Annotated in this window: 50 protein-coding genes, 1 tRNA gene and 1 pseudogene (2 of these 52 only partly in view); 18 read left to right on the forward strand and 34 right to left on the reverse strand. The window is 65.2% G+C overall.

The genetic code is table 11. From position 1 onward, the window contains the following. A protein-coding gene (locus ACZ47F_RS00830; RefSeq protein ID WP_464925422.1) for a C40 family peptidase crosses the window boundary here: on the forward strand, positions 1–550 show its 3' portion. It extends 104 nt beyond the left edge of the window; only the last 550 of its 654 coding nucleotides appear in the window; its start codon lies off the left edge, out of view; it ends in the stop codon at positions 548–550. Between the two features lie 22 nt (positions 551–572). On the opposite strand, the gene lpdA is transcribed toward ACZ47F_RS00830, so the two are convergent. From lpdA to aceE, 3 genes are read right to left on the reverse strand one after another with little or no spacing between them, the layout of a single operon-like run. Next, positions 573–2,381 carry a dihydrolipoyl dehydrogenase gene (lpdA, locus tag ACZ47F_RS00835; protein ID WP_464925423.1) on the reverse strand — a complete coding sequence of 603 codons (1,809 nt, stop codon included), beginning with the start codon at positions 2,379–2,381 and terminating at the stop codon, positions 573–575. Between the two features lie 13 nt (positions 2,382–2,394). Continuing rightward, complete coding sequence (gene aceF / locus ACZ47F_RS00840; protein WP_464925424.1) at positions 2,395–3,804, reverse strand: dihydrolipoyllysine-residue acetyltransferase; 1,410 nt, start codon at positions 3,802–3,804, stop codon at positions 2,395–2,397. 34 nt (positions 3,805–3,838) lie between these two features. Beyond that, positions 3,839–6,559: a pyruvate dehydrogenase (acetyl-transferring), homodimeric type gene (gene aceE, locus ACZ47F_RS00845; protein WP_464925425.1), complete on the reverse strand. Its 2,721-nt coding sequence runs from the start codon at positions 6,557–6,559 to the stop codon at positions 3,839–3,841. 258 nt (positions 6,560–6,817) lie between these two features. Between aceE and ACZ47F_RS00850 the strand changes: the two genes are divergently transcribed. The 5 genes from ACZ47F_RS00850 to ACZ47F_RS00870 all read left to right on the forward strand — a co-directional run bounded on the left by ACZ47F_RS00850 (position 6,818) and on the right by ACZ47F_RS00870 (position 13,751). Beyond that, the gene (locus tag ACZ47F_RS00850) at positions 6,818–9,334 is read left to right on the forward strand and encodes a PAS domain-containing sensor histidine kinase (protein ID WP_464925426.1); all 2,517 of its coding nucleotides are present in this window, start codon (positions 6,818–6,820) and stop codon (positions 9,332–9,334) included. 14 nt (positions 9,335–9,348) lie between these two features. Beyond that, positions 9,349–9,960 carry a response regulator transcription factor gene (locus ACZ47F_RS00855; RefSeq protein ID WP_464925427.1) on the forward strand — a complete coding sequence of 204 codons (612 nt, stop codon included), beginning with the start codon at positions 9,349–9,351 and terminating at the stop codon, positions 9,958–9,960. A gap of 78 nt (positions 9,961–10,038) precedes the next feature. Continuing rightward, a complete protein-coding gene (gene folD, locus ACZ47F_RS00860) occupies positions 10,039–10,899 on the forward strand; it encodes a bifunctional methylenetetrahydrofolate dehydrogenase/methenyltetrahydrofolate cyclohydrolase FolD (protein ID WP_464925428.1) in 861 nt (286 codons plus the stop codon). Positions 10,900–10,927: 28 nt separating this feature from the next. Beyond that, on the forward strand, positions 10,928–12,988 hold the full coding sequence (locus ACZ47F_RS00865) for a M3 family metallopeptidase (protein ID WP_464925429.1): 2,061 nt from the start codon (positions 10,928–10,930) through the stop codon (positions 12,986–12,988). Between the two features lie 106 nt (positions 12,989–13,094). After that, complete coding sequence (locus ACZ47F_RS00870) at positions 13,095–13,751, forward strand: glutaredoxin family protein (RefSeq protein ID WP_464925430.1); 657 nt, start codon at positions 13,095–13,097, stop codon at positions 13,749–13,751. 9 nt (positions 13,752–13,760) lie between these two features. Here the strand turns inward: ACZ47F_RS00870 and rpiA are convergent, their stop codons facing one another. Continuing rightward, positions 13,761–14,423, reverse strand: a complete 663-nt coding sequence (rpiA, locus tag ACZ47F_RS00875; protein ID WP_464925431.1) for a ribose-5-phosphate isomerase RpiA — start codon at positions 14,421–14,423, stop codon at positions 13,761–13,763. Between the two features lie 72 nt (positions 14,424–14,495). Between rpiA and ACZ47F_RS00880 the strand changes: the two genes are divergently transcribed. Continuing rightward, a complete protein-coding gene (locus tag ACZ47F_RS00880) occupies positions 14,496–15,536 on the forward strand; it encodes a quinone-dependent dihydroorotate dehydrogenase (protein ID WP_464925432.1) in 1,041 nt (346 codons plus the stop codon). Positions 15,537–15,744: 208 nt separating this feature from the next. Here the strand turns inward: ACZ47F_RS00880 and ACZ47F_RS00885 are convergent, their stop codons facing one another. From ACZ47F_RS00885 to ACZ47F_RS00975, 19 genes are all read right to left on the reverse strand, one after another. Continuing rightward, positions 15,745–16,002 carry a hypothetical protein gene (locus ACZ47F_RS00885; RefSeq protein ID WP_464925433.1) on the reverse strand — a complete coding sequence of 86 codons (258 nt, stop codon included), beginning with the start codon at positions 16,000–16,002 and terminating at the stop codon, positions 15,745–15,747. 133 nt (positions 16,003–16,135) lie between these two features. After that, positions 16,136–17,545, reverse strand: coding sequence for a glutamate--tRNA ligase (gene gltX / locus ACZ47F_RS00890; RefSeq protein ID WP_464925434.1), 1,410 nt, complete (start codon positions 17,543–17,545; stop codon positions 16,136–16,138). Between the two features lie 55 nt (positions 17,546–17,600). After that, on the reverse strand, positions 17,601–18,815 hold the full coding sequence (locus ACZ47F_RS00895) for an O-succinylhomoserine sulfhydrylase (protein WP_464925435.1): 1,215 nt from the start codon (positions 18,813–18,815) through the stop codon (positions 17,601–17,603). Beyond that, positions 18,812–20,317 (reverse strand): amidophosphoribosyltransferase, encoded by a 1,506-nt coding sequence (gene purF / locus ACZ47F_RS00900; protein ID WP_464925436.1) that lies wholly within the window; start codon positions 20,315–20,317, stop codon positions 18,812–18,814. The genes ACZ47F_RS00895 and purF overlap by 4 nt, the downstream gene beginning before the upstream one ends. Before the next feature lie 36 nt (positions 20,318–20,353). Next, the gene (locus ACZ47F_RS00905; RefSeq protein WP_464925437.1) at positions 20,354–20,845 is read right to left on the reverse strand and encodes a CvpA family protein; all 492 of its coding nucleotides are present in this window, start codon (positions 20,843–20,845) and stop codon (positions 20,354–20,356) included. After that, positions 20,842–21,699: an SPOR domain-containing protein gene (locus tag ACZ47F_RS00910; RefSeq protein WP_464925438.1), complete on the reverse strand. Its 858-nt coding sequence runs from the start codon at positions 21,697–21,699 to the stop codon at positions 20,842–20,844. Before ACZ47F_RS00910 ends, ACZ47F_RS00905 begins: the two co-directional genes overlap by 4 nt. Then, complete coding sequence (folC, locus tag ACZ47F_RS00915; protein WP_464925439.1) at positions 21,696–23,021, reverse strand: bifunctional tetrahydrofolate synthase/dihydrofolate synthase; 1,326 nt, start codon at positions 23,019–23,021, stop codon at positions 21,696–21,698. Before folC ends, ACZ47F_RS00910 begins: the two co-directional genes overlap by 4 nt. A gap of 63 nt (positions 23,022–23,084) precedes the next feature. After that, positions 23,085–23,960, reverse strand: a complete 876-nt coding sequence (accD, locus tag ACZ47F_RS00920) for an acetyl-CoA carboxylase, carboxyltransferase subunit beta (RefSeq protein WP_464925440.1) — start codon at positions 23,958–23,960, stop codon at positions 23,085–23,087. 12 nt (positions 23,961–23,972) lie between these two features. Beyond that, positions 23,973–24,773, reverse strand: a complete 801-nt coding sequence (trpA, locus tag ACZ47F_RS00925) for a tryptophan synthase subunit alpha (protein WP_464925441.1) — start codon at positions 24,771–24,773, stop codon at positions 23,973–23,975. Further along, positions 24,770–26,005 carry a tryptophan synthase subunit beta gene (gene trpB / locus ACZ47F_RS00930; protein ID WP_464925442.1) on the reverse strand — a complete coding sequence of 412 codons (1,236 nt, stop codon included), beginning with the start codon at positions 26,003–26,005 and terminating at the stop codon, positions 24,770–24,772. The genes trpA and trpB overlap by 4 nt, the downstream gene beginning before the upstream one ends. A 47-nt stretch (positions 26,006–26,052) precedes the next feature. Beyond that, positions 26,053–26,709, reverse strand: coding sequence for a phosphoribosylanthranilate isomerase (locus tag ACZ47F_RS00935; RefSeq protein ID WP_464925443.1), 657 nt, complete (start codon positions 26,707–26,709; stop codon positions 26,053–26,055). Positions 26,710–26,715: 6 nt separating this feature from the next. Beyond that, entirely contained in the window at positions 26,716–27,528 is an 813-nt protein-coding gene (gene truA / locus ACZ47F_RS00940) for a tRNA pseudouridine(38-40) synthase TruA (RefSeq protein WP_464926551.1), read from the reverse strand. A gap of 19 nt (positions 27,529–27,547) precedes the next feature. Continuing rightward, entirely contained in the window at positions 27,548–30,160 is a 2,613-nt protein-coding gene (locus tag ACZ47F_RS00945; RefSeq protein WP_464925444.1) for a motility hub landmark protein FimV, read from the reverse strand. Positions 30,161–30,347: 187 nt separating this feature from the next. Further along, a complete protein-coding gene (asd, locus tag ACZ47F_RS00950; RefSeq protein WP_464925445.1) occupies positions 30,348–31,484 on the reverse strand; it encodes an aspartate-semialdehyde dehydrogenase in 1,137 nt (378 codons plus the stop codon). A 38-nt stretch (positions 31,485–31,522) separates the two neighbouring features. Continuing rightward, complete coding sequence (leuB, locus tag ACZ47F_RS00955) at positions 31,523–32,602, reverse strand: 3-isopropylmalate dehydrogenase (RefSeq protein WP_464925446.1); 1,080 nt, start codon at positions 32,600–32,602, stop codon at positions 31,523–31,525. A gap of 19 nt (positions 32,603–32,621) precedes the next feature. Then, positions 32,622–33,269, reverse strand: a complete 648-nt coding sequence (gene leuD, locus ACZ47F_RS00960; protein ID WP_464925447.1) for a 3-isopropylmalate dehydratase small subunit — start codon at positions 33,267–33,269, stop codon at positions 32,622–32,624. A 32-nt stretch (positions 33,270–33,301) separates the two neighbouring features. After that, entirely contained in the window at positions 33,302–33,439 is a 138-nt protein-coding gene (locus ACZ47F_RS00965) for an entericidin A/B family lipoprotein (protein WP_464925448.1), read from the reverse strand. A gap of 27 nt (positions 33,440–33,466) precedes the next feature. After that, complete coding sequence (gene leuC, locus ACZ47F_RS00970; RefSeq protein WP_464925449.1) at positions 33,467–34,867, reverse strand: 3-isopropylmalate dehydratase large subunit; 1,401 nt, start codon at positions 34,865–34,867, stop codon at positions 33,467–33,469. 71 nt (positions 34,868–34,938) lie between these two features. Continuing rightward, positions 34,939–35,703, reverse strand: coding sequence for a class I SAM-dependent methyltransferase (locus ACZ47F_RS00975; protein ID WP_464925450.1), 765 nt, complete (start codon positions 35,701–35,703; stop codon positions 34,939–34,941). 152 nt (positions 35,704–35,855) lie between these two features. Here ACZ47F_RS00975 and ACZ47F_RS00980 point away from each other — a divergent pair, with 152 nt between their 5' ends. After that, positions 35,856–36,701 carry a helix-turn-helix domain-containing protein gene (locus ACZ47F_RS00980; RefSeq protein ID WP_464925451.1) on the forward strand — a complete coding sequence of 282 codons (846 nt, stop codon included), beginning with the start codon at positions 35,856–35,858 and terminating at the stop codon, positions 36,699–36,701. Between the two features lie 318 nt (positions 36,702–37,019). Here ACZ47F_RS00980 and ACZ47F_RS00985 read toward each other — a convergent pair. The 8 genes and pseudogenes from ACZ47F_RS00985 to ACZ47F_RS01020 form a co-directional block, all read right to left on the reverse strand. Next, positions 37,020–37,088, reverse strand: a pseudogene (locus ACZ47F_RS00985) (hypothetical protein); the annotation flags it as partial. Between the two features lie 96 nt (positions 37,089–37,184). Then, on the reverse strand, positions 37,185–38,498 hold the full coding sequence (gene gltA, locus ACZ47F_RS00990; protein ID WP_464925452.1) for a citrate synthase: 1,314 nt from the start codon (positions 38,496–38,498) through the stop codon (positions 37,185–37,187). 84 nt (positions 38,499–38,582) lie between these two features. Beyond that, on the reverse strand, positions 38,583–38,855 hold the full coding sequence (locus ACZ47F_RS00995) for an FAD assembly factor SdhE (RefSeq protein WP_464925453.1): 273 nt from the start codon (positions 38,853–38,855) through the stop codon (positions 38,583–38,585). A 9-nt stretch (positions 38,856–38,864) separates the two neighbouring features. Then, entirely contained in the window at positions 38,865–39,581 is a 717-nt protein-coding gene (locus ACZ47F_RS01000) for a succinate dehydrogenase iron-sulfur subunit (protein ID WP_464925454.1), read from the reverse strand. A 41-nt stretch (positions 39,582–39,622) separates the two neighbouring features. Next, positions 39,623–41,386 (reverse strand): succinate dehydrogenase flavoprotein subunit, encoded by a 1,764-nt coding sequence (sdhA, locus tag ACZ47F_RS01005; protein ID WP_464925455.1) that lies wholly within the window; start codon positions 41,384–41,386, stop codon positions 39,623–39,625. Next, a complete protein-coding gene (sdhD, locus tag ACZ47F_RS01010; protein ID WP_464925456.1) occupies positions 41,387–41,752 on the reverse strand; it encodes a succinate dehydrogenase, hydrophobic membrane anchor protein in 366 nt (121 codons plus the stop codon). Between the two features lies 1 nt (position 41,753). Continuing rightward, positions 41,754–42,170 (reverse strand): succinate dehydrogenase, cytochrome b556 subunit, encoded by a 417-nt coding sequence (gene sdhC / locus ACZ47F_RS01015; RefSeq protein WP_464925457.1) that lies wholly within the window; start codon positions 42,168–42,170, stop codon positions 41,754–41,756. Between the two features lie 163 nt (positions 42,171–42,333). Then, positions 42,334–43,140: a GntR family transcriptional regulator gene (locus ACZ47F_RS01020; protein ID WP_464925458.1), complete on the reverse strand. Its 807-nt coding sequence runs from the start codon at positions 43,138–43,140 to the stop codon at positions 42,334–42,336. Between the two features lie 183 nt (positions 43,141–43,323). Between ACZ47F_RS01020 and ACZ47F_RS01025 the strand changes: the two genes are divergently transcribed. The 7 genes from ACZ47F_RS01025 to ACZ47F_RS01055 all read left to right on the forward strand — a co-directional run bounded on the left by ACZ47F_RS01025 (position 43,324) and on the right by ACZ47F_RS01055 (position 52,706). Beyond that, a complete protein-coding gene (locus ACZ47F_RS01025) occupies positions 43,324–44,310 on the forward strand; it encodes a malate dehydrogenase (RefSeq protein WP_464925459.1) in 987 nt (328 codons plus the stop codon). A gap of 9 nt (positions 44,311–44,319) precedes the next feature. Further along, positions 44,320–45,210 (forward strand): methylisocitrate lyase, encoded by an 891-nt coding sequence (gene prpB, locus ACZ47F_RS01030; RefSeq protein WP_464925460.1) that lies wholly within the window; start codon positions 44,320–44,322, stop codon positions 45,208–45,210. A gap of 21 nt (positions 45,211–45,231) precedes the next feature. Next, positions 45,232–46,395, forward strand: a complete 1,164-nt coding sequence (gene prpC / locus ACZ47F_RS01035) for a bifunctional 2-methylcitrate synthase/citrate synthase (RefSeq protein WP_464925461.1) — start codon at positions 45,232–45,234, stop codon at positions 46,393–46,395. A 191-nt stretch (positions 46,396–46,586) separates the two neighbouring features. After that, a complete protein-coding gene (locus tag ACZ47F_RS01040) occupies positions 46,587–47,108 on the forward strand; it encodes a hypothetical protein (protein ID WP_464925462.1) in 522 nt (173 codons plus the stop codon). Positions 47,109–47,117: 9 nt separating this feature from the next. Beyond that, positions 47,118–48,569, forward strand: a complete 1,452-nt coding sequence (locus ACZ47F_RS01045; RefSeq protein ID WP_464925463.1) for a bifunctional 2-methylcitrate dehydratase/aconitate hydratase — start codon at positions 47,118–47,120, stop codon at positions 48,567–48,569. A 14-nt stretch (positions 48,570–48,583) separates the two neighbouring features. After that, entirely contained in the window at positions 48,584–51,448 is a 2,865-nt protein-coding gene (locus ACZ47F_RS01050) for an aconitate hydratase (RefSeq protein ID WP_464925464.1), read from the forward strand. Between the two features lie 10 nt (positions 51,449–51,458). After that, positions 51,459–52,706 (forward strand): GMC family oxidoreductase N-terminal domain-containing protein, encoded by a 1,248-nt coding sequence (locus ACZ47F_RS01055; RefSeq protein ID WP_464925465.1) that lies wholly within the window; start codon positions 51,459–51,461, stop codon positions 52,704–52,706. A 259-nt stretch (positions 52,707–52,965) separates the two neighbouring features. Here ACZ47F_RS01055 and ACZ47F_RS01060 read toward each other — a convergent pair whose 3' ends face one another. Both ACZ47F_RS01060 and yaaA read right to left on the reverse strand, forming a co-directional pair. Then, positions 52,966–53,334 carry a Spx/MgsR family RNA polymerase-binding regulatory protein gene (locus tag ACZ47F_RS01060; RefSeq protein WP_464925466.1) on the reverse strand — a complete coding sequence of 123 codons (369 nt, stop codon included), beginning with the start codon at positions 53,332–53,334 and terminating at the stop codon, positions 52,966–52,968. After that, the gene (gene yaaA, locus ACZ47F_RS01065) at positions 53,331–54,119 is read right to left on the reverse strand and encodes a peroxide stress protein YaaA (protein WP_464925467.1); all 789 of its coding nucleotides are present in this window, start codon (positions 54,117–54,119) and stop codon (positions 53,331–53,333) included. The genes ACZ47F_RS01060 and yaaA overlap by 4 nt, the downstream gene beginning before the upstream one ends. Positions 54,120–54,336: 217 nt before the next feature. On the opposite strand from yaaA, the gene ACZ47F_RS01070 reads away from it, so the two are divergent. Next, on the forward strand, positions 54,337–55,215 hold the full coding sequence (locus tag ACZ47F_RS01070) for an NAD(P)-dependent oxidoreductase (RefSeq protein ID WP_464925468.1): 879 nt from the start codon (positions 54,337–54,339) through the stop codon (positions 55,213–55,215). On the opposite strand, the gene ACZ47F_RS01075 is transcribed toward ACZ47F_RS01070, so the two are convergent. After that, positions 55,210–56,118 carry an alpha/beta hydrolase gene (locus ACZ47F_RS01075; RefSeq protein ID WP_464925469.1) on the reverse strand — a complete coding sequence of 303 codons (909 nt, stop codon included), beginning with the start codon at positions 56,116–56,118 and terminating at the stop codon, positions 55,210–55,212. The genes ACZ47F_RS01070 and ACZ47F_RS01075 overlap by 6 nt on opposite strands. A 299-nt stretch (positions 56,119–56,417) precedes the next feature. Here ACZ47F_RS01075 and ACZ47F_RS01080 point away from each other — a divergent pair. Next, a tRNA-Ala gene (locus ACZ47F_RS01080) sits at positions 56,418–56,493 on the forward strand. 112 nt (positions 56,494–56,605) lie between these two features. Next, positions 56,606–56,930: the 5' portion of an oxygen-dependent coproporphyrinogen oxidase gene (gene hemF, locus ACZ47F_RS01085; protein WP_464925470.1), read on the forward strand. Its footprint extends 593 nt past the window's final position; the window shows 325 of its 918 coding nt (coding positions 1–325); the start codon lies at positions 56,606–56,608; the stop codon falls past the right edge of the window.

Below are 56,930 nucleotides of genomic sequence, written 5' to 3' on the forward strand. Positions count from 1 at the left end.
CCAGCCCTCGGCCAATGCGGTGCGTGAGGTCAAGAATGCGCAGCGCGACGATGCCTCACTGAAGCAATGGCTGACCAACAACGGCTTCGTCCAGCAGGTGTCGACCCGCGCATCCGACCTGGTGGTCAATGCGCTGAGCTTTCTCGGGGTGCAGTATCACTACGGCGGCGATTCGGCGCGCAGCGGTTTCGATTGCTCGGGTTTCGTGCGCTACGTTTATCAAGAGACCTTGGGCACGGTGTTGCCGCACAGTGCGGCGCAGCAGGCGCGCGAAGGCGAGAAAATTTCCGAGAGCCAGCTCAAGCCCGGCGATCTGGTGTTTTTCAACACCCTGCGCCGGGCGTTTTCGCATGTGGGCATCTACATTGGCAACGGCCAGTTCATCCACTCACCGCGCCCCGGACAGACCGTACGCATCGAAAGCCTGGACGCGCCGTACTGGGCCAAGCGTTTTGATGGCGCTCGCCGCATTCTGACCGGCCAACACACCGAGGTGGCGCAGGACGACCCACAGCAACAGGGCACTGGCAGCAGCTTGGACGGCCAATAGGCTTGGCCGTCCAAGCGCCGCGTCAGCGCCGCGCTGGCGGCAGGTCGGTGCAGCTGCCTTCGGCCACCTCCGCCGCCAGCCCGATCGACTCACCCAGGGTCGGATGTGGATGGATGGTGCGCCCGATGTCCACCACGTCGGCGCCCATTTCGATGGCCAGCGCGATCTCGCCGATCAAGTCGCCTGCGTGCGTGCCGACGATGCCGCCGCCGACGATGCGGTGTGTGGTCTTGTCGAACAGTAGCTTGGTGAAGCCCTCGTCGCGTCCGTTTGCAATCGCCCGGCCCGATGCGCTCCACGGAAACAGCCCCTTGGTCACCGTAATGCCCTGCACCTTCGCGACGTCTTCGGTCAAACCGACCCAGGCGATTTCGGGGTCAGTGTAGGCCACGCTGGGAATCACTCGCGCATCGAACGCGGCCCTGGCCAGCACGACATCACCCTTGAGTTCGCCCGCGCACACCTCGGCGGCCACATGGCCTTCGTGCACTGCCTTGTGCGCCAGCATCGGCTGGCCGACGATGTCGCCGATCGCAAAGATATGCGGCACATTAGTGCGCTGCTGCGCGTCCACCGCGATGAAACCGCGGGCATCCACGGCCACCCCGGCTTTGTCGGCGGCGATCTTGCCGCCGTTGGGCGCGCGGCCCACGGCCTGCAGCACCAGGTCGTAGCGCTGCGGCTCCGGTGGGGCTCCCTCACCCTCGAAACGCACCCAGATGCCGTCGTCCCGGGCCTGCGCGGCCACGGTCTTGGTCCCCAGCATCACCCGGTCGAAGCGCTTGGCATTCATTTTCTGCCAGACCTTGACCAGATCGCGGTCGGCACCTGGCATCAGACCGTCCTGCATCTCCACCACGTCCAGCCGGGCACCCAGGGTGGAATACACCGTGCCCATTTCCAGACCAATGATGCCGCCGCCGATGATGAGCATGCGCTTCGGCGCATGCTGCAGCGCCAGCGCGCCGGTGGAATCGACGATGCGCGGATCATCCGGCAAAAAGGGCAGGCGCACCGCTTGACTGCCCACCGCGATGATGGCGCGGGCAAAACGCACGGTCTGCGTCGCGCCGGTCTTGGTCTGGCCCTCGCCCTCGGTCAGCTCGACCTGCACATGATGCGCGTCGAGGAAGCTGCCGTAACCGCGCAGCACCAACACCTTGCGCATCTTGGCCATTGCGGCCAGCCCGCCAGTGAGCTTGCCCACGACCTTGGCCTTGTGCGCAGCAAGCTTGTCGCGGTCCACGGTCGGGACGGCAAAGTGCACGCCGAGATCGGCAAAGTGCGCGGCTTCGTCGATGACCGCAGCCACATGCAGCAGCGCCTTGCTCGGAATGCAGCCCACGTTCAGACACACCCCGCCAAGTTGTGCATAACGCTCGACCAGCACGACCTTCAGTCCCAGATCCGCAGCGCGGAACGCGGCGGAATAGCCGCCGGGGCCGGCGCCGAGCACCAGCAGATCGCATTCCGTATCGACCTTGCCGGGAAACGCAGTCGCCGGTGCGAGTGCCTGTGTCGCAGCCTGCGGTACGGCTGGCGCCGGCTTGCCGTCCGCCTGCGGCGCTGTCGTGGGCGTGGCTTGCGGCACGTCGGCGGTGTCGAGTTCGAGCAGCACGCTGCCCTCGCTGACCTTGTCGCCCAGCTTCACCCGCAACGCCTTGACCACCCCGGCCGCACTGCTGGGAATCTCCATGCTGGCCTTGTCACTCTCCACCGTCACCAGCGACTGATCCACCACCACCGTATCACCCGGCTTGACCAGCACCTCGATGACTTCCACATCCTTGAAATCCCCAATGTCGGGAGCCTTGACCTCGATCGTTGCCATGCCCTGCTCCCGCTTAGATCAGCACACGCCGCAGATCGGCGAGCAGCTCGGTCAACAAGGTAGTGAAGCGCGCGGCCATTGCGCCGTCGATCACCCGGTGGTCGTACGACAGCGACAGCGGCAGCATCAGCCGCGGCTGGAACGCGGTGCCGTCCCACACCGGCTTGATCTGCGTCTTGGACAGCCCGAGGATGGCTACCTCCGGCGCGTTGATGATGGGCGTGAACGCCGTGCCGCCCACGCCACCTAAGCTGGAAATAGTGAACGTGGCGCCCTGCATGTCGGAGGGCTTGAGCTTGCCTTCGCGCGCGGTGGCGGCGAGTTCGCCCATTTCCCGGGCGATCTGCGCCAGGCCCTTCTTGTCCACATCCTTGAGCACCGGCACCACCAGGCCCTGCGGCGTGTCGGCGGCAAAGCCGAGGTGGATGTAGTCCTTGAGGATCAGGTTCTCGCCGGTCTCGTCGAGCGAGCTGTTGAACGCCGGCATGGCCTTGAGCGCGGCAACGCAGGCCTTCATCACAAAGGCCAGCATGGTGAGCTTCACACCCTGCTTGGCCAGCCGTTCGTTGCTCTCCTTGCGGAAGGCTTCGAGTTCGGTGACATCGGCCTCGTCGAACTGGGTGACATGCGGGATCATCGACCAGTTGCGCGCCAGATTCGGCCCCGAGAGCTTTTTGATGCGCGACAGCGGCTCAGTGCGCACCGGGCCGAACTTGGCGAAGTCCACCTTGGGCCAGGGTAGCAGGTTGAGCCCGCCCAGGCCCCCGCCGCCCTTGCCTGCACCGACACCGACTGCCGCAGCGGCCTGGGTGACGGCCTGACCCGCCATGACCGCCTTGACGAAAGCCTGCACATCCTCGGCGGTAATGCGACCTTTCGGACCACTGCCCTTGACTTCCGCCAGCGGCACACCGAGTTCGCGCGCCAGCTTGCGCACGCTGGGCGAGGCATGTGGCAACTGCGCTGGCGGTGCGCTTGGTGCGGGCGTGGGCAGCGCCGCTGTTGGCGGGGTGTGATGGCGTGGCTCGGAAGCAAAGCCCACGCCGACCGCCGCCGGGGGAATGGCAACGGGTGCTGCAGCCGGCGCCTCCTCAGCCGCGGAGCTGGTCTGCTGCAACGGCTGTGGCTGCTGTGGTGGGACGCTCGCGGCAGCCTCTTGGGCCGCAGGCTGCGCAGGCGCGGCGTCGGCGGTGTCGAGTTCGAGCAGCACGCTGCCCTCGCTGACCTTGTCGCCCAGCTTCACCCGCAACGCCTTGACCACCCCGGCCGCACTGCTGGGAATCTCCATGCTGGCCTTGTCACTCTCCACCGTCACCAGCGACTGATCCACCACCACCGTATCACCCGGCTTGACCAGCACCTCGATGACTTCCACATCCTTGAAATCCCCAATGTCGGGAACCTTGACCTCAACCACCGCCATGTGTGCGTCTCCTGTGTGATGTGTGGGGCTGCGCTCAGACGTAGAGCGAAAACACCTTCTCGGTGTCGATGCCGTACTTGGCGATGGCCTCGTTCAGCTTGGCCGCGGGCAGCGTGCCTTCGTCGACCAGCCCGCGCAGCGCAGCCAGGGTGATGTAGTGCCGGTCGACTTCGAAATGGCGGCGCAGTTCGGTGCGGGTGTCGGAGCGGCCGAAACCGTCGGTGCCGAGCACGCGGTAGCTGCGGCCCTTGGGCAGGTAGGGGCGGATCTGTTCGGCGAACAGCCGCACATAGTCGGTGCTGGCCACCACCGGGCCCGCATGCGCGGCCAGTTGCTGGGTGACGAAGGGCACGCGCGGCGTCTCGCCCGGGTGCAGAAGATTCCAGCGTTCGGTGGCCATGCCGTCGCGCGCCAGCTCGTTGAAGCTCGGGCAGCTCCACACATCGGCCGCCACACCCCAGTCTTTTTCCAGCAGGGTCTGCGCGGCCAGACTCTCGCGCAGGATCGCGCCGGAACCGAGCAGTTGCACCCTGGTCTTGACTCGGGTCTTGCCCGGCTTGCACAAATACATGCCCTTGAGGATCTGCTCCTCTGTGCCTTGTTGCAGGCCGGGTTGGGCGTAGTTCTCGTTGAGCAGGGTGAGATAATAGAACACGTCTTCCTGATTCTCCACCATGCGCTTCAGACCGGCGTGCAGGATGACCGCGACCTCGTGCGCGAAGGTCGGGTCGTAGCTGATGCAGTTGGGCACGGTCGAGGCGATGACCTGGCTGTGACCATCCTCGTGCTGCAGACCTTCGCCGTTGAGCGTGGTGCGCCCCGAGGTGCCGCCCAGCAGAAAGCCGCGCGCCAGCATGTCACCGGCGGCCCAGATCAGGTCGCCAATGCGCTGGAAGCCGAACATCGAATAGAAAATGTAGAACGGAATGGTGATGCGGTTGCTGTGCGAATAGCTGGTGGCCGCAGCGATCCATGATGACATGCCGCCGGCCTCGTTGATGCCTTCCTGCAGGATCTGGCCCTGCTTGTCCTCGCGGTAGTACATGACCTCGCCGCGGTCCACCGGCGTGTACTTCTGCCCTTCGGGCGCGTAGATGCCGATCTGGCGATACAGCCCTTCCATGCCGAAGGTGCGGGTTTCATCCACGAGGATGGGCACGACACGGGGCCCCAGCGTCTTGTCGCGCAGCAGCTGGTTGAGACAGCGCACATACGCCTGTGTGGTGGAGATTTCGCGGCCCTCGGCGGTCGCCTCCAGCATGGGCTGGAAAATCTCCTTCAGGTCGGGCACCGGCAGATGTTCATCGGCCTTTTGCCGCCGCTGCGGCAGAAAGCCGCCCAGCGCCTTGCGCCGCTCGAGAAGGTATTTCATTTCCGGCGTGTCGTCGGCCGGCTTGAAAAACGGCAGCTTGGGCAGCTCGCTGTCGGGGATGGGAATGTTGAAGCGATCGCGGAATTCGCGGATATCGTCGTCGGTGAGCTTCTTGACCTGGTGCGCCACATTGCGCGCCTCGGCCGCGCGACCCATGCCGTAGCCCTTGATGGTCTTGACCAGCAGCACCGTGGGGCCGCCCTGATGGTTGGCCGCGGCGTGGAATGCAGCGTAGACCTTCTGCGGATCGTGACCGCCGCGGTTCAGGCGCCAGATGTCCTCGTCGCTCATGTGCTCGACCATCTTAAGCAGACGCGGGTCGCGGCCGAAGAAGTGCTTGCGCACGAACGCGCCGTCGTTGGCCTTCATCGCCTGATAGTCACCGTCGAGCACATCCATCATCACCTGACGCAGGATGCCGTCCTTGTCGCGCGCCAGCAGCGGGTCCCAGTACGAGCCCCAGATCAGCTTGATCACGTTCCAGCCCGAGCCGCGGAACTCGGCCTCGAGCTCCTGGATGATCTTGCCGTTGCCGCGCACCGGGCCGTCCAAGCGCTGCAAATTGCAGTTGACGACGAAAATCAGGTTGTCGAGCTTTTCGCGTGCGGCCAGACCGATGGCGCCGAGCGACTCGGGCTCGTCCATTTCGCCGTCGCCGCAGAACACCCAGACCTTGCGTTTGGAAGTATCGGCAATGCCGCGAGCGTGCAGGTATTTAAGAAAGCGCGCCTGATAGATCGCCATGATCGGCCCCAGGCCCATGCTGACGGTGGAAAACTGCCAGAAGTCGGGCATCAGCTTGGGATGCGGATAGCTCGATAGTCCCTTGCCACCGACCTCCCGTCGAAAATGCGCCAGCTGCTCCTCGGTGAGCCTCCCCTCCATGTAGGCCCGGGCGTAGATGCCGGGCGAGCTGTGGCCTTGGAAATAGATCAGATCGCCGCCATGATCGGCCGTGGGCGCATGCCAGAAATGGTTGAACCCGGTGCCGTACATGGTGGCCAGCGAGGCGAACGAGGCCATATGCCCACCGAGGTCGCCGCCATCTGCAGGGTGCAGCCGGTTGGCCCGCACCACCATGGCCATGGCGTTCCAGCGCATGTAGGCACGCAGCCGCTCCTCGATCTCCAGATTACCGGGACTGCGCGCCTCCTCGTCGGGTGCAATGGTGTTGACATAGGCGGTGTTGGCGGAAAACGGCATGTCCACCCCGCTTTGCCGCGCCTGCGAGATCAGCGACTCGAGCACGAAATGCGCGCGCTGCGGCCCCTCCGAGTCAATCAGCGCTTGCAGCGCATCCAGCCATTCGCGGGTTTCCTGCGGATCGTCATCGCCCGGGGTGGCATTCAAGGACGACGGTTGCATCTCGGGTAAGGCGGCCATGCTGATTCTCCTCATGTGATGGTCTGCAGTATTGCAAACTCATTTTCAAATCACAAGAAACAATTTCGTAATATGAAATAAAATCATTGTTTATTCGATCGATCCCCTGGATTCGACGCGTGAACTGCGCCTGCGCAAAGACGCTGCAGTGCACCTGCAGTGCAGCAAGCCGCGGTTGCACCCGACGGACTCTCTGGACACTCTAGGGCCTGTTCACGCGGGGGCATCAGTCGCGAGAACAGGCCCTAGACTCACGCCGTGAAACCTTCCAAGCCCATCGCCATCCTGAGGCGCCGCAACTGGACGCAACGCCTGGGCCTGCTGCGCACCCGCGCGCTGCTGCGGCGCATGCAGTCCGACCGTGTGCTGCTTGTGCTGCCGCTGGTGGTGTTCGTGCTATTTCTGGCGGCGATGGCCGCGTTGGTGCGCTACTCGCAGCAGGCCGATCTGCAGCGCGACAAAGACAACCTGCAGCGCGACAGCGAATGGGCGCAACAGCGCATCAGCCTAGACCTGACCCTGGCGCAGGACCGGGTGCAGGCCATCGCCAACAATCTGTCGCTGCACGAAGACCGCGCCGGGCCCTTCGATGTGCAGGCGATGCGGCTGCTGCGCAGCTATCCGCAGATTCTGCTCGTGTACTACGCCCACCCGGATGGCACGGTCGTGTTCAAGAGAGGCAGTCCGAATCTGTCCACCGAGCAGCTCGGCGCGCTGGTGGGCAAGACACTCAAGCGCGCCAGCAGCCTGCAACTGATCCAGCAGGCCCTGCTCACGCAGCGTACCGCGTATTCCACGCCGTTCCAGACCACAGACAACGGTTGGCTCCTAGAAACCGCCACGCCAGTGGTGCGCAACGACCAGCTCGCCGGAGTGGTCGGCCTGGTGTATTCGGTCGAGGGCATTTTGCGCAACTCTGTGCCAGAGGATCTGAACGCCAGCTATGCAGTGTCGCTGCTCGACGGTGCCGACCGTCTGCTGGTCAGTGCCTCCAGCCAACCGATTCGCGACAAGGCGCTGCAATACCGTGCGCCGCTGCCGCCCTTCGATCCTGGACTGGTGCTGCAGGTCAGCAGCTACCGCAGCAGCCCCAGCTGGACCACGCGGGGCCTGTACTGGAGCGTGTTCCTGCTGTCGGCGCTGACGTTGTGGACGCTGCTGACCAGCTGGAACCAGTTGCGCCAGCGCCTGAGCGCGCAGGAGGCGTTGACCCGCGAGACCGCGTTTCGCCGCGCCATCGAAAATTCGCTGTCCACCGGCATGCAGGCCGTGGACATGCAGGGACGCATTCAGTATGTGAATCTGTCATTCTGCCGCATGACCGGGTTCGAGGAAGCCGATCTGATCGGAAGCCAACCGCCCTATCCGTACTGGCCGTCGCAGCAGGGCGCGGAAATGGCGCTGGCAATCCAGCAAAGCCTCGACGGTCTGGCGCCGCCCTCGGGCTTTGCGCTGAAGATTCGGCGCAAGAACGGCAGCGAATTCGACGCGCGGGTGTATGTCTCGCCGCTGATCGATGTGCGCGAAAAGCAGACCGGCTGGATCATGTCGGTCACCGACATCACCGAGCCGACGCGCATCCGCCAGGAGCTGGCCGCCTCGCACGAGCGCTTCGTCGCTGTGCTCGAAGGGCTGGATGCTGCGGTGTCGGTCATCTCGCTGGGCACAGAAGAGCCGCTGTTTGCCAACAAGCTCTACCGCCAATGGTTCGGCGCGTCGGTGCATGGCCACCTGATGCTCAACGGCGGGCAGCTCACCTCGGTGGCCGACGACGATCATGCCGATACGGTCGATTCCTTCGCCGGGCTGCCGGCCGAGGAAATCCTCGACGGCCATTCCAATGCGCACGAAACCTATGTCGAGGCCCTCGACCGCTGGTTCGATGTGCGCCAACGCTACATGCAGTGGGTGGACGGCCGGGTGGCGCAACTGCTCATCGCCACCGACATCACCCCGCGCAAACGCGCCGAGGAAACCGCCCGCAAGCAGGAAGAGAAGGCGCAGATCACCAGCCGCCTGATCACCATGGGCGAGATGGCGTCTTCGCTGGCGCACGAGCTCAACCAGCCGCTGACTGCGATCAGCAACTACATCTCGGGCATGATCGCCCGCATCAAGACCCACGGCATGGCGCAGCACCAACTGCTCGATGCGCTGGATAAAACCGCGCGACAGGCGCAGCGCGCCGCCGGGGTCATCAAGCGGGTGCGTGACTTTGTCAAAAAGAGCGAACCGGCGCGCGTGTCCTGCCGCGTGCAGGACATCGTGCGCAACACTCTGGAGCTGGCCGACATCGAGCTCACCCGGCGCAATGTACGCCTGCTCAACTTCGTCGCGCCCGGCATTCCGCCGCTGTATGCCGACCCCATCCTGATCGAGCAAGTGCTGCTCAACCTGCTGCGCAACGCAGCCGAGTCGGTGGACAAGACCGGGCGGCAAGGCAATCTACGCAGCATCGAGCTCAAGGTGACGGCCGACGCCGAGCGCGTGACCTTCTCAGTCAAGGATCATGGCACCGGCATCGACGACGCGGTCATGGAACGTCTGTTCGAAGCCTTCTACACCACCAAGACCGAGGGCCTGGGCATCGGCCTGAACATCTGCCGCTCGATCATCGAGTACCACCAGGGTCGTCTGTGGGCCGAGAATTATTACAATCAGGGGGTGATTGCCGGGTGCATTTTCAGCTTCACACTGCCGCTTGGCGCACCCAATACCCGGCCACAGTCGCCGGGCAACGGTGCGCAGCCGGACTTTCTTCCCTCCCGCTTCTGACCCACTCCAAGCGCATGAAAACAGCAAGCAAAGGCACCGTGTACGTGGTCGATGACGACGAAGCCGTGCGCGACTCGCTCCAGTGGCTGCTCGAAGGCAACGACTACCGCGTGCGCTGCTTCGACTCTGCCGAGAGTTTCCTCGCGCGGTTCGATCCGCGCGAGATCGCCTGTCTGATCGTCGATGTGCGCATGCCCGGCATGAACGGTCTAGAACTGCAGGACGAACTGCTGCGCCGCGGCTGTAGGATGCCGCTGGTATTCATCACCGGTCATGGCGATGTGCCGATGGCGGTGGAGACCATGAAAAAAGGCGCCGTGGACTTCATCGAAAAGCCCTTCAACGAAGTGGTGCTGCGCGATCTGGTCGACCGCATGCTGCAAAAGGCTCGACTCGACGCCGAGCAGCAGCAGGCGCAGGCCAGCCGCGGCGCGCTGCTAGGCAAGCTCACCGCACGCGAATCGCAGGTCCTCGAGCGCATCGTCGCCGGTCGGCTGAACAAGCAGATCGCCGACGACCTCAACATCAGCATCAAGACGGTGGAAGCCCACCGCGCCAACATCATGGAAAAGCTCGGCGTCAGCACCGTGGCCGATTTGCTCAAGATCGCGCTAGGCGCCAAGTGACCTGCCGCTCCCGGCCTGAGCACAGTCCGCGCGCCGCTGCGGGCGTGTGCGCCGGCATCCTCAACACGTAAAGCCCCCATGACAGCCCAACGCATCGACGGTCTCGCCCTGTCCGCCCAAATCCGCGCCGAGGTGGCGCAGCGCGCGCGCACCTGCACACAGGCTGGTCGCCAGCCGGGGCTGGCGGTCATCCTGGTGGGTGACAACCCGGCCAGCCAGGTCTATGTGCGCAACAAGATCAAAGCCTGCGAGCAGACAGGCATCCATTCCGTACTCGAGCACCATCCCGCCGACTTGCCTGAGGCGGCGCTGCTCTTGCGCATTGCCGCGCTCAACGCCGACCCGGCGATCCACGGCATTCTGGTCCAGCTGCCGCTGCCCAGGCACATCGACGCCCACAAAGTGATCGAGGCCATTTCGCCCGCGAAGGATGTGGATGGATTCCATGTGGCCAGCGCCGGGGCGCTGATGGTCGGCCGTCCCGGCTTCAGGCCCTGCACCCCGTATGGCTGCATGAAAATGCTCGAATCCGTCGGTTTGCACGACCTGCGCGGCAAGTCCGCCGTGGTGGTGGGCCGCTCGAACATCGTCGGCAAGCCGATGGCGCTGATGCTGCTGGCGGCCAATGCCACGGTGACCATCGCGCACAGCGGCACCACCGATCTCGGCACGGTCTGCCGGCAGGCAGACATTCTGGTGGCTGCCGTCGGGCGGGAAAACCTGATCACCGCCGACATGGTCAAGCCTGGCGCGGTGGTCATCGATGTGGGTATGAACCGCAACGCCCAGGGCAAGCTCTGCGGCGACGTCGACTTCGCCGCGGTCAGCGAGGTCGCTGGCTGGATCACCCCGGTGCCCGGCGGCGTCGGCCCGATGACCATTGCCATGCTGCTGGTCAATACCCTGCAGGCCTGCGAGCACGCGCTCGGCAGCCCATAATACAGCGCATCACGCCCGCTTCCGCTCCATGACCGCCACACTCCCTGCCGGCAATCCGCTGTGCGATTTCGATGACCTGCCCGACTACGCCGCGGTCCGGCCCGCGCACATCGCACCCGCGCTCGACGCGCTGATTGCTGCGGCCGAGCAAACCCTCGATCAGGTCACCCGCCCCGACACTCCGCCTGGCTGGGACACCGTGGTCGAGCCGCTGGAGCGCGCCACCGAACAGCTCGGCCGCGCCTGGGGTGTGGTCAGTCACCTCAACTCGGTGGCCGACACCCCCGAGCTGCGCGCCGCCTACAACGCGATGCTGCCGCGTGTGACCGAATTCTGGACCCGGCTGGGGCAGCACGAGGGCCTGTTGCGCCAGTATCAGGCGCTGGAGCAAAGGGCCGACTTCGCCGCCCTCAGCCCGACGCGCCAGCGCATCATCCGCCATGCCCTGCGCGATTTCCGCCTTGGCGGTGCCCTGCTGCAGGGCGCGGCGCGCACCCGCTATGCCGAAATCCAGGAGCGACTGGCCGCGCTCAACCAGACCTTTTCTGAGCACGTGCTCGACGCCACCGCTGCGCATGCCGAGTATGTCGCAGACGACGAGGTCGCCGGCATTCCAGCCGACGTCCTGCAGGCCGCACGCGAAGCCGCGCAGCGCGACGGCCGCGCGGGCTACAAGTTCACCCTACATGCCCCGTCTTACCTGCCGGTGATGCAGCACGGTGACCATCGCCCGCTGCGCGAACGCCTGTACCGCGCCTATGTCACCCGCGCCAGCGAACTGGGCGATGCGCGCTTCGATAATTCCGCCATCATGGCCGAAATCCTGGCGCTGCGCGCCGAGGAAGCGCGGCTGCTGGGCTATGCCAACTACGCCGAAGTCTCGCTGGTGCCCAAGATGGCCGACAGCCCGCAGCAGGTCATGGATTTTCTGCGCGATCTGGCTGCCCGCGCCCGGCCCTTTGCGCAGCGCGATCTCGACACATTGCGCAGCTTCGCCCGCGAGCAGCTCGGCCTGACCCATCTCGAGGCCTGGGATCTACCCTGGGCCTCGGAAAAGCTGCGGCAGTCCCGCTACGCACTGTCCGAACAGGAGGTGCGACAGTATTTCACCCTGCCCACGGTCATCGCCGGGCTGTTCCGGGTGGTCGAAACCCTGTTCGGCCTGCGGCTGCACAAGGTGGACGGCGACATCCGCGCCTGGCATCCGGATGTCGCGCTCTACCGCATCGACGATGCCGGCGGCCAGACCGTCGGCCTGTTCTACCTCGATCTCTACGCCCGCGAAGGCAAGCGCTCCGGCGCGTGGATGGATCATGTGCGCTCGCGCTGGCGGCGCGCCGACGGCACGCTGCAGACCCCGGTGGCCACCCTGACCTGCAACTTCCCGTCGCCGGTCGGCGGCAAGCCGGCGCTGCTCACCCACGACGATGTGCAGACCCTGTTCCACGAGTTCGGTCACGGCCTGCACCACATGCTCACACAGGTGGACGACATCGCGGTGTCGGGCATTTCGGGGGTCGAATGGGACGCGGTCGAGCTGCCCAGCCAGCTGATGGAAAACTTCTGCTGGGAATGGGACGTGCTGCGTTTTCTCACCCGGCATGTGGACACCGGCGAGCCGATGCCGCGCGAGCTATTCGACAAAATGCGCGCGGCCAAGAATTTCCAGTCCGGCATGCAGACTCTGCGGCAGGTCGAGTTTGCGCTGCTCGACATGCGGCTGCACCACGATCTCACCACCTTCACCCCAGAGGCGATCGAGGCGCTGGTCGAGGACAACCGGCGTGAGATCGCTGTGGTACAGCCACCGCCCTACAACCGCTTCGTCTGTAGCTTCTCGCACGTCTTCGCCGGCGGCTATGCCGCGGGCTACTACAGCTACAAATGGGCCGAGGTGCTGTCGGCCGACGCCTACGAGCGCTTCGAGCAAGAGGGGCCGCTGAACCCCGCGGTGGGCCAGAGCTACTGGCAGTCCATCCTCGCCGTAGGCGGCAGCCGCGATGCGATCGATGCGTTCAAGGCCTTCCGTGGCCGCGAACCGCGCATCGACGCCCTGCTTCGCCACGGCGGCATGACCGCGAACGTCTGACCGCATGCCTCCTCCCGCGCTGTGGCAAAAACACCGCTCGGCGCCCCCCGAAACGCGGGCGGTCATGGCACACTTGCCACCTCGAGTTCACTTGCAGCGCATTCCGATGAAACGTCTCCAACGCCGCGCCTTTGTCTTGTCTGCCGCGATCGGGCTGGGCCTGTGGTCGGCAGGCCCAGCCTGGGCCATTTACAAAATCATTGGCCCCGATGGCTCGGTGACCTTCAGCGACCTTCCGCCGAGCAGCCCGCAAGGCAAGACCGTGCAGTCGCTCGGCACCGGCAAGTCCACCGCGCCGCAAACTGCAGATGCGGACTTCCCGCCCGCACTGCGCGAGGCCGCACGCAAATATCCCGTGACGCTCTACACCACGCCGCAATGCGATGCCTGCGACGCGGCCCGCGACTTCCTGCAGCAGCGCGGCATCCCGTTCACCGAAAAAATAATCACGAGCAACGCCGACATCAAGGCATACAAAGCGCTGTCCCAGGGCAGTGACCGCCTGCCGTTGCTGGCAGTCGGCGACACCCGGCTGCCCCCCGGCTTCAGCGCGAGCAGTTGGGGCACGGCACTGGACGCCGCAGGCTATCCCAAAACCAATGTGCTGCCGCGCAGCTATGTGCGCCCCATGGCCACGGAACTGGTGCCACCCGCCCCTGCTGCGGCGGGAAAGAGCGCCATGCCAAATACTGCCAGCAGCGCAGGTGCGCTGTCCGTGTCGCCGCCACCCAATCCGAACGCGCCAAAGGGGTTTCGCTTCTGATGTCTGCGGTCAGACAAAGTCGCGCCGCTCGACGCCGCCCGGTGTGCCAACCAGCGCGACATCCGCACCGCGCAGGGCAAACAACCCGACGGTGACCACGCCCGGGATCTGGTTGACCCGAGTCTCGAACTCCCTCGGCTGCGTGATCTGCAGACCGTGCACATCCAGGATCAGATTGCCGTTGTCGGTGATGTAGCCGCTGCGCTCGCGTGGATCGCCGCCAAGGGCGCGCAGGCGCCGCGCCACCAGTTCACGCGCCATCGGCACCACCTCGACAGGCAGGGGAAACTTGCCCAGCACCGGCACCAGCTTACTCTGGTCGACGATGCAGATGAAGCGATCGGCGGCTTCAGCGATGATCTTCTCGCGGGTGAGCGCTCCACCGCCGCCCTTGATCATGGCGCCAGATGGGTCGATCTCGTCCGCGCCATCCACATACACTGGCAGTTGCTTGACCGCATTGAGATCGACCACCGGGATGCCTTGGGCGCGCAACCGCTCGGTGGACCGTTCCGAGCTCGACACCGCGCCCGCGATCTGATCCTTGATGCCAGCGAGCGCATCGATAAAAAAGTTCACCGTCGAGCCAGTGCCCACGCCAATGATTTCGCCACGCGGCACCAGGGCCAGTGCGGCGGCCGCGACCTGCTGTTTGAGTTCGTCTTGCGTCATTTCGGATCTTCGCAAAAAATGTGAGGCTTCATTATCGCCGCGCGCACCCGTGCAGCGGCACGCGCTGCGCTCATGCCCCTGCCCTATTCGCTGATTCGCCCGATTTTGTTCCGCCTCAACCCAGAATGGGCGCATCGCCTCACGCTGCACGGCATCCGGCTGGCACATTCTGCCGGACTGTCGATCCTCTACGCCCATGCCCCGGTCAGCGACCCGGTGGAACTGTTCGGGCTACGCTTTGCCAACCGGGTCGGATTGGCCGCCGGTCTGGACAAGAACGGCGAGGCCATCGACGCACTGGCGGCGATGGGATTTGGCTTCATCGAGGTCGGCACGGTCACCCCCCGCGCGCAGCCAGGCAACCCGACGCCACGCATGTTCCGTCTGCCACAGGCGCAGGCACTGATCAATCGCATGGGCTTCAACAACGCCGGACTGGAGGCCTTTCTGCGCAACGTGCGCCGCAGCCAACGGCCCGTGCCGATCGGGCTGAACATCGGCAAGAACGCCAGCACCCCGGTCGAGCAGGCGCTGGACGACTATCGCCTCGGTCTGCAGGCGGTCTATGCCGAGGCCGACTATGTCAGCATCAACATCTCCTCGCCCAACACCAAGAACCTGCGGCAACTGCAGCAGGACGACGCGCTGCACGCCCTGCTGCGCGGGCTGGTGGCCACGCGCGAGCAATTGGCGCAGCAACACGGTCGACAGGTGCCAATGCTGCTGAAAATCGCGCCCGACCTGGAAGAACCTGACATCGACCTGATCGCCGCGCAGCTACTGGAACATGGGCTTGACGGTGTCATCGCCACCAACACCACGGTGGCGCGCGAGGCAGTGGCCGGCCTGCCGCATGCATACGAAGCCGGCGGGCTGAGCGGCGTGCCACTGCGCGCGGCATCCACCCGGGTGATCGCGCGCTTGCGTCAGCGCCTGGGACGCGACTTCCCGATCATCGGCGTGGGTGGCATCCTGCACGGGGAGGATGCGGTGGAAAAGCTGCGGGCCGGTGCCGATCTGGTGCAGCTCTACACCGGTCTGATCTACCGCGGACCCGCGCTGGTGCCGGAGTGCGCACTGACCCTGGCGCGCGAGGCGGCCACACGGCGCTGAGAAGTTGTGAAGATGTCGTTGCGAGCGGCCTGCTGCTCATGCGCACAGCGCGCAGGACCCAGACAAATCAATCAGATCGGCCAGACCCGAACACCGCGCTTTACGGCCAGCGGGCCGCGCAGCAGAACGATTCACAACTTCTGAGTGGCACAGAAAAGAAAAAGCGCCTGCCCAGTTGACCGTGCAGGCGCTTCGTGCCGAGAATGGCTTATTTCTGCTTCAGGCGGGTTTTGTTTGCCGTGATGTGCTCGTAGATTTCGCGGGAGCGCTGCGACAGCGGTCTGCCGAATCCTTCGCGCCAGGGTGAGGACACCTTGACCTGGGGCCGCTTGCGGAAGGTGGAGGCCACTTCCTCGGCGTTGCGCATCATCAGATCCCAGGGATCTGCGGGCTTTGTGGTGGAGAAGGAGTTTGACTCGTTGAGTTCAACACCGTTGGTTTTGCCTGTGGTTGTCGCTTTTGCCACGTTTACCCCTCTGATGGAACTGTGGGATGAAAGTGTCTGCCGCATACCACATGCCACAGAAAAATCACCCCGTTGAACACCTGATAATTATAACCGGACGTATGCTCGAATGCTGTCTGCGCCGGCGGTATGTTCAGAACAGATAGGCATCGATGCGTTGCAGCACAGTCTCACGGCCCAGCAGCGCGAGCACGGCATCGACCGCCGGGGTCTGTTCGCGGCCGGTCACCATCAGCCGCACCGGCATGGCCAGCTGCGGCATTTTGAGGCCGTGCTGTTTGAGCACGGTCTTGAACGCAGCGCCGATCTCTTCGCGCGACCAGTGCGGCAGTGCCGCCAGCTGCGCCCGCAACGCCGCGACCGCCGCCCTGCCCTGTTCGCCCAGATGATGCGCCAGCACCGCAGCGTCGGGCGCGGTCGGGCGATAAAACAACATGGTCTGCTGCGCCAGTTCGACCAGGGTCTGCGCCCGGTCGTGCAGCAGCGCGCAGACCGCGGTCAGATCGGCAGACTCGGTCGAAATGCCTTCTTTTTCCAGCCACGGGCGCACCAGCGTGGCCAGGGTTTCCGGCGGGGTGTGCTTGATGTAGTGCGCATTGAGCCAGCGCAGCTTGGCCTCGTCGAACTGTGCGGGGGAACTGCCGAGGTGGTCGAGGTCGAACCATTCGACGAATTGCTCGCGCGAAAAAATCTCTGCATCGCCGTGCGACCAGCCCAAGCGGGCTAGGTAGTTGATCACGGCATCGGGCAAGAACCCCTCGTCCCGATACTGCAGCACACTCTTGGCGCCGTTGCGCTTGGACAGCTTCTCACCCTTTTCGTTGAGCACCGTGGGCAGATGCGCATAGCGCGGCGGGGTGGCGCCCAGGGCGTGGAAGATGTGCAGCTGCCGCGGGGTGTTGTTGACATGGTCGTCGCCGCGGATCACGTCGGTGATGCCCATGTCAATGTCGTCGACCACCACGCAGAAGTTGTAAGTCGGAGTGCCGTCGGAGCGGGCGACGACCAGATCATCGAGCTCGTCATTGCGGATTTCGACCCGGCCCTTGACAAAGTCGTCCCAGGCCACCACGCCCGTAGTCGGTGTTTTGAAACGCCACACCGGTTGCACACCCGCGGGAACCGGCGGCAGGATCTTGCCGGGTTCCGGGCGCCAGGTGCCGTCATAGCGGGGCTTTTGCTTGGCGGCGATCTGGCGCTCGCGCAAGGCGTCGAGTTCGGCGCTGGACATGTAGCAGGGATAGACCATGCCGGACTGGCGCAACTGCTCGAGCACCTCGCGGTAACGCGGCATGCGCTGCATCTGGTAGTAGGGGCCCTCGTCGTAATCCAGCCCCAGCCAGTCCATGGCCTGCAGGATGACCTGCACCGCCTCTTGCGACGAACGCTCAGTGTCGGTGTCCTCGATCCGCAGGATGAAGTCGCCGCCGTGATGACGCGCAAACGCCCAAGGGTACAGCGCGGAACGGATGTTGCCTAGGTGGATGAACCCGGTCGGACTGGGAGCAAAGCGGGTGCGAACGCGTTGGGTTGGGATGGACATGGGATGGTCGGGAGAAAACGCCTGCACGGCAATCGATCGAGCCGGGGGAAGGCGATCAGGTCAGGGTGTCCAGGCCGCGCGCCAGATCGCGCTGCAGATCGGCCAGGTCTTCCAAGCCAACTGCCAGACGGATCAGACCCTGGCCGATGCCGGCAGCCTGCCGCTGCTCCTCGCGCAGGCGGCCGTGGGTGGTGGTCGCCGGGTGGGTGATGGTGGTCTTGGTATCGCCAAGGTTGGCAGTGATGGAGCAGATGCGGGTCTGGTCGATCACATGAAACGCCCTCGCCCGCGCCTGCTCGGGGTCTGCGGCCTCGAGTTCGAACGACAGCACCGCGCCGCCTGTCTTTTGCTGGCGCATGGCCAGCGCATGCTGCGGGTGCGAGGCCAGTCCGGGATAGAACACGCGCGCCACCGCCGGGTGCGCCTGCAGCCACTGCGCCAGCACCAGCGCCGACGCGCTGTGCGCGGCCATGCGCACGCCCAGGGTTTCCATGCCCTTGAGCACCACCCAGGCGTTGAAAGGCGACAGCGTCATGCCCACCGTGCGCTGCACCGGCAGCAGCCTGTCGTGGATCGGTACGGCACGGCCACACACTGCACCAGCAATCACCCTGCCCTGCCCGTCGAGGTATTTGGTGCCGGAGTGGATCACCCAGTCGGCGCCGAGGGCAAGTGGGCGCTGCAGGGCGGGCGAGCAAAAGCAGTTGTCGACCACGAGCTCGGCACCGGCGCCGTGCGCCAGATCGGCGAGTGCGGCGATATCGCACACCTCGGTCAGCGGGTTAGACGGTGTCTCGGCGAACAGCAGGCGGGTGTTGGGCCGCAGCGCGTCCGCCCATTGCCGCAGGTCGGTCTGCGACACGAACGTAGTGTCGACGCCAAAGCGTGCCAGTTCCCGACCGAACAGATTGACGGTCGAGCCGAAGACCGCCTGCGAGCAGATCACATGGTCGCCTGCCTTGAGCATGGCCATCGCCAGCAGCAGGATCGCCGCCATGCCGCTGCTGGTGGCCATGCAGGCCTCGGCGCCTTCGAGTGCAGCCAGCCGCTGCTCGAAGCTGGAGACGGTGGGATTGGAAAAACGCGAATAGACGAAGCCGTCCTGCTCGCCGGCAAAGCGCGCCGCGGCGGTGGCCGCATCGGGATGCACGAAGCTGCTGGTGAGAAACAGCGCCTCGCTGTGCTCGCCATACTGCGAACGCGGCAGCGCCTGACGCACGGCCAGGGTATCCAGCCCCAGCGAAGGGTCGTGGTGTGGCGTGTCGCTCATGGCGCTTCACCTTGTTGCTCGGCGCACTGCAGGCTCAGCTGACCGGCGCCAGGCGCTGCCACGTTCGCGCCCGGCTGACCGCCTTCGCCTTGCGGCAGTGTGCCGGCGATGTAGCAGCCGTCAAAGCATGAGGCCTCGAACCCGGCGATCGCCGGGTTGATCTCGCGGATCACCCGCTTCATCGCGTCGAGGTCTTGGTAGATCAGCACGTCAGCGCCGATGATCTGGCGGATTTCTTCCAAGCTGCGGTTGTGCGCGACCAGCTCGGACGCGGTGGGCATGTCGATGCCGTAGATATTGGGATAGCGCACCGGCGGCGCCGCCGAGGCCAGATAGACCTTGCGCGCGCCGGCCTCGCGTGCCATTTGCACGATTTCGCGCGAGGTGGTGCCGCGCACGATTGAATCGTCGACCAGCAGCACATTGCGCCCGGCGAACTCCTGACCGATGGCATTGAGTTTTTGCCGCACCGATTTCTTGCGCACGGCCTGCCCCGGCATGATGAAGGTGCGGCCCACATAGCGGTTCTTGACGAACCCTTCGCGGTAGGGGCGCCCGATCTTGTGCGCCAGTTGCATCGCCGACGGGCGGCTCGATTCGGGAATGGGGATGACCACATCGATCTCGCTGGGCGGCAAGACAGAGATCACGCGCTGCGCGAGCGTTTCGCCCATGCGCAGCCGCGCCCGGTAGACCGACACACCGTCGAGCACCGAATCCGGGCGGGCCAGATAGACGAATTCGAAAATGCAGGGATTGAGCTGTTGCACCGCCGCGCACTGCTCGGACTGCAGGCGCCCCTGCAGATCGATGAAAATCGCCTCGCCCGGGGCGATGTCGCGCTCGAAGCGAAAGCCCGTGCCTTCGAGTGCCACCGATTCGCTCGCCACCATGATCTCGCTGCCGTCGGCCGAGCGGCCAAAGCACAGCGGGCGGATGCCGTAAGGATCGCGAAACGCCAGCATCCCATGTCCGGCGATCAGCGCGACCACGGCATACGAGCCGCGCAAGCGCTGATGCACCGCGCGCACCGCGGCAAAGAGATCGGTCACCGACAGCGGCAGGCCGTGCGTGCGCTGTTCGAGCTCGTGCGCCAGCACGTTGATCAGCACCTCGGTGTCCGACTCGGTGTTGATGTGGCGATGATCGACCGTGAACAGCTCACGCTTGAGCGCCACCGCGTTGATCAGATTGCCGTTGTGCGCCAGCGCGATGCCGAACGGCGCGTTGACATAAAACGGTTGCGCCTCCTCCTCGCTATCGGCGTTGCCCGCTGTGGGATAGCGCACCTGGCCGATGCCGTAATGGCCCGGCAGCGAGCGCATGTTGCGAGTGCGAAACACATCGCGCACCATGCCGCGCGCCTTGTGCATGTAGAGCTTGTTGCCCGCGCCGGTGACGATGCCCGCGGCATCCTGCCCGCGGTGCTGCAGCAGCAGCAGTGCGTCATACAGCAGCTGGTTGACGGGTTGCTGGGAGATGACGCCGACGATGCCGCACATGGAGTGATCTTTCAGGAAAGGAAAACCGGCCGAGATTCAGCGCTGCGTCAGATGGCCCACCAGCGCAACCGGCAGCCAGGGACGCAGCACCAGCAACAGAGACTGTGCCGGGGGAATGAGCACGGCGTTCTTCCACATCGCACTCTGCGCCAGTGCGGTCTGGGCTGCCAACGCCACCAGCAGCAGCGATAGCGCCACGCCCTTGACCAGTCCGATGAGCGCACCCATACTGCGGTCGAACACACCCAGCCCTGTAGCGCGCAGCACCAGCCGCAGCATCGACGCCAGAATGCCCGCCCCCAGCACCACGACGATGAAACACATCGCATAGGCGGCGAGAAGCCGCATCTCGGCGTTGTCGATCGCCAGCAGATACCTGGCGCCCACCGCGGGCGCGAAATGCGCCGCGAACCAGACCCCGCCGATCCAGCCGAGTAACGTGACGATTTCGTACACCGCGCCGCGCAACAGGCTGACCAGCACGCTCAAGCTCACCACCACGAGCAAAAACCAATCCAGCGGGCTCACAATGTCAGCACCGCGCCGCCAAGGCCGAGCCCCTGGAGCTTGCGCAGGGCGCGCTCGGCCTCCTCACGCGAGGCAAACGGGCCGACCCGCACCCGCACCCGCTTGCCCTGCGGTGTATCGACCACCTGGGTATAGGTCTTCAGCCCGGCCGCCTCGATCTTGTTGCGCACCGCCTGCGCGGCATGCGCATCGGCATACGCCCCGGCCTGCACCACATACCGTGCGTTGGACGGCGCCGCGTCATGCTGCGCAGCCTGCACCTTGTGCGCCAGCGCCGCCTCGACCTGCGCCAACGTGATCTGATCGGCCGGCTTGCCCTCCAGCGCCGCGAGCGCCTGGCGTGCACTGGCGATCTCCCGGGATTGCGTGGGCGCGGCGGGCTGTTTGGACGTCACCGCGGGTTTGGCCGCTGGTTGCGGCGCCTCGGGCTTGACCGCAGGTTTGGCCGCAGGCGGTGCGGCAGCCGGTGCAGCCTGGGACGCGGCGACCTGCGGCGCGGCGGACGCCGCCGGGGTTGTCGCAGGCGCTGGATTGCTGGCCGGCCTGACCACGGATGCGTGCTCGGGTGGCGGCACCGCAACCGCCGAGGCAGCGGCCAGCATCGGCGCGGAAGCCGGCACCGACAGCGCCGGCACCTTGTTCTGCGCCGGAATGTCCAGAGCGATGTTCGACGGCACCGGCTTGGGCTTGGAATCGAACACCAGCGGAAACACGATCACCCCCAGCAACACCAGCGCCACCGCACCGATCAGCCGGCGGCGCGCCCGCGCGCGCAGACTGTCCTGGCTCTGGGTGTCCGAGCCGTCGGTGCGGCTGCCGCGACGGGCAGAGTTGCGGGGTGCGCCAAAGGTCATTGCGGGGAAGGGTTCAGATGCTTGCCATGTAAGCGAGGTAGCCCCTGCTGCAGCACACCGCCGACGGTGTAGAAGGAGCCAAACACCACGATTCTATCGGCCAGGTCCGCCCCCGCAGCCGCAGCGTACAGCGCCTGCATCGGGTCGGCATGCAGATGCACACGGGCCTGCGGCTGCAGCGACTGCAGTTGCGCGGCGATCTGCTGTGCCTTGGCCGCCCGCGGGGTGGGCAGATCGCACAGATGCCAAACGTCGATCAGCGGCAGCACACGGCGCAGCATGCCGGCGATGTCTTTGTCGCCCATGGCACCGAAAACCGCGTGGGTAAACGGAAAATACCCCATGCTGTCGAGGTTTTCGGCCAGAACGGCAATGGCATGCGGGTTGTGGCCGACATCGAGCACGACCGTCGGCTGCCCCGCCAGCACCTGGAACCTCCCCGGGATCTCGGCGCGCGCAAACCCCTCGCGCACCGCCTGCGCCGCCACCGGCAGCACGGCTTGCAGCGCCTCCAGCGCGGCGAGCACGCCGCTGGCGTTGAGCAGTTGATTGGCCCCGCGCAGCGCCGGAAACGCCAGGCTATGCCGCCGCTGCGCCCGGCCCTGCCAGCTCCACTGCTGCGGCAGGTGGGTGTAGTGGAAATCGCGCCCGGCCAGCCACAGATCGGCGCCGATGGCCTGCGCATGGTCGCGCACCGACTGCGGCGCCTGCGCATCGCTGACGATCGCCGGCTTGCCGGGACGCAGAATGCCAGCCTTCTCGCGACCAATCGACTCGCGGTCGGGCCCGAGAAATTCCATGTGGTCCAGGTCGATGCTGGTGAGAATGGCGCAATCGGTGTCGATGACGTTGACCGCGTCGAGCCTGCCGCCCAGACCGACTTCCAGGATCACCGCGTCCAGACGCTGCGCGGCCAGCAGCGACAGGATGGCCAGGGTGGTGAACTCGAAATAGCTCAGGCTGACTGCAGCCCCCTCCTGCCCCGCGGCATGCCGGGCCCGTTCAACCGCGGCGAAATGCGGCAGCAGCGCCTGGGCGCTGACGTTGCGGCCGTCGATGCGGCAGCGTTCCTCGAAATGCACCAGATGCGGCGAGGTGTAGGCGCCCACCCGATAGCCAGCCGCAATCAGAATGGACTCGAGCATGGCCACGGTCGAGCCCTTGCCGTTGGTGCCGGCTACCGTGATGACCGGGCAGGAAAAGCCCAGCCCCATGGCCGCGCGCACCGCCTGGACCCGTTGCAGCCCGAGGTCGATCGCGCGGGCATGCAGGGTTTCGGCATGGGCCAGCCAGCCGTCCAGGGTATCGGGTGTGGGAAGCATGCGACAGGACCTGTGCCACGCGCAGGGCTCGCGGCAGGTGAAAGACGAATCAGCGAAGGCGAATCAGGGCGCGATGGCGTCCGCGGGCTGACGCAACAGCAGGGCCAGCAGCCGAGCGAGCTCGGCACGCAGTTCGCGCCGGTCGACGATACGATCGATCGCGCCCTTTTGCAGCAAAAACTCAGCGCGCTGGAAACCCTCGGGCAACTTTTCGCGCACGGTGTTCTCGATCACCCGCGGGCCGGCAAAACCGATCAGCGCCTTGGGTTCGGCCAACACCACATCGCCGATGAAAGCAAAACTGGCCGACACCCCGCCCATGGTCGGGTCGGTCAGCACGCTAATGAACGGCAGCCCCGCGGCGGACAGGCGGGTGAGCGCGGCGTTGGTCTTGGCCATTTGCATCAGGCTGAGCAGACCTTCCTGCATGCGCGCCCCGCCGGTGGCGGTGAAACAGATGAACGGCACTTTCTGCTCGATAGCGGTCTGCACTCCGCGCACGAAGCGTTCGCCGACCACCGACCCCATCGAGCCACCCATGAACTCGAACTCGAAGCAGGCCACGACCACCGGCAGGGTCTGGATCGCCCCGCCCATGACCACCAGCGCGTCAGTTTCCTGGGTGTTTTCCAGCGCCTCTTTCAACCGATCGGTGTATTTACGGCTGTCCTTGAACTTCAGCGGATCGACCGGCAGCACTTCCTGGCCGATCTCATACCGGCCCTCGCCGTCAAGCAGCGCGTCGAGCCGGGCCCGCGCGCTGATGCGCATGTGGTGGCTGCACTTGGGGCAGACGTTCTGGTTGAGCTCCAGATCGGATTTGTACAGCACCGTCTCGCACGACGGACACTTGACCCACAGCCCCTCGGGCACCTGGCGCCGTTCCTGTGGGCTGGTTTGCTGGATCTTGGGCGGAAGGAGCTTTTCGAGCCAACTCATGTGCGTTTGTCCTCAGAGTGTGTCGAGCGCCTGGCGAATGTCGTGGACAAAGCCGCGGGCGACCTCGGGAGCCTGCGCCGTAGGCTGCGCTTCCATCAGCTCGATCAGGCGCGAGCCGATCACCACCGCATCGGCCAGCGCGCCGATGGCGCGCGCGGTCTGCGCGTCCCGGATGCCAAATCCTACTCCCACCGGAACCCCGACATGCGCGCGAATGCGCGGCAGCATCTCGGCCACGGCCAAGGTGTCCAGATGCCCGGCGCCAGTCACCCCTTTGAGCGAGACGTAGTACACATAACCGCTGGCGATGCGGCCGACCTGGGCGATGCGCGCGTCGGTGCTGGTAGGCGCAAGCAGAAAAATGGGCGCGATGCCCGCCGCCTTGAGTGCCGCAGCAAAGGCCTCGCTCTCGGCCGGCGGGTAATCGACGATCAACACCCCATCGACTCCCGCCTGTCCGGCGGCAGCGACGAATGCCTCCACCCCGAAACGCTCGACCGGGTTGGCATACCCCATCAGCACGACCGGCGTGATCGCATCGGTGCGGCGAAATTCGCGCACTGCATCGAGCACCTGCCGTAGCCCCACCCCCTGCGCGATCGCCCGCTCGGTGGCACGCTGGATCACCGGGCCGTCGGCCATCGGGTCGGAAAAAGGCACGCCAAGCTCGATCACATCGGCACCGCCCGCCACCAGCGCGTGCATCAGCGGCACGGTCATCGCGGGCGTCGGGTCGCCCGCGGCGATGTAGGGAATCAGCGCCTTACGGCCCTGTGCGCGCAGTTGCCCGAAGCGTTGGTCGATGCGGTTCATGCGGCGGCTCCGCGCTGGCGGGCGAACAGGGTGTCGAAGTTCACACCTTCGCGCTCGGCCACAGTGTTGATGTCCTTGTCCCCCCGCCCGGAGAGGTTGACCAGGATGATCTGATCGGGGCGCATCTGCGGCGCCAGCTTGATGGCGTGGGCCAGCGCATGGCTGGATTCGAGCGCCGGAATGATGCCCTCGATACGGCACAGTTCGTGAAATGCGGCCAGAGCCTCGTCGTCGGTGATGCCAACGTATTCGGCGCGGCCGAGATCGTGCAGCCAGGCATGTTCGGGGCCGACACCGGGGTAGTCCAGCCCTGCCGAGATCGAATGGGTCTCGATGATCTGACCATTGGCATCCTGCAGCAGATAGGTGCGGTTGCCGTGCAGCACACCGGGCGTACCCGCAGAAATCGACGCCGCGTGTCGACCCGTGTCCAGACCTAGCCCGGCGGCCTCGACCCCGATGAGCCGTACCTGATCGTAGGGGATGTAGGGGTAGAAAATGCCCATGGCATTGCTGCCGCCGCCGACACATGCGATCACCACGTCGGGCTGGCGGCCGGTCATCTCGGGCATCTGCTGCAGACACTCGTCTCCGATCACCCGCTGGAAATCGCGCACCATCTGCGGATACGGATGCGGGCCGGCCACTGTGCCGATGATGTAGAACGTGTCCTCCACATGCGTGACCCAGTCGCGCAGCGCCTCGTTGAGCGCATCCTTGAGCGTCTTGCTGCCGGACTCAACCGGCACCACACGCGCACCCAGCAGATTCATGCGATAGACGTTTGGCGACTGGCGCTTGACATCTTCGCTGCCCATGTACACCACGCACTCCATGCCGTAGCGCGCAGCAATGGTGGCCGTGGCCACACCGTGCTGCCCAGCGCCGGTTTCGGCAATCACCCGAGGCTTGCCCATGCGCCGAGCCAGCATGGCCTGGCCGATGGTGTTGTTGATCTTGTGCGCGCCGGTGTGGTTGAGGTCTTCGCGCTTGAGGAAGATGCGCGCGCCGCCGAGCCGGTCGCTCAGCCGGGCGGCGTGGTAGATCGGGCTTGGCCGGCCGACGAAGTGCCGCAACTCGTAGCGGAATTCAGCCAGGAAGTCCGGGTCGTTCTTGTAATGGTCGTACGCCGCCTGGAGTTCTTCCAGTGCGTGGCTGAGGGTTTCGGCGATGAAGCGCCCGCCATACGGGCCGAAATGGCCGCTGGCGTCGGGATAGGCATACTCGAACATGGTGGGGTCTCGTCTAGTGACTGGCGCAGGCCGCGCCAGCGCGCGGTCTACAGGTCGGCTGCGCGCACCGCGGCAACGAACTCGGCCATGCGCTGCGCGCTCTTGATGCCTTTGGCGACTTCGACGCCGGAGCTGACGTCAACCGCCCAAGGCCGCACCTGGCGGATGGCCTGCGTCACATTTGCAGCATGCAACCCACCAGACAAAACGAGGGGATGCGCGACGTTTGCGGGAATGCGTGACCAATCGAACACCTCGCCGCCACCGCCGTATCCGGGCTGATCCGCGTCCAGAACGAGGGCTTGGGATGTGGAAAAGTGGGAGGCAAAGTCTAGCAAATCCAGCCCGTCGCGCATGCGTGCCGCACGGATGTAGGGATATGCGTAGCGGGTGCAGTCCTGCGGGGTCTCGTCGCCGTGGAACTGCAGCAATGCCGGCCTTACCTGCGCGATCACCTCGTCGACTAGGCGGGGCTCGGCATTGACGAACAGGGCGACCACCGAAACGAAGGGCGGCAGGCTGGCGGCGATCTGGCGCGCCTGCGCGGGCGTGACATGGCGCGGGCTGGGCGGGTAGAACACCAGCCCGATGGCATCGGCCCCGCAGCGCGCCGCGGCCTGCGCGTCCTCCACGCGAGTGATGCCGCAGATCTTGATGCGGGTGCGGTGCGAGGGAGTGTGCGGTGTAGGGGAAGATACAGACATCGGGATTCAGATCAGCAGGCCGATGCGGTGCGGCGGCTCGGGAAGGCCGAATTCTGCCGGGTAATCCGGTCCGAGGAAATACAGCCCATCGGGCATGAAGGTCGGCGCGGCTCGGGTGCGGTCGCGGCTGTGCAGCACATCGGCCAGCCAGGACACGGGCTTGGAACCGTTGCCCACCGCCAGCAGGCTGCCCAGCAGATTGCGCACCATGTGGTGCAGAAAGGCGTTGGCCCGCAGGTCGAACACGATCAACTCGCCCAAGCGGTCGATGTCCAGAGCATGCAGGGTCTTCACCGGGCTGGCCGCCTGGCACTCGCTAGAGCGAAAGGCGCTGAAATCGTGCTCGCCGATCAAGCACTGCGCCGCAGCCCGCAGGCGATCCAGATCGAGCGGGCGGTGCGTCCAGCCGACCCGTCCATGGTCGAGCGATGGCCGCACCGGATGGTTGCGCAGCACATAGCGATAGCGGCGCTGCCAGGCGCTGCGCCGCGCGTCGAACCGCGGATCGACCCGTGTTCGGGCCCACTGGACCGCGATGTCACGCGGCAAAAACGCGTTGACCCCACGTACCCAGGACGCGGCTTCGCGCTCGAGCACGCTGTCCAGATGCACTACCTGCGCGACCGCATGCACGCCGGCATCGGTGCGTCCGGCACAGCAGGTGCGCACGGGGCGGCCGAGAAAGCGCACGATCGCCCGTTCAAGATGATCCTGCACCGCACAGCCGCTGGGCTGGCTCTGCCAGCCGCAGTACGACGATCCGTCGTAGCGCAGACCGAGCACCACGCGGTGCCCGGCCTGCGCATCGCTCTGCGCCACACTGGACGGCGGCAACGGTTCAACGGCCAAGCTTGTCGAGCATGTCCTGGGCACGTTTCTTGAGCTGCGGATCGCCCTCTGCAATGACCTCACCCAGCAGATTGCGCGCGGATTCGACATCGCCGATGGCCATGCTCTCCGCAGCCAGCTCCAGACGGAGGTCGAGCGAGGGCTGGGATTCGCTGAATGCCGGTTCGAGACTAGGCAGAGGCTCTTGCGTCTGCGTCGCGGGTTTGGACTCATCGCCTGGCAGAGAAATGCTGCTGAGATCAAAGTCCAGGCTGTTGTCATGTGCCGGTGCCGCCGTGTTGCTGCTCGCCGTGGTGGAGGCGGGTGTGCCAAAGTCGGAAGGCACGTGAAAATCCAGTCCGCCGGACAGCAGCGAATCGTCCGCTTCAGACCGCTGCGCGGCAGGCGGCGGGGACGCAGCGGCTACGGGTGCCGCGATATCGGGCAACGGCGGAACCGCTGCGGGCGCTGGTGGCTTGGGCGCTGCGGGCGGTGTCGGCTCGGCGATCGGCAGGCTCAGATCGAGGTCCAGGTGCTCGGGCAGCGGGGACTTAGCTGCTTTGCTGTCCACGCCGGAGAGCATTTCGGTGCTGGGCAAGGTCTGCGGCGTCAGTGCGGCCAGGGCGGTGGGGGTGGCCGCGGGGAACTCGGTCTGCGGCATGGTCGACGGATTGCCCAAGGTGCTGGGGATGACCGTGTTGTGATAGAGCGGGTTGACCGGATCGAGGCTGCGCCCGAGGTCCTGCGCGCGCTTCCAGTCTTCGCCCACGCCCTGGGTGAGGGCAAACAGCTCGGCTGCGCCCACCTCGAAGGAGCGCGCGTCCTTGCGCTTGGCGTAGATTTCCAGCAGCTTCAGGCGTGCGGCCAGGCGATCGGGGTTGGCCTTGATCGCCTCCTTGAGGATTTCCTCGGCCTGCAGATCGCGCCCATAGGCCAGGTACACATCCGCCTCGGCAACCGGATCGACATCGTTGGTATCGATTTGGCTGGACGAGAAGGCCGAGCTCATGTTGCCATTGCGCGTATCTACGCGCTCGCCCCCGGTGCCAGCGAAAAAGCTATCGGCAACACTCATGCGGCTGTCGAACACCGACACGTCGCGCTGCGTGCGCGACGCCTTCTTGCGCTGCGCCAGCCAGGCCAGCAAGAGCAACGCAATCAACCCCCCCCCGCCGGCGGGCAGCAACAGGGGGTTGGACATCAGGCTGTCGAAAAAGCTCTGCTGCTCAACCGGCGCTGGCTTGGCCGGCCTGGGCGGAGCAGGTTTGGGCGAAGGAGGCTTGACTGCCGGAGCCGGCGTGGAAGCAGGCGCCGCGGACGCTGCGGGCGCTGCTGCCGAGGCGGCATGCGCAAGCGAGGCAGCCGCTGCAGGGGCGGACGGCGCCGCCGCCGGCTTGGACGCCACGGCAGGCACCGGGCTGGTTACCGGCAGGGTGGCCGTCGCAGCCGGCTTGCTGGCAGCCGCAGCAAGGGCTGATGTGGTGGCTGGCGGCCTGGTTTGGGCAACGTTCTGTGCCTGCTTGGACAGGGCCTTGAGCGCCTCGACGTTGTTTTCGAGCTGCTTGATTCTCTGCTCGTCGAGCGCCGCCTGTTTCTGCTCGGCGATCTGCTGTGCCTTGCTTGCCGCGCCTTGCGCGGCGACCTCTGCCTTGCTGAGCTTGAGCTTGCTCTGCTCCTGCGCTCCTGCGGTGGCGGGTTCCTGCACCTGGGCCTGGACCTTGCCGGTGGTCTCGCGCTGCGCCTGCGCGGTCTGCGGCCTGGTCTGGCCACCCATTTCGGCAAGGCGACGGCGGTAGGCGTTGAAATTTTCGCCCTGGGTCAGCACGAAGCGCCGTGCTTCCTGGTGCGGGATGCCCTGCACCTGTTCGGCGCTGGGGATCTGCAGCACGGCACCGGCCTTGAGCAGATTGATGTTGCCGTCGATGAAGGCAGACTGGTTGGCGCGGTACAGCGCGGTGAGCATCTGGTCGAGCGACACTGCCTCGATACCCGTCTGGGCGGCAATCTTGCTCAGGGTGTCACCGCGCTTGACCACGTACTGCCCTTCGGCGGCGACCTTCTTGCTGCCGGTTTTGCTCTTGGCCAGGGACGTGACCGGGGGCCGCAAGGCCGGAGCCGGCGGCATGGACGGCGCGGCAGCGACCGACGACGTCGGTGCCGGCACGGACGGAATCTGCACAGGGGTCTGCACAGGGATTTGCGCAGTGCTGGGCGCGGGCTGGAAATTGGGCGGGTCGAGCAGCAGGGTGTAGTCGCGTGTGAGTTGACCGCTGGACCACTGCGCCCGGATGAGCAGATCGATGAAAGGCTCATTGATCGGACTGCTCGAGGTCACCCGCAGGAAGGGGCGTCCGTCCGCAGCGCGTTCGAGCTTGATGTTGATGCCAGTCAGCGCACTGCTGTATTGCAGCCTGGCAGCCCGAAACGCGTCGGGCGGCGCAACGCCGACCTTGAGCGAAGCGGCCTCGTCGGCACTGAGTTGGGTGATGTCGATTTCTGCCCTGAGTGGTTGGCCCAGCGCAGACTGCACCTTGATCCCTCCCAGGCCGAATGCATAGGCCTGCCCTGCAGTTGCGCCTAAGGCGATTGCCAGAGCCAGGCGTTGAGTTTTCAGTCGCAGCATGTCGGCTGCCCCCCAGTTTTGGTGAATTCGAATCAGCGCAGATCGCTGCGGATGCTGCGATGGATTGCGGCGAAATTCACCATATCATCAACATATTAGGCTGACAAGTTAAGGCGCCCGGACGGCCGGGTGTGGAGCGAACAACTGTGGCATTCCGGCGATTTCCTGCGCGTCGTCGGTCGCAGACTCAGCGGCGCTCGAGCAGGATGCGCAGCATGCGGCGCAGCGGCTCGGCAGCGCCCCACAGCAACTGATCGCCCACGGTGAACGCGCCGAGATACTCGGGCCCCATCGCCAGCTTGCGCAGCCGTCCCACCGGGATCTGCAGGGTGCCGGTAACCGCCACCGGCGTGAGCTGCTGCATGGTGGCCTCGCGCGCGTTGGGCACCACCCGCACCCAGGCGTTGTCGGACGCGATCATGTCTTCGATCTCGTCGAGCGGTACGTCCTGCTTGAGCTTGAAGGTCAGCGCCTGGCTGTGGCAGCGCATGGCGCCGATGCGCACGCAAAAGCCGTCCACTGGCACTGCGGGCGAGCCAAACCCCGTGCCCTGACCGAGAATCTTGTTGGTCTCGGCGCCGCCCTTCCATTCCTCGCGCGACACGCCGTTGCCCAGATCTTTGTCGATCCACGGAATCAGGCTGCCGGCCAGCGGCACGCCGAAATGCTGGGTCTGCGCGACGTCGAGCGCTTTTTGCGCCGCCAGCACGTCACGGTCGATCGCCAGAATGGCGGAGGCCGGATCGTCGAGCAGGGGTTTGACCGCATTGTTGAGGATGCCGAACTGATTGAGCAGCTCGCGCATGTGCTGCGCGCCGCCGCCCGAGGCGGCCTGGTAGGTCATGCTGGTCATCCACTCGACCAGCCCGGCCTTGTACAGCGCACCCACGCCCATAAGCATGCAGCTCACGGTGCAATTGCCGCCGATCCAGTTGCGCCCGCCCTTGTCGAGTGCCGCATCGATGACCGGACGGTTGACCGGGTCGAGGATGATGACGCAATCATCGCGCATACGCAGCGTGGATGCGGCGTCGATCCAATGCCCGTTCCAGCCGGAAGCACGCAGCTTGTCGAATACCGCGGTGGTGTAGTCGCCGCCCTGCGCGGTAAGGATGATGTCACAGCGCCGCAGCTGGTCCAAGTCGTGCGCATCGTGCAACACGGTGTCGTTCTTCGCTTCTGCCGGAGCCTTGCCACCGGCGTTGCTCGTGCTGAAAAAGATCGGCTCGATCAGGTCGAAATCGCCCTCTTCGCGCATGCGCTGCATCAGCACGGAGCCCACCATGCCTCGCCATCCAACCAAACCCACCAGAGTCGTTGCCATTGTTCAATCCGTCGTTGGTTATGTGTTTGAGGCAGCGCTCAGCCCAGTGCCGCCACCACCGCATCGCCCATCTGCGCGGTGCTGACCTTGCGCATGCCAGGTGCAAAGATGTCGGGGGTGCGCAGCCCCTGCGCAAGCGCCTTCTGCACCGCGGTCTCGATGCGCTCGGCCTGCTGCGGCAGCTTGAGCGAATGCCGCAGCATCATTGCCGCGCTCAGAATGGTGGCCAGCGGATTGGCGATGCCCTGACCGGCGATGTCGGGCGCGCTGCCGTGGCTGGGTTCGTACAGACCCTGCCCTGTTTCGTTGAGCGAGGCCGAGGGCAGCATGCCGATCGAGCCGGTGAGCATCGACGCCTCATCAGAGAGGATGTCGCCGAATAGATTGCCGGTGACGATGACGTCGAACTTTTTCGGTGCCTTGACCAGTTGCATCGCCGCGTTGTCCACATACATGTGCTCGAGCTGCACGTCGGGGTACTGCTGCCCGACTTGGCTGACCACGTCTTTCCAGAACTGAAAAGTTTCCAGCACATTGGCCTTGTCCACGCTGGTCAGGCGCTTGCGGCGGCCCTGCGCGGCCTTGAATGCCACGTGCGCGATGCGCTCGATTTCCGGGCGGCTGTAACGCATGGTGTCGAAGGCCTCGGGCTCTCCGGCAAAGGCGCCGTCGGGCGCAGTGCGGCGGCCGCGCGGGTGGCCGAAGTAGATGTCACCGGTGAGCTCACGCACAATCAGGATGTCCAGCCCCGACACCACCTCGGGCTTGAGGCTGGAGGCATCGGCCAGTTCGGGGTACAGGATGGCCGGGCGCAGATTGGCGAACAGGCCAAGATTCTTGCGCAGGCCCAGGATGGCCTGCTCGGGGCGCAGGTGGCGCGGCAGTTGGTCGTATTTCCAGTCTCCCACGGCACCGAACAGTACTGCGTCTGCCGCCTTAGCCAGATTCAGCGTGGACTCGGGCAGCGGGTGGCCGCTGGCGGCATAGGCCGCGCCGCCCACCGGGGCAAACTCGAAGGTGAAGTCGAATCCGTCCTGTGCGATGCGCCGCAGGACCTTGACGGCCTCGGCAATGATTTCAGGCCCGATTCCGTCTCCGGGCAATACGGCGATGTTCATGAAGGACGTGCGAGTAGAGTCAAAGAATGCGGTTGTCCAGCCAGGGCATGCGCGCCAGACGCTCGGCCTCGTAGGCACGGATGTCCTGCGCATGGGCGAGGGTCAGGCCGATGTCGTCCAGCCCGTTGATCAGGCAGTGCTTGCGAAACTTGCTGACTTCGAACGGCAGTTCGGCCCCGTCGGGCTTGACCACCACCTGCCGCGGCAGATCGATGGTCAGGGTGTAGCCAACGAAGCCATACAGCTCGTCGAACAGCAGCGCCACCTGCGCCTTGGACAGGACGATCGGCAACAGGCCGTTCTTGAAGCAGTTGTTGTAGAAAATGTCGGCAAAGCTGCTGGCGATGATGGCGCGAAAGCCATATTGCTGCAGCGCCCACGGCGCATGCTCGCGCGAGGAACCGCAGCCGAAGTTGTCGCGGGTCAGCAGGATGCTCGCCCCCTGATAGCGCGGCTGGTTGAGCGCAAAGTCGGGGTTGAGCTTGCGCGTGGCCGGGTCTTGCCCCGGCTCGCCACGGTCGAGATAGCGCCATTCATCGAACAGATTGGGGCCAAACCCGGTGCGGCGGATGGACTTGAGAAACTGCTTGGGAATGATGGCGTCGGTATCGACGTTGTCGCGATCCATTGGCGCGACCAGTCCCTTGTGGACGACGAATTTTTCCATGACGATCTGCCGCACCGCGGCGGCATCGGGGGTTATTTGGCTTGCTCGGCCGCGTTGGTGATGGCTTGTCCGCCAGACTTCAGGTCTTTGCCCAGGCCGGCAACCGTGTTGCATGCCGACAGGCCAACCAGCGTGGCGGCCAGCAACAGAATGGACAACAGCGTTTTCATAGATTTCTCCTTGCGATAATGGGCCACTCAGAATTTGCGCACATCGACGAAATGCCCGGCGATGGCCGCAGCAGCTGCCATTGCCGGGCTGACCAGATGGGTGCGGCCGCCAGCGCCCTGTCGCCCCTCGAAGTTGCGGTTGGAGGTGGAGGCGCAGCGCTCGCCGGGCTCTAGACGATCGGCGTTCATCGCCAGGCACATCGAGCAGCCAGGTTCGCGCCATTCGAAGCCGGCCGCCTTGAAAATCTTGTCCAGCCCCTCGGCCTCGGCCTGCACCTTGACCAGCCCCGAGCCGGGAACGACCAGTGCCTGGCGCACATTGGCCGCAACCCGCCGGCCTTTGACCACCTGCGCCGCATCGCGCAAATCCTCGATGCGCGAGTTGGTGCATGAACCGATGAACACCTTGTCGATGTGAATGTCGGTGATCGGTTTGTTCGGCTCTAAACCCATGTAGGTCAGTGCGCGCTCCATCGCGGCACGCCGGTTGGCGTCTTTTTCCTTGTCCGGATCGGGCACGCGCGCGTCGACCGGCACCACCATTTCGGGCGAAGTGCCCCAGGTGACCTGCGGCACCAGTTCGCGCGCATCGAGCGTGACCACGCGGTCGAAGCGGGCATCGGCATCAGAATGCAATCCCCGCCAGTATTGCACCGCCATGTCCCAGGCCACGCCGGTGGGAGCGAACGGGCGACCGCGCACATAGTTGATGGTGGTGTCGTCCACCGCCACCAGCCCGGCGCGCGCACCTGCCTCGATCGCCATGTTGCAAAGGGTCATGCGTCCTTCCATCGACAGCGCGGAAATGGTGCTGCCGGCAAATTCGATGGTATAGCCGGTGCCGCCCGCCGTGCCGATCTTGCCGATGACCGCCAGCGCAATGTCCTTGGCGCGGCAACCCGCAGGCAGCGGCCCGTCCACACGCACCAGCATGTTTTTCATCTTGCGCGCCAGCAGCGTCTGCGTAGCCAGCACATGCTCGACCTCGCTGGTGCCGATGCCAAACGCCAGCGCGCCGAAAGCGCCATGCGTGCTGGTGTGCGAGTCGCCGCAGACCACGGTCATGCCGGGCAGGGTGGCCCCCTGCTCCGGGCCGACGACATGCACGATGCCCTGCCGGCGGTCATTCATGCGGAACTCGGTAATGCCGTAGGTCGCGCAGTTGAGATCGAGGGTGTCGACCTGCAGCCGCGAGATCGGGTCGGCAATGCCTTGCGTGCGATCGGTGGTTGGCACGTTGTGGTCGGCCACCGCCAAATTGGCGCTGACGCGCCAGACCTTGCGGCCTGCGAGCTGCAGCCCCTCGAATGCCTGCGGGCTGGTGACTTCGTGCAGCAGATGCCGGTCGATGTAAAGCAGCGCCGTGCCGTCCTCCTCGGTGCGCACCACATGCTCGTCCCACAGTTTGTCGTAAAGCGTTCGGCCCATCGGCATCTCCTGCGTCTTGTTCGCGGTATGCGCAAGACTTGTCATGAAAGGTTGATTTTAGTTGGCGCGCTTCACACCGTTCTCGGCTGGGTTTGCAGCCATGCCACGCGCAGATCGAACGATCCATCCGACTGAACGCGCATCGCCTCACGTGCCTCCTGCGGCGCCTTCGCCCACACGTCGCGAATGGCCTGCACGCGCATCTCCGGGGTGCGCATGCGCGCCACCCACGAGGCGAATTCCATGGTCAGACTCCAGCCATCCACGACGGGCGCGGCAAAACCGGCCAGCTGCAGCATGACGCTCCATTCGGAAACGCGGTAATCGCGCACATGCGAGGCGTCGCGCAAGATCTCCACCGTCTGCAGCAGGGTGTCGCACAGCGGCGACTCCAGGGCCACGACATCGATGATGATCAGCGTGCCCTGCGGCTTGATAACCCGGCGCATTTCGCGCAATGCGGCAGGCACATCGGGCCAGTGATGCGCTGAAAAGCGGGTGACCACCAGATCGAAGCTGGCATCGGCGAAGGGCAGTTTGTCGGCCGGACCCTGGCAAGTCTGCAGATCGTGCAGGCCGCGAGTTGCCGCCTCTTGCGCCACGATGGCGAGCATCGCGGGCGACAGGTCCAAGGCGGTGACCTGCGCGCCTGCGGCCGCCAGGGCGAAGCTGGCGTGTCCGGCCCCGCAACCGAGATCGAGCGCCCTGCAAGGGTGCTCTTTCTGCACCACCGCACCAAGACGCTGCAGATCGTGCCCCTGCGCATGAACGGCGCTGGTGAGGTAGGCGGCAGCGCTAACGCCGAACTGATGCGCGGCCAAAACGGGTTGTTCCAACAGGGCGCTCCAAGACGATGCAAAGGCGATAAAGCCAAAGATAGCCCATCATTTTTCCTGGTACAAGATGACAAAATATCCTGGTATAAAGACCTCCCAGTCTGGGAGCCGATCGGTCGCCCTCTCCTTCGCCTTCGTCTTCTTGAACGACCATGTCGCCGCCGTCCTCCTCCATGTCCCCCGATCCGCACCAGGGTCGTCGCCTTCTGGGCGAGTTCATCCGTCTACACCGCAACCGTCTGTCGCCTGCCGCAGCGGGCCTGCCTGCAACGGGGCGGCGGCGAGCACCCGGATTGCGCCGCGAAGAGCTCGCCTCGCTCTGCGGCGTCAGCGCCACCTGGATCACCTGGCTGGAACAGGGCCGACCGGTCGCGCCCTCATCCAAGACGTTGGAGCGTCTGGCGCACGCACTGCAACTGACCCCCGCGGAGCGCGCTTATCTGTTCGAACTGGCGCAGCGGCGCGACCCGAGCGAACCCGCGACACCGGTGAAAGCGGTCGATGCCGTTCTACGCAGCGTGCGTGCCATAGTCCATCCTGCCTATGTGCTCAACCAGCGATGGGACGTGGTGGCGGGCAACGCTCAGGCGCAGGATCTGTTTCTCGGCTGGCAGGCACCCGCTGTCGCGCCACACACCGAACCAGCCAGTGAGGAGCCGCCCAACCTGTTGCGCTTTCTGTTTTTCAACCCGCAGGCGCGCGGGCTGATCGAAAATTGGCCGCTACGTTCGCAGAGAATAGTGGCGGAATTCCGTGCGGACTGCGGCGGACGCCTGCACACCGCGCCCTTGCGCGCCTTGATCGATGAACTGAGCGCGCTCAGCCCCGAGTTTGACGCATTTTGGAAACTCAATGATGTGCAGGAGCGCGAAGGCGGCGAAAGGGGCTTTGTCCATCCACGGCACGGCCGCCTGGTGTACGAACAACTGACCCTGCGGGCGGCGCTGCATCCGGAGTACAAACTGGTGATGCTGCTCCCGGTGGCGACGCCGGAATAAACAAACCTTTGGGCAATCGGGATAGGGGGCGACCAGACCATCCTGGTCGATCCCCCTCCCACACCACCCGGCATGCGGGTCCGCACCGGGCGGTTCGAGTCGTTGAGGTGATGACAGGCGTGGCACGCCGAGCCGCTCGAAGGATGCGTTGTTCAGCACACGATGTATTTCCGACCGGCTGGCACGCCACCAGTGCCGGCCGTGGCCGGCGATTTTCGCAGCCAGATCCTTGCTTGCACCGAGAGCGCGCAACTCACGCAACAGGGTGGTGCCACGCCGCCAGCGCTTCCATTGCAGCGCGCGCAACCTTCGTCGCAGCCATTCGTCCAGAGAGCGAAACACCTTCGGTGTCTGCGCCAGCTGGAAATATGCCTTCCAACTCCCCACGGTCGGTCACCCTTGCGCAGTTGCGCTTGGCTTCGCTCGCTGTGGTCAGCTCGCGGAGGGACTTGCACCCTCAAGCGCTGAGTCAATGCCGACCGATCAGCCGCGCTCCGCGATGGGCTTGACATCGCGCCGCGCAGAGCCGGTGAACAGCTGGCGCGGGCGGCCGATCTTGTATTCAGGGTCGGTGAGCATTTCGTTGAGCTGGGCGATCCAGCCCACAGTGCGCGCCAGCGCGAAGTTGGCGGTGAACAGCGACACCGGCACGCCGATGGCCTTCTGCACGATGCCCGAGTAGAAATCGACGTTGGGATAGAGCTTGCGCTGGATGAAATAGTCGTCCTCGAGCGCGATTTTTTCCAGCGTCATCGCGAGCTTGAACAGCGGATCGTCGTGCAGCCCGAGCGCATCGAGCACTTCGTGGCAGGTTTCGCGCATGAGCTTGGCGCGCGGGTCGTAGTTCTTGTAGACACGGTGGCCAAAGCCCATCAGCCGCACCGAGGAGCTTTTGTCTTTGACTTTGGAGATGAATTCGCCGATCTTGGCCACGCCGCCCTGCGCCTGGATTTCTTCGAGCATGTTCAGGCAGGCTTCGTTGGCGCCGCCGTGCGCCGGGCCCCACAGGCAGGCCACGCCAGCGGCGATCGCGGCAAACGGGTTGGTGCCGCTCGACGCGCACAGCCGCACGGTCGATGTCGAGGCGTTCTGCTCGTGGTCGGCATGGAGGATGAAAATGCGGTCGAGCGCGCGCTCGACCACGGGGTTGACCACATAGTCCTCGCAGGGCGTGGCCCACATCATGCGCATGAAATTGCCGGCGTAGCTCAGCTCATTGCGCGGGTAGATGTAGGGCTGCCCCATGTTGTACTTGTAGGCCATGGCCACGAGCGTCGGCATCTTGGCGATCAGGCGGATGGCCGAGGTGTCACGCTGCTCAGGGTCGTGCACATTGATTGAGTCGGGGTAGAACGCCGACATGGCGCCGACCAGCCCGGTGAGCACCGCCATCGGGTGCGCATCACGGCGAAACCCGCGCAGAAAGAACTGCATCTGCTCGTGCACCATGGTGTGCCGAGTGATGCGCTCGGTGAACGCCTGTTTCTGCGCCGCGGTCGGCAGTTCGCCGTAGAGGATGAGGTAGCAGACCTCCATGTAGTCGCATTGCACGGCCAGCTGTTCGATGGGGTAGCCGCGGTAGAGCAGCTCGCCTTTGTCGCCGTCGATGTACGTGATTGCCGAACTGCACGAGGCCGTCGACAGAAAACCCGGGTCATAGGTGAACTTGCCGGTCTGGGCGTAGAGCTTGCGGATGTCGATCACATCCGGGCCGATCGTGCCCTTATGGATCGGCAGCTCGACGCTGGGCGAGCCGTCGCTGAACGAAAGGATGGCTTTGTCACTGGTGGCGGTCATGTTCGATTCTCCGGGAACTGTGAAATGGAACTCCCGAAGACGCGCTTCGGGGACAAATAGGGACAAGCCAGCGGCATCGCTGACTCACAGGCTCTGCAGGCATGCAAGCAACGCCCGCACCCGTGGCCGATCCAGCTCGCTGGGCAGCGCCGCGTGGCGCACGAGCAGATCGAACAGGGTGTTGTCGTCCAGCGCCAGCAGGGCGTTGAGGGCGTCCGCTTCTTCCTTGTCCAGCGGTGCGCGGCGCTGGACAAAAAAACGCTGCAGGATCAGGTCGTTCTCCAGCATGCCGCGTCGCGCGCGCCAGCGCAACCGGGAAAGGTCGGCGGCACTGGCGCTGTCGCTCGTGGGCTGCATCACGGCACGTCAGACGGCGCGGCGCACCATCATTTCCTTGATTTTGCTGATCGCCAAGGTCGGGTTCAGCCCCTTGGGGCAGACGTCCACGCAGTTCATGATGGTGTGGCAGCGGAATAGGCGGTAGGGGTCTTCCAGATTGTCCAGCCGCTCGCCGGTGGCTTCGTCGCGGCTGTCGGCAATGAAGCGGTAGGCCTGCAGCAAACCAGCCGGGCCGACGAATTTGTCCGGATTCCACCAGAAACTCGGGCATGCGGTAGAACAGCTTGCGCACAGGATGCATTCATACAGCCCATTGAGCTCCTCGCGCTCGGCCGGGCTTTGCAGCCGTTCCTTTTCCGGCGGCGGAGTATTGTTGACCAGATAGGGCTTGATCGAATGGTACTGGTTGAAAAACTGGGTCATGTCCACGATCAGGTCGCGGATCACCGGCAGCCCGGGCAGCGGCTTGAGCACCACGGGCTCTTTCAGCGTGAGCAGGTTGGTAATGCAGGCCAAGCCGTTCTTGCCATTGATGTTCATCGCGTCCGATCCGCAAACGCCCTCGCGGCAGGAGCGGCGGATGGATAGTGAGTCGTCGAGCTCCCACTTGATGCGCTGGATGGCGTCGAGCAGCATCTTGTCGGTGTGCTGCAGCGTCACCTCGTAGTCCTGCATGTAGGGCCGCGCGTCCTTATCCGGGTCGTAGCGGTAGATCGAGAATCTCATCTTGCGCGTCTCACTCATGTGCGCTCCTCGTGCTCGCCGCAATGCGGGCGATTGATGCATCAGAAAGTACGGGCCTTGGGCTTGAACGGTTCGACGGTCAGAGGCTTGATCTGCACGGGCTTGTAGCTCAGGCGGTTGCCCTCGCGCCACCACAGGGTGTGCTTGAGCCAGTTCTGGTCGTCGCGCTCGGTGTAGTCGTTGTGATAGTGCGCACCGCGGCTTTCCTTGCGGGCCTGGGCAGACACCATGGTGGCCTTGGCCACCTCGATCAGGTTGTCGACCTCCAGCGCCTCGATGCGCGCGGTGTTGAACACTTTGGACTTGTCCTTGAGGTGGATGTGCTCCACCTGGTCGGCGATCTGGTTGATCGCCCGCACGCCTTCGGTCATGAGCTTGTCGGTGCGGAACACGCCGCAATGGGCCTGCATCGCGGCGCGGATCGCTTCGGCCACCACGTGACTGCCTTCGCCGCTCGTGGAAGCATCTAGTCGGGCAAGACGCGCCAGTGCGCGCTCGGCGGCGTCTTTGGGCAGGGGTTTGTGGCTGCGCTGGTGAATGCCGCTTTGGATGATGTGATTGCCCGCTGAGCGGCCGAACACCATCAGATCGAGCAGTGAATTGGTGCCCAGGCGATTGGCGCCATGCACACTCACGCAGGAGCACTCGCCAATGGCGTAAAGCCCGCCGACCACGGCCGCCGGATCGTCGCCCCGCGGAGCGACCACTTGGCTGTGGATGTTCGCCGGGATGCCGCCCATCTGGTAGTGGATGGTGGGCACCACGGGGATGGGCTCCTTGATCGGATCGACATTGGCAAAGCGGATGGCGATCTCGCGGATCGACGGCAGCCGCTTCATGATGGTCTCGGCGCCTAGGTGATCGAGCTTGAGCAGCACATGATCTTTGCGCGGCCCGGCACCGCGACCTTCCTTGATTTCCTGATCCATCGACCGCGACACATAGTCGCGCGGCGCCAGGTCTTTGTAAGTGGGGGCGTAGCGCTCCATGAAGCGCTCGCCGTTAGCGTTGAGCAGAATGCCGCCCTCGCCGCGCACACCCTCGGTGATGAGCACGCCGGCTCCCGCCACCCCGGTGGGATGAAACTGCCAGAATTCCATGTCCTGCAGCGGAATGCCCGCCCGCGCGGCCATGCCCAGACCGTCGCCGGTGTTGATGAAGGCATTCGTGCTGGCCGCAAAAATGCGCCCGGCGCCGCCTGTGGCCAGCACCGTGGTCTTGCCCTCGAAAATGGTCACGTCGCCGGTTTCCATCTCCAGCGCGACCACGCCGAGCACATCGCCCTCGGCGTCGCGGATCAGATCCAGCGCCATCCACTCGACAAAGAAATGGGTGCGGGCCTGGACGTTTTGCTGATAGAGGGTGTGCAGCATGGCATGGCCGGTGCGGTCGGCTGCGGCGCAGGCGCGCTGCACTGGCTTTTCGCCAAAGTTGGCGGTATGGCCGCCGAACGGACGCTGGTAGATCGTGCCGTCGGGGTTGCGGTCGAACGGCATGCCCATGTGTTCCAGCTCGTAGGCCACGCTGGGCGCCTCGCGGCACATGAATTCGATCGCGTCCTGGTCACCGAGATAGTCCGATCCCTTGACCGTGTCGAACATATGCCAGTACCAATTGTCCTCGCTCATATTGCCCAGGGCGGCGCCGATGCCGCCCTGCGCTGCCACGGTGTGTGAACGGGTCGGAAACACCTTGGACAGCACGGCCACGTCCAGCCCGGCGCGCGCCAGTTGCAGCGCGCAGCGCAGCCCGGAGCCGCCCGCGCCCACCACCACCACATCGAATTTGCGATTGCTGACCTGCATTTACGTTCTCCACAACACTTGCAAGGCCCAGCCGGCGCAAGCCAAGAGCCACAGAATGGTGCCGATCTGCAGCAGCAGACGCACACCCACGGGTTTGACGTAGTCCATCCAGATGTCGCGCATGCCGACCCAGGCGTGGTAGGTCAGCGCCAGGACTGTGACAAAGGTCAGCAGCTTCATCCACTGCTGCGCGAACAGATCGTGCCAGCGGGCATAGTCCAGCGGCCCGGGCGCCAGGAATTCAACCAGCAGCACCAGCGCGAACAACGCGATGACCGCCGCGGTGACGCGCTGCGCCATCCAGTCGCGCAGGCCGTAATGTGCGCCAACGACCAGGCGCTTGTTGCCGATGTTGTTGCCGCCCATGTCAGTACACCCCCAGCAATTTCAGGCCAAACAAGGCGGTCAGACCGAGCGATACGGCCAGGGTGAGCATGGCCAGCAGCTGCCCTTGCGCCTTGCTCACCGCATGAAAGGCGTCCATCCACAGGTGCCGCAGCCCCGCCACCAGATGGTGCATCAGCGCCCAGAACAGGCCGAGCAGGATCAGCTTGACAGCGCCGTTGGACAGAAACCGTGCAACTGCGTCATGGCTTTCGGGGCTGCGCAGGCTGGCGTCAAACGCCCACAGCGCCAGCGGCAGCGCCAGAAACATCACCCCGCCGCTGATGCGGTGCAGGATGGAGACGATGCCCGCGAGCGGCAATCGGTAGCGGACGATCTGGGTGATGTGGATATTGCGGTAGACCGGCCGGGCCGGTGGCGACGCGGGTTTTGTTGTCATGATGCTGACCTCGTTGTGAACAGAATGCGCGCGGCAAGACGCCGTTTATGAAAGAGTGCGAAGTCGTGGCAAGGTGCTTGGGGATTGTCTCGGTGTTTTCAGTCTATTGCGTTGCAGCATGAAACAACCCATCCGCTGCGATAGTTTTCTCCGTAGCAGCCGCTCAGCTCAGTTCGTTGCGGTAATGGTGATGGCGGGTGTCGTACAGCCCGCGGCGAAACTCCGCCGGATGGTCTCCATAACTGAACGACAGCCGCTCCACCAGCAGCAGCGCCTGGCCTGGATCGACCTGCAGCAGCCTCGCCTCCTGCTCGCTGGCGTTGACCGCGCGCAGCTTTTCCTCGGCCCGCACCATGCGGGTGGCAAATTCCGACTCGAACAGCGCGTAAAGCGGCCCGCGGTAGCTCTCCAGCCGCTCGGCGGTCAAGGCGCGAAACACCGCCCCCGGCAGATAGATGTCCTCGTACACCACCGGTCTGCCGGCCAGCAGCAGGAGCCGGCGGATTTGGGTCACCGCCTCGCCGCTGCGAATGCCCAGCGCCCGCGCCACCTCCTGCGGGGCGCGGGTGCGCTTGCACTCGAGAAACTGCCGCTCCATGGGTTGCGGCTGTGGCTGCGCCCGGTCGCCCTCCGCCGTGTCGGGCACCAGGCGCAGGAAGCGGAACTTCACCCGCTCCTCGTGATGCGTGGAGACGAAGGTGCCGCGCCCCTGACGGCGCAACAGCAGCCCTTCGGCGGCCAGTTCGTCCACCGCCTTGCGCACCGTACCCTGGCTGACACCAAAACGCCGCGCTAGCTCGGCCTCGCTAGGGATGAGCTCGCCCGGCTTCCACTCACCCTGCTGCAGGCCACGAGTGATCAGCCCTTTGATCTGACGGTACAACGGGCTGAAACTCGGGTTCGAGGCCGCCGGCGCCTGCGCCTGGGCAGCCGGGTCGGAAGCAGTACGGGACGCCATCATGTCGTGCATTGCAGCATAGGGATAGATGCCTTGTCCAGCGTTTGTTAAAAAACATCTTATATAAGATAGATGAGTGGTTGACTGTGCTGCAGCAGCGACCTACACTCCCTGCGCATACTGCAATGCACAACGGCGCGCCAATGCAGCCAAGGCATCGCCGCCGTCCATCCGCCCCACCCACAGGAGCCCTCCATGTCCAAAGCCCCCGTCCGCGTGACCGTCAGCGGTGCAGCCGGCCAGATCGGCTATGCCCTGCTGTTTCGCATCGCCTCCGGCCAGATGCTCGGGCCCGATCAGCCGCTCATCCTGCAACTGCTCGAGATTCCAGACGAAAAGGCGCAAAAGGCGCTCAAGGGCGTGATGATGGAGCTCGAAGACTGCGCCTTTCCGCTGCTGGCGGGCATGAGCGCGCACAGCGATCCGAACACCGCGTTCAAGGATGCGGACTATGCCCTGCTGGTGGGCGCGCGCCCGCGCGGCCCCGGCATGGAGCGGCGTGACCTGCTCTCGGCCAATGCGCAGATCTTCACCGCGCAGGGCAAGGCGCTCAATGCCGTGGCCAAACGTACGGTCAAGACTCTGGTGGTCGGCAATCCGGCCAACACCAATGCCTACATCGCGATGAAGTCCGCACCCGATCTGCCGGCAAAGAACTTCACCGCCATGCTGCGCCTGGACCACAACCGCGCACTCAGTCAACTGGCCGCCAAGATCGGCAGACCGGTGGCCGAGCTGGAAAAGGTCTGCGTCTGGGGCAACCACTCGCCCACCATGTACGCCGACTACCGTTTCGCCACGGTCGGCGGGCAGTCGGTCAAGGACCTGATCAACGACGAGACCTGGAACCGCGACGTATTCCTGCCCACCGTGGGCAAGCGCGGCGCGGCGATCATCGAGGCGCGCGGGCTGAGTTCGGCCGCGTCTGCCGCCAATGCGGCGATCGACCATATGCGCGACTGGGTGCTGGGCACACAGGGCAAGTGGGTGAGCATGGGCATAGCGTCGGACGGCGCCTACGGCATTCCAAAGGACATCGTGTTCGGCTTTCCGGTCACCTGCGCCAACGGGGAGTACCAACTGGTGCGCGATCTGCCGATCGACGCCTTCTCCCGCGAGCGTTTGGACAAAACCCTGGCCGAACTGGAAGAAGAAAAGGCCGGCGTACAGCATCTGCTCTGAGCGCGCGCCATGATGCAACCCACCGCGGGTGAACGCTTCCGCCAGGCGCTTGCCCAGGAATGCCCGCTGCAGATCATCGGCGCGATCAATGCCAATCATGCGCTGCTGGCGCAGCAGGCGGGGTTCCGCGCCATTTATCTGTCGGGCGGCGGCGTAGCTGCCGGGTCGCTGGGCCTGCCCGATCTGGGCATCAACACCCTGGATGACGTGCTCACCGATGTGCGGCGTATCACCGACGTGTGCGACCTGCCGCTGCTGGTGGACGTGGACACCGGCTTTGGTCCCAGCGCTTTCAACATCGCACGCACGGTCAAGAGCCTGATCAAGTTTGGTGCCGCCGCCCTGCATATCGAAGATCAGGTTGGCGCCAAGCGCTGCGGCCACCGCCCAGGCAAGGAAATCGTCAGCAGCGGGGAAATGGTCGACCGCATCAAGGCTGCGGTCGACGCCCGCACCGACCCGGCGTTTTTCATCATCGCTCGCACCGATGCGATCGCGGTCGAAGGGTTGGACGCGGCAATCGACCGCGCCCGCGCCTGCGCCGAAGCCGGAGCGGATGCCATCTTTGCCGAGGCCGCGCTCGATCTGGACACCTACCGCAAATTCGGCGCCGCCGTGGGTGTGCCGCTGCTGGCCAACATCACCGAATTCGGCGCCACGCCACTATTCACCGTGGACGAGCTGCGCAGCGCCGGGGTGGCAATGGCGCTGTATCCCCTGTCGGCCTTCCGCGCGATGAACAAGGCCGCGCAGACCGTCTACCAGACCATCCGGCGCGACGGCACGCAGCAGGCCGTGCTGCCGCTGATGCAGACCCGCGCCGAACTGTACGAGAGCATCGGCTATCACGCTTACGAGCAGCGTCTTGACGCGCTGTTTTCCGGCAAAGCCAACCCATAACGAGGGACGAGGAGACAAGCCATGAGTGACGATACCACGCCCAGCGGCATGACCTTCAAGCCAAAAAAATCGGTTGCACTCTCGGGCGTGACCGCGGGCAACACGGCGCTGTGCACCGTGGGCCGCACGGGCAACGATCTGCATTACCGCGGCTACGACATTCTCGACCTGGCCGAGGCCTGCGAGTTCGAGGAAGTGGCGTATCTGCTCGTGCATGGCAAGCTGCCCAATGTGGCCGAACTCGCCGCCTACAAGACCAAGCTCAAACGCCTGCGCAGCCTGCCCGCCGCGGTCAAGACCGCGCTGGAGCAGCTTCCGGCGTCCGCGCACCCGATGGATGTGCTGCGCACCGGGGTGTCGGTGCTGGGCTGCGTGATGCCCGAGAAAGACGATCACAGCGCCGCCGGCGCGCGTGACATCGCCGACAAGCTCATGGCCTGCCAGGGCTCGATGCTGCTGTACTGGTGGCACTGGGCCGCCAACGGGCGGCGCATCGAGGTACAGACCGATGACGATTCCATCGGCGGCCACTTCCTGCACCTGCTGCACGGCCACAAACCCAGCGCGCTGTGGGAGCGGGCGATGCACACCTCGCTCATTCTGTATGCCGAGCACGAGTTCAACGCATCCACCTTCACCGCCCGGGTCATCGCTGGCACTGGCAGCGACATGTACAGCGCCATCACCGGTGCGATCGGTGCGCTGCGCGGCCCCAAGCACGGCGGCGCCAACGAGGCGGCGTTCGACATCCAGAGTCGCTACGCCAGCCCCGACGAAGCCGAGGCCGACATCCGCCGGCGTGTGGCCAACAAGGAGGTGGTCATCGGCTTTGGTCACCCGGTCTACACCATCGCCGACCCGCGTAACAAGATCATCAAGGAAGTGGCGCGCCGCCTGTCTGCCGACCAGAACGACATGCGGCTGTTCGACATCGCCGAGCGGCTCGAGACCGTGATGTGGGACGTGAAAAAAATGTTCCCCAATCTCGACTGGTTCAGCGCCGTTAGCTACCACAAGATGGGCGTGCCCACTGCCATGTTCACGCCGCTGTTCGTCATCTCGCGCACCAGCGGCTGGAGCGCGCATGTTGTCGAGCAGCGACAGGACAACAAGATCATTCGTCCCAGCGCGAATTACACTGGCCCAGAAAATCTGCAGTTCGTGCCGCTCGCACAGCGTGCCTGAGGCCGGTCACGCGCAATCTCTCCGATGCAGCCGTGTCTGTTCAGCTTCCGGCGACGTTCTGGAGCGGGCGTTTTGCGTGGAAGTGGTGAAGATTTCGTCGCGAGCGGCCTGCTGGCAGGGCGTAACTGCGCCTGCGGGCGCGCAGCACAAAGCTTCACGACTTCGTGGTCCTGCTCCTGGAGACGTCTGATATGAAGCGCAAGTTGTCCCTCGTTTGCGGCCTGCTCGGCCTATCCTTTGCTCTGGCGCTGCCGGCGCACGCCGCCGAGCCCGCCGGCGCCGTCAAAAAGCCCAACCCAACCCACAAGGCAAAGGCCAGGATCAAACCCGCCGCGAAAGCCACCACGGTGGCCACCGCCGCCGCGGCCACCCCTGCCCTGCTCACCCCCGAGTCGGCGCAGGCCCAGCCCACGGGCACCGAAAACGGCTACCCCGATGTCAACCCGGTGTTCGCCTTCAAGGATGGCCGCATGGTGTGCGGCGCGCGCCACGAGCCGCTGGACATCAAGGTCGAGGCGGCCGATGACCAGGAAGTGCTGGTGACCTGGAACCGCAAGCACTACCTGCTCAAGCGCAAGCCCACGTCCACCGGGGCCTACCACTTCGACGATACCAAGGCCGGCTTCGTCCTCATCCAGATCCCGACCAAGAGCATGCTGTTCGACAAAAAGAACATGACGCGACTGGCCGACGATTGCGTTCCCATCCAATAAACCCTGTCCATGTCCGCAGCGATTTCCAACGTCCGCCCCACCCCCGACCAGGTTCTGGTCGACATTGCTGACTACGTTCTCCAGACCGAGATCGACAGCGCGCTGGCCTACCAGACGGCGCGCAACTGCCTGATCGACACCCTCGGCTGCGGACTGGAAGCGCTGGAGTATCCCGCCTGCACCAAGCTGCTCGGCCCCATCGTGCCGGGCACCATCGTGCCGCACGGCGCCCGCGTGCCGGGCACGCAGTTCCAGCTCGACCCGGTGCAGGCGGCGTTCAACATTGGCACGATGATCCGCTGGCTGGACTTCAACGACACCTGGCTGGCGGCAGAGTGGGGACACCCGTCGGACAACCTCGGCGGCATTCTCGCCGTGGCCGACTGGATGAGCCGCAACGCGGTGGCCGTGGGCAAGAAGCCGCTGGTCATGCGCGACGTGCTCACCGCAATGATCCAGGCGCATGAAATCCAGGGCGTGATCGCGCTGGAAAACAGCTTCAACAAGGTCGGGCTCGACCATGTCGTGCTGGTCAAGGTGGCCACCACCGCGGTGGTGGCGCGCATGCTCGGGCTGTCGCGCGAGGAGATCATCAACGCGGTGTCGCAGGCCTGGGTCGACGGGCAGGCACTGCGCACCTATCGTCACGCGCCCAACACCGGCAGCCGCAAGAGCTGGGCCGCTGGAGATGCCACCAGCCGCGGCGTGCGCCTGGCCCTCATCGCCAAGACCGGCGAAATGGGCTACCCCAGTGTACTCACCGCCAAGACTTGGGGCTTTTACGACGTGAGCTTCCGCGGCCAGCCGTTCAAGTTCCAGCGGCCTTACGGCAGCTATGTGATGGAAAACGTGCTGTTCAAGATCAGCTACCCGGCGGAGTTCCACAGCCAGACCGCGGTAGAGGCAGCGATGACGCTGCACGGGCAGCTCAGGGCCGCAGGCAGGAGCGCGGATGACATCGCCAGCATCGTCATCCGCACCCACGAAGCCTGCATCCGCATCATCGACAAGAAGGGCCCGCTGAACAACCCGGCTGACCGCGATCACTGCATCCAGTACATGGTTGCGGTGCCGCTGCTGTACGGCCGCCTGACCGCTGCCGACTACGAGGACGCCGTCGCCGCCGATCCGCGGATCGACGCGCTGCGCGAGCGCATCACCTGTGTCGAAGACCCGCAGTTCACCCGCGACTATCACGACCCGGACAAACGCTCGATCGCCAATGCGCTGACCGTCACCCTCAAGGACGGCACGGTGCTGCCCGAGGTCGTCGTCGAGTATCCCATCGGTCACAAGCGCCGCCGTGCCGAGGGCATTCCGCTGCTCGAAGCCAAGTTCCGCACCAATCTGGCGCGGCGCTTTCCGCCTAAGCAGCAAAAGGCCATTGCCGACGTGTCGCTGGACCAGGGTTTGCTCGAGTCCATGCCCGTCAACGACTACGTCGATCTCTACGTCATCTGAATCCGGAGAACCCCATGCCCGCCCAACCAGCCAGCGCCGCCCCCGCGCACCCGTTTGCCAAGACCCGCAAGATCTTCAAGACCGCCTCGGGCAAGACCGCGCAGTTCTACTCCCTTGCGCAGCTCGGCAAGGAACTCGGCGCCGATCTATCGCGGCTGCCGGTGTCGATCCGCATCGTGCTCGAGTCGGTGCTGCGCAATTGCGACGGTCAGAAGGTCAGCGCCGAGCACGTGAGGCAGCTCGCCGGCTGGAAGCCCAATGCCGCGCGCACCGACGAGATTCCCTTCGTCGTCTCCCGCGTGGTGCTGCAGGACTTCACTGGCGTGCCGCTGCTGGCCGATCTGGCGGCGATGCGCAGCGTCGCTGCGCGCATGCACAAGAACCCCAAGGCGATCGAGCCGCTGGTGCCGGTCGATCTGGTGGTCGATCACTCGGTGATGATCGACTCCTACGGTAGCAAAAAATCGCTCGACCTGAACATGCAGCTCGAATTCCAACGCAACCGCGAGCGCTACCAGTTCATGAAATGGGGTATGCAGGCGTTCGACACCTTCGGCGTCGTGCCGCCGGGCTTTGGCATCGTCCACCAGGTCAACCTCGAATATCTGGCCCGCGGCGTGCACAAGGCCAAGGACGGCACGGTCTATCCCGACACGCTCGTGGGCACAGACAGCCACACCACCATGATCAACGGCATCGGCGTGGTCGGCTGGGGGGTAGGCGGCATCGAGGCCGAGGCCGCGATGCTCGGCCAGCCGGTGTACTTCCTCACGCCCGATGTGGTCGGCGTGGAGCTCAAGGGCCGGCTGCGCGGCGGCGTCACCGCCACCGATCTGGTGCTGACCGTCACCGAAATGCTGCGCAAGGCCAAGGTGGTGGGCAAATTCGTCGAGTTCTTCGGCGAGGGCACGGCCAGTCTGTCCGTCACCGACCGCGCCACCATCGGCAACATGGCACCCGAGTACGGTGCGACCATGGGCTTTTTCCCGGTGGACGACAAGACCATCGACTACTTCAAGGGCACCGGCCGCACCAAGGCCGAAATCGAGTTGTTCGAGGCTTATTTCAAGGCGCAGAAGCTGTTCGGCGTGCCCAAGGCCGGCCAGATCGACTACTCGCAGACGCTCAGCCTCGATCTGGGCACAGTTGCCCCGTCGCTGGCCGGGCCCAAGCGTCCGCAGGACCGCATCGAACTGGGCCATGTCAAGCAGCAGTTCGAAACCCTGTTCTCCGCGCCGGTGGCCGACAACGGCTTCAACCAGCCAGCCGAGCGTCTGAACAAACGATTCCCTGTCACCAACAACGGCAAGGGTGATGGCGACGGTCCAGATGCTACACCGGGAGCCGAGCGTGCTGTGGTCGAAATGGTGGCCAACCGATCCACCCTCAGCGCCGCGCATGCCGATACAAAGCCCGCAGCCAAATCGTCCGGATTGGACATCGCTGACGGCGACGTGCTGATCGCCGCCATCACCTCGTGCACCAACACTTCCAACCCGAGCGTGCTGCTGGCCGCCGGGCTGCTGGCCAAAAAGGCGGTCGAGGCCGGGCTGAAGGTCAAGAAGCACATCAAGACCTCGCTGGCGCCGGGATCGCGCGTGGTCACCGACTATCTGGAAAGGGCTGGTCTGCTGCCGTATCTGGAAAAGCTCGGATTCAGCGTGGCCGCCTATGGCTGTACCACCTGTATCGGCAACGCCGGCCCGCTGGCACCCGACATCGAGGCCAGCGTGGTAGCCAACAACTTGGTATGCGCCGCGGTGCTGTCTGGCAACCGCAACTTCGAGGCGCGCATCCATCCCAACATCAAGGCCAATTTCCTCGCCAGTCCGCCGCTGGTCGTGGCCTACGCGCTGGCCGGCACGGTGCGCCGCGATCTGATGACCGAACCGGTGGGCTACGGCAAGGGCGGCAAGCCGGTGTATCTGGGAGACATTTGGCCAAGCAGCGACGAGGTCAATAAGCTGATGAAGTTCGCGATGAACCCCAAAGTGTTCAAAGAGAACTATGCGCAGGTGGCCACCGATCCGGGCAAGCTGTGGAAAAAGATCGAAGGCACCAAAGGGCAGGTGTACGACTGGCCCAAGAGCACCTACATCGCCGAGCCGCCGTTCTTCGCCGGCTTTGACATGCAGCCTGCGGCCATCACGCTGCATGTCCGCGGCGCGCGGGCGCTGGCCTTGTTCGGCGACTCGATCACCACCGACCACATCTCGCCGGCGGGCTCGATCAAGGAGACCTCCCCTGCCGGCCAGTGGCTGCTGGCCAACGGCGTGGCCAAGGCCGATTTCAACTCCTACGGTTCGCGCCGCGGCAACCATGAAGTGATGATGCGTGGCACCTTTGCCAATGTCCGCATCAAGAACCTGATGATCCCACCGCTGCCCGACGGCTCGCGCGAAGAAGGCGGCGTCACCCTGCTGCAGCCCTCGGGCAAGAAGATGTCCATTTTCGATGCAGCGATGCAATACATCGCCGACGGCACGCCGACCGTCATCTTCGCCGGCGAGGAATACGGCACCGGCTCCAGCCGCGACTGGGCGGCCAAGGGCACGCAATTGCTGGGCGTCAAAGCCGTGGTTGCGCGCAGCTTCGAGCGCATCCACCGCTCCAATCTGGTGGGCATGGGTGTGCTGCCGCTGCAGTTCCTCGGCAACGATTCATGGCAGTCGCTGGGCATCACCGGCAACGAAACCTTTGCGATCGAGCTGGGCGACACCCTGCAACCGCAGCAGGATGCGCTGCTGATCATCACCCGCACCGACGGCAGCAGCCAGCAGGTCAAGCTGCGGCTGCGCATCGACACCCCGATCGAGGTCGATTACTACCGGCACGGCGGCATCCTGCCTTTCGTGCTGCGGCAACTGCTCGCCGCCTGAACGCCGTCGCATGACCGCCACCGCGCCGGGCGCCGATGTGCTGGTCGTCGGCACCGGCCCGGCCGGGGCCCAGGTGGCCCGCGATCTGGCCCGCGCCGGCGCGCGCGTACGCATTCTGGAGCAAGGCGCCGGCCCGCCTGCGGGCACCAATCTGCTCAAGCTGCTGCGCAGAAAAGAGGCGATGCACATCGCACCCGGCGTGGTGCTGCTGCGCAGCCTGCGCGTGGGCGGCGGCTCGGTCACCTTCTACCACACTGCCACACCGCCGCCACTTGCCCTATTTGCGCAGTACGGCGTCGATCTGTCCGCGCCGCTGCAGCAGGTGCTGGCCGAGTTGCCGCACGCTCCTCTGCGCTCTGACCTGATGGCCCCGATAGCCGCCCGGCTGATGCAGGCGGGGCGGGCGCTCGGCCTGCAGTGGCACCCCCTGCCCAAGATGATCGACCAGTCTCTCTGCCACGATGGAAGCTGCCCGGCAGAGGCGTTCTGGTCCACCCACCGCCTGCTGCAGCAGGCGGTCGAGCATGGCGCGCAGTTGCATACTGGCGTGCAGGTGCTGCGCGTGCTGTTTGCACAGGGTCACGCGATCGGGGTGGAAGCACGCAGCAACGGCGCGCTGCAGACCTTCCGTGCAGGCCGGGTGATTCTGAGCGCCGGCGGCATTGCCAGTCCGGCCATCCTGCAGCACAGCGGGGTGAAACGGGCGGGAAGCGGTTTTTTCTGCGATCCGCTGCGCATTGTCATGGGCCACCTGCCGATTGCCCGCGCGCCGCAGGAAATTTCGATGTCCGCCGGTTACCTCGATACGGACGCCGGCTTCATGCTGTCGGACATCACCATCCCGGGCAATTTTTTCCGCGCCTTCACCTGGGCGGCGGGGCGACCCGATCAGCTGTTCAGCTACGGCCATACCGCGATGATCATGGTCAAAATCCGCGACGAGATCGCAGGCCGCATCGATACACTGGGCCGACCCTGGCGCCATTTCGGCGCGGCAGACCGGCAACGCATGCAGGCTGGAGTGGCGCAAGCACGTGCGGTGCTGCGCGCTGCCGGCAGCGGCAAGCCATATGCCTCGCCCTGGGTCGCCGCGCACCCCGGCGGCAGCGTGCGGCTGGGAGAACTGGTGGACGAGAATCTGAGCTGCCACAGCCCCAATCTGCATGTGTGCGACGCCTCGGTCATCCCCGCCGCATGGGGACTGCCACCCACCCTCACCCTGCTAGCGCTGGGCGCCTATCTGGCGCGGCGCATTTGACCGTCCCCCACCCAGCCTCCCTACCCTGCGGGGGAGGAGACAGCCCACCCCCTCTCACGCGCAGCAAGGGTCAGGACGTGGAGATGTTGGCGCAGACCGCTGGCGTGCCAGCCTGCTGCATCAGTAGCAGGCCGTTGAAAAACGTCGCGAGGATGGCCAGATGCAAGGCGCACGGCGCGCAGCGACCGAGACATATCAAATAGATAGGCGAGGCAGCGCGCACCGTGCAACGCCGCAGATGGCCCACCGCAGTAGTTTTTCAACGGCCTGGTAAGACCGCGCTCCACTGCGCCAGATCAAAGCCCACCAGAAGCGCCTTGCCGCCCTCGACCACCGGGCGCTTGATCACGCTGGGGTGCTGCACCAGCAGCGCCACTGCGCTGGCCGCATCCATCACGCCGTCTTGCACGGCTGGGGCAAGCCGGCGCCAGGTAGTGCCGCGCCGGTTCAGCAGGGCGTCCCAGCCGACCGCATCCGCCCAGGCGGCGATCTGCGCCGCACCGGGCGGTGTTTTCTTGAAATCGACAAAGCGGTACGCCAGCCTTTGCGCATCCAGCCACTGCCGCGCACGCTTGACCGTGTCGCACTGGGCCAGACCGTAGACCGTCAGCAGGGACAGTGCGCTCATGCTGCGGCCTTGTCGCGACGGAACACCCACTGGTCGGCCCTGGACGCCTCGGGCACGAAGCGGTAGCCCTCGCTGGCAAAACCCTTGAGCTGCTCGACCTCGTTCAGCCGGTTCTGGATCGCATAACGCGCCATCAGCCCCCGCGCGCGCTTGGCGTAAAAGCTCACCACCTTGTACCCGGTCTGCGGCGTGCCGTCCTGGAACACGGGCTGCACCACCCGCGCCTTGAGCGCGTTGCGGTCAACGCTGCGGAAATATTCATCGGATGCCAGGTTCACCAGGACCGGTTCGCCCGAGCCGGCGGCAAGATCGGCATTGATTGCTTCTGCGATCTGGCTGCCCCAGTAGGCGTAGAGATCCTTACCCTTGGCATTGGGCCAGGCCGTGCCCATTTCCAGACGGTAAGGCCGCATCAGATCGAGCGGACGCAGCACGCCGTACAGCCCGCTGAGAATGCGCAGATGCTGCTGTGCCCATTGCAGATCGGCCTCGCTCAGGCTGGGCGCATCCAGCCCCTCGTACACATCGCCGTTGAACGCCAGCACCGCCTGCTTGCTGTCCTGCGACGTGAAGCTGGGCTTCCACTCGGCAAAGCGCGCGGCGTTGAGCGCAGCGAGCTTGTCGGAAATCCCCATCAGCGCCGCGAGCTGCTGCGGGCTCTGCTGGCGCAGACCATCGACCAGCACCTTGGCCTGCTCGACGAACTGTGGCTGGGTCGCCAGGGTCGTGGTGGGCGGTGTGGTGTAGTCGAGCGATTTGGCAGGGGACAAAACCATCAGCAGCATGTCGTTTCTCTCTCGGGAAAAACCTCAACCCACACTGGGCAGATAGATTGGACTTGAGTGTAACCAGCCGTGGCGCCGCGGGTCCTGCAAGCCCGATCGCCACCAATCGCGCCGCAGCCGCGCGCGGTGGACAATGCAGGTTGAACCGACCCCGCCCGCCTCGATGCGGGCGCGGTTGATCCGCATCACTTTCTGCAGGCTGTTCGCCAACAGGCACATGACCCTTTCCATCACCTTCATCGGCCTGGGTGCCATGGGCACCCCCATGCTCTCGCATCTGCTGCGGCACGGTTGCAGCGCCCGTGTCTATGCCCGCAGCGCCGCATCGCGCAACGCCGCGGCTGCGCTGGGCGTGCAGCCATGCGCCACGCCCGCCGAGGCAGCGCGACAGGCCTCCTTTGTGTTCACCAACGTGACCTCGACCGAGGACGTGCAGGAAGTGCTCTGCGGCGCAGACGGTGTGCTGCACGGCGCCCGGGCGGGAACGATCTGCATCGACCACAGCACCATCGCCCCGGAAGGCGCCCGCCGGATCGCGCAAACCCTGGCGGAGGCTGGGCTGCATTTTCTCGACGCGCCGGTCTCCGGCGGAGTCAACGGCGCCAGACAGGCCAGCCTGAGCATCATGGTCGGCGGCGACCGCGCGGTGTTCGAGCGCGCCCTGCCGCTGCTGCGCGTGCTCGGACGGCATGTGCGTCATGTCGGTCCGAGCGGTAGCGGTCAGGTGGCCAAGGCCTGCAACCAACTCATCCAGGTGGTCACCATCCAGGCCATCGCTGAAGCCGTGCTCTACGCCACGCGGCAGGACGTGGACGCGCAGGCGATGCTGGACGCCATCTCCACCGGCTTTGCCGGCAGTCGCATGCTCGACCTGATGGGCCCCAAAATGGCCCGGCAGGAGTTCGCCGCGGGCATCGAGGCCAGACTGCACGCCAAAGACTTCGGCCTAATCGCCGCCTCTGCGCAGCAGGCCGGTCTGCACCTGCCGACGTTGGAACTAGTCAAGCATCAGCTCGACGCGTTGATGCAGGCCGGCTGGGGCAAGGACGACACCTCCAGCCTGCTGCGCGTGCTACAGGCGCAGCAGGCTCTATGACGCAGACAGCTCACCCGCCGCCTGCTGGGCATCGCCAGACAGCTCGGCACCGGGCGGCTGGGCGCCGAGCAGCGCCCACAGACGCCGGTGCAGCGCTGCCGCCGGCTGCACCAGGGCATCGAGCGCCGAAAAATGATGTGCACCGGGAACGATCAGCGTCTTTCCGACCTGCGGCCAGTGACGATGCATCAGCCGCGTCTGCACATGGAATGCCTGCGACTCGGCCTCGCCCACCGCCAGCGCCAGCGGCGCCGGCCCGGCAGGTGGCAGCCAGGCGGGAGACATCGCCCGCGCCGCATGCTGGCTGAGCTTGAGGTCGCGTTGCAGAAACGCCGTCCTGCGCACCGACTCCAGGTCGTACACCCCAGACAGTGCCAGCGCCCCGGCCGGAATCTGCCGCGGCAGATCAACGCCATACCAGTCGAAGCGACAGGCCAGCATCATCGCTGCCAGGTGCGCGCCGGCCGAGTGCCCCGCCAACACGATGCGCGAGCGATCCACTCCGAACTCCTCCGCCCGCCGCCACACCCAGGCCAGCGCCTGCACCACATCGAGCACGATCTGCTGCATCGACGCAGCGGGAGCAAGCGAATAGTTCAGCACCACCACATGCACCCCGCGCGCCACGAACACCGGCGCGATGAAGCTGTGATCGGCCTTGTCCAGCGAGCGCCACCAGCCCCCATGGATGAACACCAGGCACGGCGCCGGCCCTGCGGCCGCCGGCGCGAACCAGTCCAGCGTCTGCGTGATCGACTCGCCATACGCCAGATCCAGCAGACACGGCCAGTTCAGCCGCGCCTCCTGCGAGTCGCGCCTCCACCTGCCCACATAGTCCGCCCAATCCGGGACCAGCTCGCGATTGTTGTATTCACGGTCGAGAACCGCAGCGTCGTATCGCATCTTCCCACCCCAGAGGGTTTAGCAGGCCGTTGAAAAACGTCGCGAGGATGGCCAGATGCAAGGCGCACGGCGCGCAGCGACCGAGACCTATCAAATAGATAGGCGAGGCAGCGCGCACCGCGCAACGCCGCAGATGGCCCACCGCAGTAGTTTTTCAACGGCCTGTTAGAACTAGATTCGTCACCAACTGATGGTAGGTCCGGCCGACGCATCTCACGATCGAAGATACCGTTGGTTACCTGCGCCCAAACCGCCGGACGAACCCCTGCAGTCTAGGCTCGGTTATGATTGCGGCTTTAGGGCCGATAGCTCAGCTGGGAGAGCGCTGCGTTCGCAATGCAGAGGTCGGGAGTTCGATCCTCCTTCGGTCCACCACAATTTTCTAGCCCAGGTCGCCTGGGCTTTTTTGCGCCCTGTGCCTTTCTTCTAGTCGCGCCGGGCGTGATGAAAAAATCGGGGCTGCGTCAAAATAGCTCGCCCTGCCGACATGCAAACCAACCTGGTCCGAACCTACCTCCTCGATCTCCAGACCCGCATCCTCGATGCGTTGCAGGCCGCCGACGGCCAGCGGTTCCGGCGGGATGCGTGGACGCGCCCGGCCGACTCGCCGCTGCAGGGCGACGGCATCACCAGCCTGATCGAGTTCGGCGGGCTGCTCGAGCGCGGCGGCTGCAATTTCTCGCATGTGCGCGGGCCGAAGCTGCCGCCTTCGGCCACCCAGCACCGGCCCGATCTGGCCGGCGCGCCGTTCGAGGCGCTAGGCATCTCTTTGGTGTTCCATCCGACCAATCCGTATGTGCCGACGGTGCACA

It is taken from the genome of Thiomonas islandica, from assembly GCF_055383445.1.

What these genes read in the sequence shown, in the direction of transcription:
- lpdA (WP_464925423.1), bottom strand. Translation starts at nt 2,381, where the DNA reads ATGGCAACGATCGAGGTCAAGGCTCCCGACATTGGGGATTTCAAGGAT.
- aceF (WP_464925424.1), bottom strand. Translation starts at nt 3,804, where the DNA reads ATGGCGGTGGTTGAGGTCAAGGTTCCCGACATTGGGGATTTCAAGGAT.
- aceE (WP_464925425.1), bottom strand. Translation starts at nt 6,559, where the DNA reads ATGGCCGCCTTACCCGAGATGCAACCGTCGTCCTTGAATGCCACCCCG.
- ACZ47F_RS00855 (WP_464925427.1), top strand. Translation starts at nt 9,349, where the DNA reads ATGAAAACAGCAAGCAAAGGCACCGTGTACGTGGTCGATGACGACGAA.
- folD (WP_464925428.1), top strand. Translation starts at nt 10,039, where the DNA reads ATGACAGCCCAACGCATCGACGGTCTCGCCCTGTCCGCCCAAATCCGC.
- ACZ47F_RS00865 (WP_464925429.1), top strand. Translation starts at nt 10,928, where the DNA reads ATGACCGCCACACTCCCTGCCGGCAATCCGCTGTGCGATTTCGATGAC.
- ACZ47F_RS00870 (WP_464925430.1), top strand. Translation starts at nt 13,095, where the DNA reads ATGAAACGTCTCCAACGCCGCGCCTTTGTCTTGTCTGCCGCGATCGGG.
- rpiA (WP_464925431.1), bottom strand. Translation starts at nt 14,423, where the DNA reads ATGACGCAAGACGAACTCAAACAGCAGGTCGCGGCCGCCGCACTGGCC.
- ACZ47F_RS00880 (WP_464925432.1), top strand. Translation starts at nt 14,496, where the DNA reads ATGCCCCTGCCCTATTCGCTGATTCGCCCGATTTTGTTCCGCCTCAAC.
- gltX (WP_464925434.1), bottom strand. Translation starts at nt 17,545, where the DNA reads ATGTCCATCCCAACCCAACGCGTTCGCACCCGCTTTGCTCCCAGTCCG.
- ACZ47F_RS00895 (WP_464925435.1), bottom strand. Translation starts at nt 18,815, where the DNA reads ATGAGCGACACGCCACACCACGACCCTTCGCTGGGGCTGGATACCCTG.
- purF (WP_464925436.1), bottom strand. Translation starts at nt 20,317, where the DNA reads ATGTGCGGCATCGTCGGCGTCATCTCCCAGCAACCCGTCAACCAGCTG.
- ACZ47F_RS00910 (WP_464925438.1), bottom strand. Translation starts at nt 21,699, where the DNA reads ATGACCTTTGGCGCACCCCGCAACTCTGCCCGTCGCGGCAGCCGCACC.
- folC (WP_464925439.1), bottom strand. Translation starts at nt 23,021, where the DNA reads ATGCTTCCCACACCCGATACCCTGGACGGCTGGCTGGCCCATGCCGAA.
- accD (WP_464925440.1), bottom strand. Translation starts at nt 23,960, where the DNA reads ATGAGTTGGCTCGAAAAGCTCCTTCCGCCCAAGATCCAGCAAACCAGC.
- trpA (WP_464925441.1), bottom strand. Translation starts at nt 24,773, where the DNA reads ATGAACCGCATCGACCAACGCTTCGGGCAACTGCGCGCACAGGGCCGT.
- trpB (WP_464925442.1), bottom strand. Translation starts at nt 26,005, where the DNA reads ATGTTCGAGTATGCCTATCCCGACGCCAGCGGCCATTTCGGCCCGTAT.
- ACZ47F_RS00935 (WP_464925443.1), bottom strand. Translation starts at nt 26,709, where the DNA reads ATGTCTGTATCTTCCCCTACACCGCACACTCCCTCGCACCGCACCCGC.
- ACZ47F_RS00945 (WP_464925444.1), bottom strand. Translation starts at nt 30,160, where the DNA reads ATGCTGCGACTGAAAACTCAACGCCTGGCTCTGGCAATCGCCTTAGGC.
- asd (WP_464925445.1), bottom strand. Translation starts at nt 31,484, where the DNA reads ATGGCAACGACTCTGGTGGGTTTGGTTGGATGGCGAGGCATGGTGGGC.
- leuB (WP_464925446.1), bottom strand. Translation starts at nt 32,602, where the DNA reads ATGAACATCGCCGTATTGCCCGGAGACGGAATCGGGCCTGAAATCATT.
- leuD (WP_464925447.1), bottom strand. Translation starts at nt 33,269, where the DNA reads ATGGAAAAATTCGTCGTCCACAAGGGACTGGTCGCGCCAATGGATCGC.
- ACZ47F_RS00965 (WP_464925448.1), bottom strand. Translation starts at nt 33,439, where the DNA reads ATGAAAACGCTGTTGTCCATTCTGTTGCTGGCCGCCACGCTGGTTGGC.
- leuC (WP_464925449.1), bottom strand. Translation starts at nt 34,867, where the DNA reads ATGGGCCGAACGCTTTACGACAAACTGTGGGACGAGCATGTGGTGCGC.
- ACZ47F_RS00980 (WP_464925451.1), top strand. Translation starts at nt 35,856, where the DNA reads ATGTCGCCGCCGTCCTCCTCCATGTCCCCCGATCCGCACCAGGGTCGT.
- gltA (WP_464925452.1), bottom strand. Translation starts at nt 38,498, where the DNA reads ATGACCGCCACCAGTGACAAAGCCATCCTTTCGTTCAGCGACGGCTCG.
- ACZ47F_RS00995 (WP_464925453.1), bottom strand. Translation starts at nt 38,855, where the DNA reads ATGCAGCCCACGAGCGACAGCGCCAGTGCCGCCGACCTTTCCCGGTTG.
- ACZ47F_RS01000 (WP_464925454.1), bottom strand. Translation starts at nt 39,581, where the DNA reads ATGAGTGAGACGCGCAAGATGAGATTCTCGATCTACCGCTACGACCCG.
- sdhA (WP_464925455.1), bottom strand. Translation starts at nt 41,386, where the DNA reads ATGCAGGTCAGCAATCGCAAATTCGATGTGGTGGTGGTGGGCGCGGGC.
- sdhD (WP_464925456.1), bottom strand. Translation starts at nt 41,752, where the DNA reads ATGGGCGGCAACAACATCGGCAACAAGCGCCTGGTCGTTGGCGCACAT.
- sdhC (WP_464925457.1), bottom strand. Translation starts at nt 42,170, where the DNA reads ATGACAACAAAACCCGCGTCGCCACCGGCCCGGCCGGTCTACCGCAAT.
- ACZ47F_RS01020 (WP_464925458.1), bottom strand. Translation starts at nt 43,140, where the DNA reads ATGCACGACATGATGGCGTCCCGTACTGCTTCCGACCCGGCTGCCCAG.
- ACZ47F_RS01025 (WP_464925459.1), top strand. Translation starts at nt 43,324, where the DNA reads ATGTCCAAAGCCCCCGTCCGCGTGACCGTCAGCGGTGCAGCCGGCCAG.
- prpB (WP_464925460.1), top strand. Translation starts at nt 44,320, where the DNA reads ATGATGCAACCCACCGCGGGTGAACGCTTCCGCCAGGCGCTTGCCCAG.
- prpC (WP_464925461.1), top strand. Translation starts at nt 45,232, where the DNA reads ATGAGTGACGATACCACGCCCAGCGGCATGACCTTCAAGCCAAAAAAA.
- ACZ47F_RS01040 (WP_464925462.1), top strand. Translation starts at nt 46,587, where the DNA reads ATGAAGCGCAAGTTGTCCCTCGTTTGCGGCCTGCTCGGCCTATCCTTT.
- ACZ47F_RS01045 (WP_464925463.1), top strand. Translation starts at nt 47,118, where the DNA reads ATGTCCGCAGCGATTTCCAACGTCCGCCCCACCCCCGACCAGGTTCTG.
- ACZ47F_RS01050 (WP_464925464.1), top strand. Translation starts at nt 48,584, where the DNA reads ATGCCCGCCCAACCAGCCAGCGCCGCCCCCGCGCACCCGTTTGCCAAG.
- ACZ47F_RS01055 (WP_464925465.1), top strand. Translation starts at nt 51,459, where the DNA reads ATGACCGCCACCGCGCCGGGCGCCGATGTGCTGGTCGTCGGCACCGGC.
- ACZ47F_RS01060 (WP_464925466.1), bottom strand. Translation starts at nt 53,334, where the DNA reads ATGAGCGCACTGTCCCTGCTGACGGTCTACGGTCTGGCCCAGTGCGAC.
- yaaA (WP_464925467.1), bottom strand. Translation starts at nt 54,119, where the DNA reads ATGCTGCTGATGGTTTTGTCCCCTGCCAAATCGCTCGACTACACCACA.
- ACZ47F_RS01070 (WP_464925468.1), top strand. Translation starts at nt 54,337, where the DNA reads ATGACCCTTTCCATCACCTTCATCGGCCTGGGTGCCATGGGCACCCCC.
- ACZ47F_RS01075 (WP_464925469.1), bottom strand. Translation starts at nt 56,118, where the DNA reads ATGCGATACGACGCTGCGGTTCTCGACCGTGAATACAACAATCGCGAG.